The sequence below is a fragment of the Arthrobacter sp. THG-b23 genome (assembly GCF_059091265.1).
The window spans coordinates 284,587-338,790 of record NZ_JBNHGM010000003.1 but is presented as its reverse complement, the minus strand read 5'-3'; the positions used below and the strand labels follow the sequence as shown (position 1 = coordinate 338,790).

The window sequence follows — 54,204 nt, the reverse complement described above, 5'->3', positions numbered from 1 at the left end:
TCATGGCCACTGAGAACAATGCCCCGGGCACGCTCGATGCCGCTGCCCGGGTGGATAACGACGGCGGCGCTCCCGCCAAGTGGAAGATCGTTGGTCCCGGTCTCGTTGTCGCCGCCACAGGCGTCGGCGCCGCGGACATGGTGGCTACTTTGGTGGCCGGGTCCCGCTACGGCTACGGGCTGTTCTGGGCGGTGATCGTCGGCGTCATCCTGAAGATCATCCTGGTTGAAGGCGCCGGACGGTTCTCCCTGGCGACCGGCAAGACGATCTTCGAGGGCTGGCGCTCGCTGGGCCGCTGGACCACCTGGTACTTCGGTCCGTACATCATGATTTGGGGCTTCGTCTACGGTGCCACGGCAATGTCATCGGCAGCGCTGCCGTTGGCCGCAATGTTCCCGGTGCTGCCGCTGTGGGCCTGGGCGATCCTGATGGGCCTGGCCGGATTTGTCATGGTCTGGTTCGGCAAGTACGCCACCTTCGAGAAGATCACCGCCGTGTTCGTCGGGCTGATGTTCGTCACCGTCGTCGGGTTGGCCATCATCGCCGTGCCCAACATCCCGGAGATGATCGGGGGCCTGGTGCCGATGATCCCGCAGGAAGAGGGCGCGGTGTTCTACACCCTTGCGCTCGCGGGCGGCGTGGGCGGCACCATCACGCTGGCGGCCTACGGCTACTGGCTGCGTGAAAAGGGCTGGCACACGCCCAAGTGGATGCGCGTTATGCGGATCGACAACTCCGTGGCCTACGTCATGACCGGCATCTTCGTCATCGCCATGCTGATTGTCGGCGCCGAGGTGGTCCGCACCGCGGGCGTTTCCCTGAGCGCCGGCGACGAAGGACTGCTGGATCTGTACGAGGTGCTCAAGGATGAGTACGGAGACGTGGTCGGCACCGGCTTCCTGGTCGGTTTCTGGGCCGCGTCGTTCTCCTCCATCATCGGCGTCTGGAACGGCGTGTCCCTGATGTTCGCCGACTTCTGGGGCAACATGCGCAAGAAGGAGTCCGGCCACCCGGACACACGCGTGGGCGGCAAGTACTTCAAGTTCTACGTCCTCTGGCTGACGTTCCCGCCCATGCTGCTGTTCATGCTGGGCAAGCCGATCGCGCTGATCCTGCTGTACGGCGCCTTGGGCTCGTTGTTCATGCCGTTCCTGGCACTGACGCTGCTGGGCTTGCTCAATGGCAAGCGGATCCCGAAGGAATGGGCCAACCGCCTGCACACGAACATCGCGCTGGGCTTCTGCGCCCTGCTGTTCGTGGTCCTCGGTGTCTACCAGCTGTGGAACTCCATCTCGCCGCTCTTCGGCGGCTGATTTCCTGCACGCTCCGCTGCCCCGTACCGGTTCGGTGCGGGGCAGCGCTGTTTAACAAACGACGACGGCGGCGTGCGGCGGCGCTCGGCTAACCACCGGCGGCGGTGCCGGGCGGCACGCCTACTGCCAGGCAGTCCGGCGCGGCAGCCCGCCTACTGCGGGGCAGTCCTGCGCTGCAGCCCGGCTACTGCGGGCCGCTCCGGCGTTTCCCGTCCTCTGCTGAATCGTCGTCGCCGACGATCGAGGCCAGGAGTTCGTCGGCCTCGCCCAGCCCACGGACTGCTTGGACAAGGATCGCCCGGGCTTCAGCTTCGGGTGAGCGATGGTGCGTATCGGCGAGGATCCGGAGTCCTTCCATCGTCCGCGGGTCCAGATCCGGTACCGTGAGTGATTCCATGGCAGCCTTCTTCCCTTGGGCGCACTGCGCCCCGAATGCCGCCCATGATAGTCCCGCCCCGACGAGCTGTCAGCCGGTCGTCAGCGCAGCGGGTCGAACGGCCGGATCGCCTCGGGCATCCGGCCGGTGACAATCTGCTCGGCCAGCAGCTTGCCGGTCGCCGGGCCCAGCACTATGCCCCACATCCCGTGCCCGCCGGCAACGTACACGCCGGGGGAGCGGGTGGCGCCGATGAGCGGCAGCCCGTCGGGCGTGACCGGGCGCGGGCCAACCCAGATGTCCTCGAGGTTCTCCAAATCCATGTTGGTGAACAACGGCCGCACGGCGGCGAGGATGGCGTCGATCCGCCCGGTCTGCAGCGGTTCGTCCGGGCCGCGGAATTCCATGGTTCCGGCGATGCGCAGCCGTCCCTGGTACGGAGTGCAGGCGACGCGGCGGGCCGGGAAGTAGATGGGGAACTCGGCCGGATGGTCGGTGGCCACGCTGAAGGAGTATCCCCGCCCGGCCTGCACCATGGTGCGAACGCCCAGCGGCTTGGCGAGATCGGGCAGCCAGGCGCCGGTGGCCAGGACAACGACGTCGGCGTGGAACGGCTCCTGGGCGTAGGTCTCCACCGAGATCCCGGTGGGGCCGTGGCGCAGGGAGCGGACCTCGGCGCCGGAAATGATCTGCCCGCCGCGTGCCACCACGGAGGCAGCGAGGGCCTCCACGAACGGGCCGGGCTCAAGGAACCGCTGGCCTTCGAGCTCGAACACCGTGGAGACGCCCGCGGACAGCTGCGGCACCTTGGCCTGGGGGTTGTCCAGGCGATTCAGCGGGACGGACTGGCCGGCCTTCTCCACGCTGGCCAGCTCGTGGACAAAGTGGCGGCTTTCCTTCTCCTCCTCGAAACCGACGATGAAGGGTCCCTTGCGGGTCCACGATTCGACGCCGTTATCGGTCAGTTCATCGAAGCTCTCCAGCGCCATCTTGTCGATCGGCGTCAGCGCAGCCATGGTCCGGTCCCAAGCCTTCTGCGTGCCGTGCAGCGCGAAGCGGGCCAGGAACTTCCAGAGCTGCGGGTCCAAGCGGGCCGGAATGTGCAGCGGCGCCGTCGGGTCCATCAGCGCCTTGGGCCCGTAGGTCCAGACGGTCGGGTCCGACAATGGCATGGCCATACCGGGCGTGAGCCAGCCGGCATTGCCCCAAGAGGCGCCAGCGGCGACGCCCGATCGGTCCAGTACGGTGACTTCCACGCCGCGTTCCTGCAGATGCCAAGCGGTGGCCAGGCCCACCATGCCGGCACCCACGACGACGGCGGTGCTCGGGGCGTGTGCACGAGAGTACATCGTATGCTCCTCGGGTCGACTCTGCTCTCGGCACCTATCCTGAAGAATGTTTACCCGTTTCTCAAGCGATTAGGAGAAGATTCTGGAAGAGTGAGGCACGGTGACAATAAGTTCAGGAAGTGGTGGCGATCACATGGCCGAATCGAATGATCTTCGACGCCCGTTCGGGGCTCCCGCGGGGTCGGGGCTGGACCGCATAGACCGGTTGATCGTCGAGATGCTCCAAGCCGACGCCCGAACCCCCAATAACGCGATCGCGGCGGCCGCCGGCATTGCCCCCTCAACGTGCTTGAGCCGGATCCGCTCCCTGCGCGAGCGCGGGGTGATCCGCGGCTTCCATGCCGATGTGGACCCTGCGGCCGTGGGGCGCGGCCTGCAGGCGCTGATCTCCATCCGCCTGCAGGCGCACGCGCGGTCGAACCTGAGCGAGTTCAAGGACTTTCTGTCAGGCCTGCCGGCGGTAGAGGGGATCTTCTTCGTGACCGGCGACCGCGACTTCCTGATCCATGTAGCTGTGGCGGACTCCAACGCGCTGCGCGACCTGGTCGCGAACAACCTCAGCGTCCGCCCGGAGGTGGCCGGCACCAATACCACCGTCATCTTCGAACACGTCCGCCCGCCCGGCAGTTCGCTCGCCCCGTAATGGGGGACAGGGCCGCCCGGAGCCAGCCCGCCCTTTGACGGCGGAGATAAGCCGGCTCCGGCCCGCTATTCCGCCCGCTCCGCCTCGGACCGACTCGGATTCGGCCGGAATTCAGCCCACTCCGTCTGGGGGCTGGCTCAGATCCGGTCCGGACTTCCGCCCGCTCACACGTCTTGGAACCGGCGGCCCGCCTCCTTTGTTGACATGTCATTATCCGCACCGCTAGGATAGTTGAAAGCTCAAGCAATCAATCGAAGGCTGCAATGTCCTGGTTTAAGAATCTTTTCAGCAAGTCCAGCGCCCGCCGGTCTGCCGCCAACCCTGCGGCCGCCGCGGCCGAGCCCCGCACGGATGCAACCGTTGCCCAGCCGGTCGAGGCCGCTGGCAGCGACGCCGTCGCCGTTCTCCCCAAGATCGCCATCATCACCGGCAGCACGCGCCCGGGCCGGGTCAATGACTCCGTCGCCAGCTGGGTCGCCGCCGAACTGGCCGCACGGACGGACGCCACGTTTGAGGTCGTCGACATCGCCGACTTCGACCTGCCGTTGCTGGACGAGGCCTACCCGGCCGCGTACCAGAACTACCAGGCCGACCACACCAAGGCCTGGTCGGCCAAGATCAGCGAGTTTGACGGCTACATCTTCGTGGCCAACGAATACAACCACACGGTCTCTTCCGCACTGGCCAACGCGCTGTCCTACCTGAACGTTGAGTTCAACAACAAGGCTGCCGGCATCGTTTCCTACGGCTCGATGGGCGGAGTCCGTGCTGCCGAACACCTGCGAAACATGCTGGCCGAGCTGCAGGTGGCCGTGGTCCGCAACCAGGTGATGTTCTCGCTGTTCACCGACTTCGAGAACTTCTCCGAGTTCAAGCCGACCGAGCAGAATGCCGGAACGCTGGCTCCGATGATCGATCAGCTCGTGCTGTGGGCACAAGGCTTCGCCACCATCCGCACTCCGCAGGTCGCCGCCGCTTAGAACCCCAAGCCCGGTCCGCCCGTCGTCTCCGTTCGGTGGGCTGTCCTGCCGCCGGCATTTCGTGCCGGCCAGCACCGCCCCCGCCGTTTCCCCATCCGGCGGGGGCAGTGCTGTTTAAGGGAAGCGGCAAGATTCCGTAAGCTGCTCCGCCGACGTCGTCAATGGGCTACCCGCCGTCGGCCGCCAGGATGGTGGCCATGGAGATGACGAAACCGGGCGCGCACGCTACAGCCAGCACGACCAAAGCAACGCGTCCGCCCAGCATTACCCGCCGCTGCCTCAGTTCTCGCCGCGACCCTGATTCCGCATGCAGCCCAGCCGGCCGATGTGCGAAGTACTTCAATCTGAGAGCTGCCAGTGCCCATCCCACGCCGATGGCGGCAACGATCCAGGCCGCGACCACCAGGCTGGCACCGCTTAGGGGGACCGCTAGGAGCAGCAGCGGAAGGTACCACTGCAGGTCCTTGGCCGTGCGAAGCAGCGGGACGCGACGGGACAGCCAGGCGGTGGCCACCGCGAGGAGCATGCCGTGGGCAATGGCCAGCCCGGAGAAGGCCGCGATCGAGAGCCAGCCCGGGCCCACCACCTCAAAGTCCCGGCTGTCCGGCTGCAACGGTCCAAACACTGTGCCGAGTCCCAGCAACAACAGCAGCCCGAAAGCCGCTCCGCCGGTTCGGCCGGCCGGCAGCCACCGCCGCACCAAGCCGTAAAGGAGCGCAGTCCCGCAGCCGATGGCAACGCCGAACAAGACGAAGCCGGCGGTCCCTTCCAGGCTGATCTCTCCGATGGTTTGGTTGTTATCGGTAAGCCTTCCGTCGTCTTCCGGCGACGTCACCGCCAGCAGGCGCATGATCAACCGGCCGCCGGCGCCCGCCATGCACAGCCCGGCCACCCCGCCGCCGACCAGCATTACCGTCGCCCACCACAACACCCGGCGCGCAACGTGCGCCAGGAGTGCACCGCCGCCATTTGGCAGGGAACTGTCGCCGCGCAGAAGCGCTTCGTCGTCGTTCCTGGTAGTGCCGCCGTCGAGGACGAGCGCTCGGTGGCCGTTCCCGTGGGTGCCGCGGTCGAGAACGAGGGCGCCGTCGTCGTCCACGTGGGTGTCGCCTTCAAACACGGGCGCACCGTCATCGTTCCCGCGGGTACCGCCTTCGAACATCAGGGCGCCGTCGCTGTTGAGCGCACTGCCGCCGTCCAGTACGAGCACACCGCCGTCGTCGTCCACGACTGTGCCGCCGTCCAGCACGAGGGCGCCGTCGTCGTTCCCGCGGGTGCCGTCTTCCAGCTCGGCGCCGTCGCCCTTCCCGTGGGTCCCGCCGTCGTCCCGACGTAGGCCCGCGTCATGGCCAGACGGAGACCGGAAGCGCTCCCCGCCCCGGAAGGCCACCGCAGCCAGTCCGGCGGCCACCAGCAGGCCGCACAGGATCATGAGTATCACGGGGCCAGTATCCGACGGTCCCGAAAGCCAGCGAACCCCAGTCATTTCGACTGGGGTCCAGAAGCGAACCGTCCCGCCGAAAACCCGGCGGGACGGCTGTTTTAGCGTGTTTCGCGCGCCTCGTCCCGATGGCGCACCATGTAGGCGATGGCCAGGGCCAGCATCACGGCGCCAAGGACGAAGTTGAGCCAGTTGGTGGCTGTATTGGTGGACAGGAAGTTGGCCGCGGATTCGCCGGGGCCGACAATCAGGCCGTACAGCCACATCACCAGGTACAGGATGCCCGCTCCCATGAGGAAGTCCCGGGCACCACTGGCGGTGCGGCTCATGATGTAGCCCACCACGCCTACCACCAGGTAGACGATGTTGAGCAGCATGGACACTTGGAACGCGTTGATCAACATGGCGCCGGAGCCGCTGGCGAAAGCCATTTCTCCGTAGTCCATGGTGATGCCGGGAATGAAGCCCAGGACACCGATCACAAAGAGAACAATTCCCGAAGTCATCGCGGCATTACGCACGTTTCCGCGGGAGACATGTGCGTGATGGGCGTGCGGTGATGCGGTCGTCATTTCTCCTCCCATACAAGTGAGTTTCGAAACTTCGTCGAGTAGCAACTCGGCTGTTGGTAGGGGCGCATCTGACGTCAGAACCAGCGCTTTCAGTTTACGTCCGCTGGCCCGCTGCGGCGAAGAAATATCACGACGGCGGTGGGCCGGTTTAGGCCTCGAGCAGTCTCTTAAGCGTGTGCAGGTCCCGGTCCACGGCGGCGGCATCGGCTTCGAACGCCGCCTCGTCCATGCCGTCACGGTGGTACAGGGTGAACACCACCTCTGTTCCGTCGTCGTTGCCGAGCACACGCAGCGGGTTGTAGACAGATTCGCCCGACGGCAAGGTCACGTAATGGTCCAGCACGCCGAACTCATTGCGCTCGGTAAACGTGACCCGCACCGGTCCGTTGTCAGTCTCGGCGACCCAGGCCTCGTCGACCACACCGATGGAGGAGCTGAGTCCGGCGGCCCATTGCGGCAGGTTCTCGGGTTTGGCGGCGAACTCATAGACCTCCCCAACGGGGCGGTTGATGGCGATGCTGATGTGCCGCGATGCAAACGTCATGTGGCCAGTCTTCAGGTTCGCTTCGACGCGGGCAAGACCTGCGGAACGGTCGGCGCGGTCGAGAGGAACCACGGGGTATTGAGGCCGTCCGGAGGGCCCTGCAGGGAAGCCGGCGCCGTCAAGGAAGCGGCGTCGGTCGGGAGGGCCCGGGTGGGGAAGCCGGCGCCGTCGGGGGAGCGGCGTCGGTCGGGAGGGCCCCGCGGGTAAGCGGGCGTCGGGCAAGAGGCCCCGGGTGGAAGTCAGCGCTGTGGGGCGTGCCCGTGGTTGACGTCGAGGCGGCGCGCTGGTGCGGGTTCGGGCCGGAAAGCGTGTGCATGACAGACTTGGACCATGGCATCCATTACCGGCAACGGCGAAGATCTCCATGAGAAGGCAGCCCACATCGGCATGCGCCTTGAAGACCGCTGGCAGGCGGTCCGGGAACGGCGGGCGCGGCAGCGCGGCGACGTAGCCACCGTGATGCCGTTTACCGGCTACGGCACCGACGGCTGGATCCGCGTGCTTGCCCGGGTAGTGATGGCGCGGCCCGGCGCGTTCGACAACGGCCGCATGCCCTCCAAGCTGGTGGCCGACGGCATCCGCGGCTGGCGGAATTTCATCAGCCCGCCCGTGGCCAATGCGCGGGTGACGATCCACGCCGACGGCACCGAGCACCAAGTGGTGGCGGACCGCGGCGGCGTGGTGGACTCCAAGGTCTCCGTAAACCTGGCTCCCGGCTGGCACACCGTAACGCTGCGTTGCGAGGACTCGGAGCCCGTGGAAGCGGCGGTCTATGTGGTGCCGCCGGAGGCGCGCTTCGGCGTGGTGTCCGACGTCGATGACACGGTCATGGTCACGGCGCTGCCCCGTCCGATGCTCGCGGCGTGGAACACGTTCGTGCTGGACGAACATGCGCGCAACGCCACGCCGGGCATGGCGGTGATGCTGGAGCGGGTGACGCGTGAGCATCCGGGCAGCCCGGTGTTGTACCTGTCCACCGGCGCCTGGAACGTTGCGCAGACGCTGACGCGGTTCTTGTCCCGGAACATGTATCCGGACGGCGCGCTGCTGCTCACCGACTGGGGGCCGACGAAGGACCGCTGGTTCCGCAGCGGCCAGATGCACAAGGTGGACCAGTTACGGCGGCTGGCCGAAGAATTCCCGAACATCAAGTGGCTGCTGATCGGCGACGACGGCCAGCACGACGAAGCCATCTACGCCGGTTTTGCGCTGCGTTATCCCGACCATGTGGCGGCCATCGCCATCCGCCAGCTGTCGGTCAGCGAGGCTGTGCTGGCCGGTGGCCGTTCGCAGGACGGGCCGGTGGGACCCGCGCGCAGCATCCCCTGGATCTACGCTTCCGACGGGAAAGGCCTGGCGAACCAGCTTCAGCAGCTGGGAATCCTGTAAACACCGATGGCGCCCCACTCCTGGTGGAGTGGGGCGCCATCGTTGCGTCAATGGGCAGCGCCCGGACGTTATTCCTCCGGATGCCGCTTGTTAAACGGTGGCCTCAAGCGGACCGAAAACGGCCTCGATCATGGCCCGCGCCGTGTCGTTGTCAGTCTTCTCGGCCAGGGCAAGCTCCGAGGACAGGATCCGCATGGCCTGTTCAAGCTGGTGCTTTTCACCTGCCGAGGAGCCGCGTTCGATTGCCCGCAGCGAGAGGTCGCGGACCACTTCGCTGACCCGGTAAATGTCGCCGCTGTTGATCTTTTCCTGGTTGGCCTTGAACCGGCGTGACCAGTTTTCCTGATCCTCCGGCACCTTCGCCTTCAGGATCGCAAAGACTTCCTTGACGCCTTTTTTGCTGATGGCCTTGCGTACGCCGACCGTTTCCGCGTTGCCCAGCGGCAGTTCGATCAGCAGTCCGTCATGGTGTGCGCGGAACTGCACGAACTTGGTCTGGCAGTCCTTGAACGGACGGGTCCGGAGATCGGTCACGGTAACAGCGCCGTGTGGGGGATAGACGAGGGTGTCGCCAACTTTAATGTTCATTGATGCCCTTTCATGCCATTATGGCAGATACTGCCACATTGGCAGCGAATACTCAAATATGGGGTATCTTGGAAGCTGCTATGCCACAGAAAACGCCGACCAGCGGCGCTTCCAGAACCGATGTGCCCGGCCCGACCACGGCTGAGCTCCCTGTCGCTGCACCCGGATTAAGGGAGCGACGGCGGCGCCAGACCCGGACGGAAATCAGCGAGGCTGCGCTGCATTTGTTCCAGGAACACGGCGTGGATGCCACCACTGTGGACGGCATCGCCCACGCCGCCGGGATTTCCCAGCGCACGTTCTTCCGGTACTTCACCAGCAAGGAAGAAGCCGCGCTGCCGGCACACCAGGATTTCGACGCCGCGCTCGAGGCCGGGCTGCTTACGATCGATCCGGCGGGCAACCCGCGCGAAGAGCTTGAGCGCGTCTATCAAGAGGTGATGCAGGGGTATGCGGACAACGACGCTCCGGCAGCCCGTCGCATGTTGCTCGTTAACCAGCTCATCCGCAAGGAGCCCCTGCTCAAAGCGGCCATGCTCAAACACAACGCCACCCGGACAACGGGACTGGTGGACGCCCTGACGGACCGGTTCGGCCGTGACGGGGTCAATGACCTGCAGATCAGGCTCGCGTTCGAGACCTGTGCGGCGGTGGTCCGGGTTGCGTTCGAGGTCTGGGTGGCCCGGCGCGAGGCCGGCCGCAATGACAACCTGCCGGACATTTACACGGCTGCCCTGCAGTTGTCCCACTAACCATGCGGAACGCGCGAACCCGGGGCGGCGCTCAACCCGCCGTGACACCCCTTACGATGCCCTGTCCGTGCCGGAGCGGCCGGCCGTACGGCGAGTGCTGCGGGCCGTTCCACCGCGGCGATGCCGAGCCGCCGACCGCGGAAGCCCTGATGCGGTCGCGCTACACGGCGTTCGCCGTCGGCGACGCCGCCTATCTGCTGCGCACCTGGCATCCGGAAACGCGGCCCGCCCAGCTTGAGTTGGACCCCGCACTGCACTGGACCGGATTGGAGATCCTCAAGACCGTCCGCGGCGGCGAATCCGACCGCGCGGGCACCGTGGAGTTCCGCGCCACCTACAGCGAAGGCGGCCAGAACCGGGCGCAGCAGGAAAAGAGCACGTTCGTGCGTGAGGACGGCCGCTGGGTCTACCGCGACGCATTGGCCTGACTCCGGCGCAGCCCGTACGCTGGTCTCCGCCACGGCCGACCACCGCTGCTCACCTCCACGGCCGGAGCGCGCCAACCGCCGCTTTTCACCGCACCTGCTCATCGCCGCGGCTCACCACGCCGTTAGTCGCCAGTGCCGCCCAGACGTCACGCCGCTCGGCACGCGGGCGCCGTCGTCGTGGTTCAGTCCAAGGCCAGGAACAGGACGGCATAGATGCCGAGCGCGCCGAGCACCACCACGCTGCCGGCAACCCAGGCGGCAGCGGCGGCGTCGGCGTGGATCCTCTCGTCGGCCACGCCGGAGACCGCACGCCGGTACCGGAGCTTCTGCGTGATGTAGATGCCGAACGCCGTGCACAATGCCACGGCCACCAAAGTGCCGGTGAACCAGCCGTATTCCGGCATCCAGCGCAGGAACATGGCTGTTGCGACGATCATGGCCAGGGTGGTCCGGCTCCAGGCCAGGGAGGTGCGTTCGGGCTGCAGGCCGGTGTCGTGGTGTTCCGGCTCCGGCACGGCACGGGCGCGTCGCATCAGGACGGCCGAAGGACTACGAAGACCACCAGCAGCGCCGCCACCACACCGCCGCCAATAGCCAGGATCGGGGCAATCAACGGCAGCGGCAGGGGAGTCTTATGCCGCATGGCCCGCTCCACGTTGAGCCAGCGGAAGAACGAGCCGCCGCCTATCGCCATGGCCAGGACCAGGAGGATGATGGCGATGGTCTTGCGGATTTCCGGGACGAAGACGCCGCCGGTGAAAACCTCAACCGCGATGCCGCCCGCCAGGAGGGCAAGCGACGTGCGGATCCACGCCAGGAACGTGCGCTCGTTGGCCAGCGTGAACCGCGGGTCGGGCTCGGTGCCGCCGCGCAGCAGTTTATCGGCGAGTTTGCTGCGTTCCGGGCGGGGCGAGGGTGAAGAAGTAGGCACGGCTTCATGGTAACCATCTCCGCAGTCGGCGCGGCGACGGCGACGTCACATGGCAAGCGCCGCTGGCACATGCGTCGCTTTACGGCACGGCCGGATGCCCGCGCCCAGTCGGACGAAACGAACGCGATGCGGGCCAGGCGTCAGGCTGCCGGCCGGTCCTCGTCGTCGTCGTTCTCCTGATCCATGCGGGCCACGGTGAAGAACCGGTTGCCCGCCCCCTTGCGCGAACTCGGCACCAGGAGCTTGAAGTATTTTTCGCACCACTGGGCGGCGCCGCCGGAATCCGCGGCAGCCGCAGCGATGGCGTCAATGTCGTCGGACCAACCCAGAACGCGTTCACCCTCGAGGCAGAACTGGATGAGTCCCAGCTGGGTATCTACGTGCAGTTCGACGTCCACCCAAACGTCGAATCCCACAGTGTTGCTGGCTGTATCTTCTGTTTTGTATGTATTCATCATGAGACCTGTGTTGCGCATCACACCCTGTGGCGCCCTCCCACTATAGGGTCCACGATCCGGAATGCCAAACAGTTTCCCCCGCGTAAACGGCCGGTAAAGTAAATCGGGCGATGACTCAGACACCTTCCGACCAGCGCCTCACCTGCAACGTCCCGATGCGATGGGGTGACATGGATGCCTACGGGCACATCAACAATGTCGAAATCCTGCGCATCCTGGAGGAGGCGCGCATCCACGCGTTCGGGCCTCCCGCAGGTACCGGCGGCCCCGGGCTCGAGGTGGACCTGCCGGTCTTCTCCGACCTGCCCGAATCCACCCAGGCCTTGGTGTCGGAGCACCGGGTGAAGTACGTCCGGCCGCTCAGTTACCGCAACATCCCGGCACACGTGGAGGTCTGGATCAGCGCGATCAAGGGCGCCAGCCTGACCATCGCCTACCGGATTATGGACCCCGTAACCGCCGAGCAATGCGTGCTGGCGGAAACCACGCTCGCCTTCTTCCACACGGATACAGGCCGGCTGTTGCGCCTGAATGAGCGCCAGCGAACGATCCTGGAGCCCTATTTGGGCGAGTCCAACTTCCGCTGAAACGACGACGGCGACGGCGCCGCGTCTTTCCTAACCCTCCCAACCGAGGTTGCGGGCAATCCGTTCCAGCACGTCAAGCGTGGCGGCGTACTCTTCTTCGCTGATGCCGTTGGCCATGCGGGCACGCGTGCGGTCGACCACCTCGCCGAGGGAGGCCAGGCTGGCCCGCCCGGTATCGGTCAGCGCGTAGTGACCGTCCTCGGCGCTGACCCAGCCGCTTTCCACAAGTTCCTCGACCGGTTCCTGGGGCCCTTCGCCCTCGGCCTCCGGAATGAAAGGCCCCAAAGCTTCCGCGAGTTCGGCGGCCGTGGATGGCTTGTCCGCCAGCAGGTTCATCATCTGCCACTGCCGGCGGGTGATGCCGTGTTCCTCCATGGTCTCGACGAACTGCTCGTCGAGCAGCCGGTCAACGAGCTTTAGCCAATAACCGATGGGTCGTAGAGGTGCCATGCCGCCACCCTACAAGGGTCCGCGCGGCTGATCGACTGTAACGTCCGCACACGCCGCCGATCGGCCGAAATCGCCGAATACGCCGCCTAGCGACTCAAAGTTCCGAACACGCCGCCAATCCAAGACCACCAGCATCCCTGGGGCCAGCATGACCAATCCGGAGCGCGCTGTGGCGCGCTCAGCCATCACCACGTGGCCGCTTTCTGCCCTGAGCAGACCCTGCTGACGCCGGCCGCGCAGCTTCCTACGATGGAAGCAGCCAGGAGGGAGTTCCGTCGTGCTCGAACTTCAGAAGCTTCACCGTGGTCCAGGTTCAGGGCCGCCACCGTTGCTCCGCGACATCTACGGGGCGGTCCTGCGTAGGGAGCGCCGTCGCCAGCAGCGCACCCTCGACGACGTAGCCAGCCGGGCCGGCGTGTCCCTTCAATACCTGTCGGAGATCGAACGCGGGCGCAAGGAGGCCTCCTCGGAGATCCTTGCGGCGGTCTGTGCGTCGCTGGGGTCCGGGCTGGCCGCCTTCCTGGCAGCAGTGCATCGTGAACTCGCGGCGGTCGAAGGAAGGACCGTGCTGGCCAGGCCATCGGCCGTGCGGCCCGCTGCAGAGGGGCAGCAGGAACCGACCTCTGTCGGCCTGGCCGCCGGGGACCTGGCGCCGCATGCCCCGATGGACGCGGGCAGGCAACTGGACAGTGGCGCTCGAGGCGGGCCACCGCCCATTCTGATGGCGGCCTGACGTTACACCGCTGCATGCCCGGCGCGGACGGGCTGAAGGCATCCAGCCGCCGCGCACATGGGCCATGCGGCCGGATGTGTTCCGACAATGAAACCACCGCCGCTGCTCGCCGCACACCGCATTTGCGGCGGTGTGCTGCGAACGGCTGCTGCCGGGGACAGCAAAACGGGCAGGTGCAGCCTTTCGGTTGCGCCTGCCCGTTTCGGTGTCCGCCCGTTCCGGCGGTTGCCCGGCGAGCTGTGGCCGGGCCACCTGAGTGGTTAGGCCAGGGGGGCCAGCTTGGTCTTGCCGAAAACGGCGCGGTCCACCGAAATCCGGCCGGGGCCAACCAGTGCCAGCGCCAGCGATGCGGCGCCGAGCAGCAGCACCAGTTCGTAGCCGCCGCCGTCCACGAAGACGCCGGCGGGAGCGTGGACGAGCACCAGGGCGCCGAGCATGTCCAGCGTCAACAGGGCTGCCACGAGCCGGGTCAGCAGGCCGAGGATCAGGGCGATGCCGCCGCCGAGCTCCAAACCGGCCACGATCGGTGCGGCGATGTCGGCGGCCGGGACGCCCATCTGGCCGAAGGAGGCCTGCGTGCCGGCGATGGTCCATTCGTTGAACTTCTGCCAGCCGTGGGCAACGAAGAGGAAGCCCAGGACGACGCGAAGAACTGTGCGTGCAGTGGTGGTCAAAGCGGAATCAGTCATGATGTTTTCACCGTTTCGATGGTCTGTGGATCGGCCGTCTGGAACGAGCGATAAGCATCAATAACTTGACGCTTCAATCAAATATTGGCAGCAATTATGTTGAAGTGTCAACTTTCGGATCTCCGGCTGCGCGCATCAGGAGGCAGGACCACGGACTGAACCGGCCGAACCCGCGCCGGCCGTCCGGTCCGTCCCCAGCCCAGATCCCACAGGGCATGCCCGCTTGGCCGGGCGCTCAGGTACCCCGCACCGGTTGGCGCAGAATTGTCTTGAGCTTGGCCGGTTCGGTCTTGCGTGGGTCGCCGAGATAGATCTCGTGGTGGTGCCCGTTCGGTTCCAACTTGTTGGCCGGCAGGAATTCATCCTTCAGCCGGGCCAAAACCGGTCCTTCGTCGTCGTACGAACCAACATGCATGACCTGGACGCTCAGCCCTTCGTCCAGCAACCCGTGCCGGAGCGATTCCACCGCAGGAAGACCCTTTTTAGCTGCCGTTTGGCGCATTGCGTCTTCAATGTGTTCCGGCTCCAGCCAGTCAGGCTGGCGGATCATCATCGTCCAGGACCACTCGTCCTTCGCCCGTCGGGTGAACGCGGTCATATCCTCCGCCCACCAGAGGCCTTCCAGTGGACCGACAACGTAGTCGCGACCGAATTGCTTCTTGCTGGCGAACTTCAGCGTGTAGGAGGCTGCGTACAAGGCCTCGACCGCCTGGACGTACCCGTCTGTCGTGTTTGGATCGCCGTGACCGTCCGCCTGCAGGAACTGCATGGGTGGCACGGTGACCAGCTGGAAATCCTTGCCCGGGGCGTACAGCTCCTTCTGGTCCTTCTTGAAATCCAGCTTGTCCATGGGGAGCTCTCCGGTGGTCGGCGATGTGGTCTAGTTATATCGCGTAGTCACGGATGAAACGAGGAACCTTGCTGCAGCAATTCGCCGCCGAATGGTGGACGCGGATCACCGCCGGCTTCATGCGCGGTGAACCACTCGAAACCAAAGTGCTGGAGTTGGGGCTCATCCTTGGTGTGGCGCTGCTGTTGTCGGTGCCCCGGGCCAGCTGGCGCTATTTCGGGTTGTTTGTCACAGCGGTCCACGAGTTGGGGCACGCTTTCGCGGCGCTGGCCACGGGGCGGCTGGTGCGTGGCATCCATTTGCGGTTCGACCAATCAGGCGCCATGATCAGCCGCGGGGCGGGCAGGGCGTCGGCTGCCTGGACCGGCTTCTGGGGATACCCGGTGCCCGCGCTGGTCGGGGCGGCGTTAGTGTGGGCCGCGTTCGTCGGCTGGGCCGGTGCCGCCCTGTCCGTCAGCGCGCTGCTGCTGCTGGCCACGCTCTTGTTCATCCGGAACCTCGAGGGCGTCGTCATCGCTGTCGGGTTGGCGGTGGGCGCTCAACTGCTCGTGTGGTTCGCGCCGGTGGAGATGCTCGGGCACCTCACGCTCGCCATTGGCGCCGGACTTCTGGTGGGAGCTGTACGGGACTGGCTGAATCTGCTGAGCGTGCATACCCGGCGCCGGCATCAACTGGCTAATTCCGACGCGTTCATCATGGCGCGGCGGACCGGAGTGCCGGCCTCGCTCTGGCTGGCCGGGTTCGCTGTAGTCATCTTGCTTTGCTGGGCGGCTGCCGTGGCGACCGTGGCCGCTGTTGGCCCGCTGGCGGTTCTCTAACGAAGTCCCTCGACAGTCCCTGTTGAGGATCCCTGGCACAGCCTGATCGCCCTCTTGAGGGCGGCTCACTGGCAGTAACTTAGCGGGCTACTGCCAGTGGCTGGTCGACCCTCGGCTGTGGCTGGTTAATCCCCTCGCAAATGGACCCCCTCGGCCTCAGGCAGTGGCCTTGCTCACAGCGGTGTCATTCGGCCCGGGCCCGCCGAGCAACGGCGCGGGGAAACGGGAATTATCGCCGTGGGTGAGGCGTTGTTGACCGATGTTGAAATCTCTGGAAGAGCGGCTATGATGGGCGCTCGCAGATAGGTCAAAACAACGAGAGCTTCAGGAGTTTTAAACCCGCATGGCAACCGATTACGACGCACCGCGCAACAAGGACGACGACAACAATAATGAGTCGCTCGAAGCCCTTCAGGCTCAGCGCTCCGGCGGTGCGAAGACGGCGCTGATCGACGTCGAAGATTCGGACACCGCCGAGGGCATCGATCTGCCCGGTGCCGACCTCTCCGGTGAAGAACTGGTGGTCCAGGTTGTTCCTCCCCGTGAGGACGAATTCACCTGTGGCTCCTGCTTCCTCGTCCGTCACCGCAGTCAAGTAGCCCGCGAAAAGAACGGCGAGAAGTACTGCCGCGACTGCGAAGGCTAAATCCTCAACCTTCCGAACCCCGCGCTGAGACCGGCGCGGGGTTCTGTGGTTAAATCACACGCTTCGGACGGCCTCGCTGATCGGCGTGCCGCCGTTGATGAACTCGATCACCTTGCCTGCCGTGGCAGGCACCGCCAGTACTTCGGCCGCCACCATTGCAACGTCTTCGCGGCTCACTTCACCGCCAGGAGTGCCCGGTCCGGCTTGGATCTTCCCGGTCGCGGGCTGCAACGTCAACGAGCTCGGCCCCAGGATCGTCCAGTCCAGCGACGAGGACTTCAGGTAGTCGTCCGCGGCGGCCTTGGCATCTGCGTACGGGAAAAACGCGTGGTCCTCCGGCACTCCGTGGTTCTTGCCGGCGCCCAGATAAGACACCATGATGTAGCGCTGCACCCCGGCCGCCACGGCTGCGTCCATCGACCGGATGGCCGCGTCCCGGTCGACCGCATACGTCCGCGCGGGATTGCCTCCGCCTGCGCCCGCCGACCAGACGACGGCGTCGTGGCCGCGCAGCTGGTCTGTCAGATCGTCGGTGGTCGTCTTCTCGACGTCGGCGATCACGGGCACCGCTCCGGTGTCCCGGACGTCGGCGACGTGGTCCGGATTGCGGATGATGGAGCTGACTTCGTGGCCCTGCGCGGTGAGGATGCGGGACAGGTGCAGCGCGACCTTGCCGTGGCCTCCGAAAATGGCAATGCGTGACATGGAATTCCTTTCGGTGTGGTCCGTCCCAATCTATGCCCTGCTCCTGCGCCCGTCGGGCTGGTGCGCCGGCCAGACCTCCGCGGAAGGCGGTCCTGTTCCGCTGTCCTAACCGTCGCTGCCGGTGAGATGGATCCCGGCTTCCGGCGTGGCCACCCGGAAACTGAAGGACTGCTCGATGTACAGGTAGACGAACTCCTCATCGTGCCGGTCGTAGCCCACCGAGAGGTCCTGGCCGGATTCAAACAGGAAGTCCCCGCCGCGCAGGCTCATCACTATGGCCCCGCGGACTCCCGGCGCCCAAACTATCGGACCGCCCAGCAACTTGCGCAGGTGCTCGGACAACAGATAGCCGCCGCGCTCGGTCGCCTCTACTACGGCTGTGTAATGCCCGGGGCCGAGTGCCAGGCCGAACGGACCTCCAATGCCGGCCTGGAGCAGGGCCGAGACAGCCTTGGCAATGCGCTTGGGGTAGTCATTGAAGTCAGTCACTCGAGGCACCGGTGAATGCGGGGTGGCGCTCGTGACTCCCTCAATACCCACCTGTCTCCAGCCGTGGAATACGGCCGCGTTCTCCGCGATGGCAATTTGCATCGCCGCCTCGGCCAAGTCCGTCAGGTCCACATCGGCCGCACCCCGGTCATGGTCAAGCAGTTCCAACCGGGAAACCTTGAAAGGTGCCCGCAGCTCCACCAAGGGAAGCACGCCGCGCCGTCGCGTCGTCACGCCGTCGGCCAGTGCCGGCCCCGTGATGCTTTCGGTGCGGCCAAGGTTTGTGGCCGAATACTCCCAGCCGAATGGACCGGCGAAATCCACCATCTTGCGGGCGCCCAGCGCAACGGTGAGCCGCTCCTTGGCCTCCCGGTCCAACAGCGCCCAACCACCATCGGAAATTGGGGCATGCTCGCGCAGCAGGTGATCCATGGTCATGAGAAGTCCTCCTTGAGGCTGCCGATTCCCAGCGACGAATCAGAACCGGCCGGCCCCCGGCGAGGGGACATACGAGTTGCCGCACCAGACGGAGAGCGGCCAGCGGGCCCATGAGCAGAGACTGGAACCTGCCCCTCCGGGCCTGGACCGGCAGCAGTCGCTGCCTCGGCCGCTCCGCCGTTGGCCACAATGTCGCCGTCTTGGAAGAGGGTGCCCCGGGCGATCTGGCGCCATTTCGGCTTCCTCCGAAGGAGGAACTCCAAGTCCATGCTGAAATGTTTGAATTCCTCGGCCAGGGAGTCCTCCATGATGGCGACCGATTCCGGGTCCTTCTCCAGCGACATCCGTTGTTCGTACCACCCGATGGCCTCGGCTTCCTCTGTCAGGTTGGCGCACATACGCGCAAAGGTCCGCGTCTCGGCGGAGAGCTCTGCGGCGGGTTCGTGATACTGGTCAAAGCCCATCTGGATTCCTCCGTGAGGTTGTGCCTCTTTGCCAGCGTAGCCACGGCCCCGCTGGCTGACTACCCTTGACGGCTGGCTGGCCGAAGGCCCCGGTTGGTGGGGTCAGCCGACGGTGCGACGGCTGGGCCCAGGCAGCGATCGGCGGCCGCCGGCAGGCCGAGCTGTGAGCACGTGGCCGATCCCTGACAGGTCCGGGATCGGCCATTGTCCGGGCGCGGAGGGCCGTGCTGGCGCTGGTCGGCCCGAGGGTCAGGCTAAGCCCGCTGCGGGAGCCCGCGCAGGAACGCAGCCGCGGCATAGTAAAGTTGCAGGGTGATTCGTCGAAACTCCGCACTGCTCATGCTGCCACTCGTCGCTCTGCTTGCTACCGGGTGTGCGCAGGTTGAGCAGGCCGCCTCCGACGCCGTCGACCAAGCCGCCAGCTCTGCTTCCGAGGCCGTGAACCAAGCCGCGTCCAACTTGGCCAACGCAGCGGTCGGGGAAGCCGTCAAGCAGGTGTGCGCCCCGATTCAGGACGGCAGCATCGGTGCAGAGGAGCAGGAGATGCTCGCGGGTCTGGTTTCCGCCGCCGACGCAGCCGGTGTTCCTGCAGAGATCACCGGCCCGATGTCGCAGATCGCCGAATCCGGCGACCAGATTCCGGCCGACGCCCTGGCCTCCATGCAGCAGGCCTGCGACAACAACGGCGCTGGGTAGTTAGGCAACCGCCTCACTACTCCCAACCGCTCTTGCGCGGAATGGGAAAGCCTTTAGGCCGACTGCGGCGCGGGGCCTGTGACAACGCCGGCTCTCAGAACGGGGGAATTTCAGGCTGGGCCGGCCAACCGCCAAATGGACTGGAACCTCTGCCGGGCGCGGTGGCTCCCGCGGTGCTGTCCATTCCGATATCGAGTTCCGACTGCAGGGGGACCTTCAGCGGACCCGACTGGCGGACCGGCGTCCCGAGGGCCGCCGCGTCAGAGTCTAATAGGTCTCCACCAGGTGAAGGGCCGCCTGACTGACCGGAGCCTAAGCCCCCCCGCCGCCGGCTCCGGAAGGCTTTCGGGCAGCCGCGCGTCTTTCAACCACACGTGGTTGCGGAGCGGCTTTTGTGCTGGATCGACCCTGAGCGGCGGTAAGAACCAAGCCACGCCCTTGCTCACCTCGACCCGCCAATCTCCTTGATGCAGCAGATGATGGTGGTGCCCGCAGACCAAGACCCCATTGTCGACAGAGGTCGGACCACCCTTTTCAAACCACTGGACGTGATGCACTTCCGTCCAAGGAGAGGGCGCATTACAGCCGGGGAAGGCGCAACCTCCGTCCCTGGCGATGATCGCCAGCCGCATGTACTTCGGAAACAGCCGCTGGGTTTGGCCAACATCCAGAATCGCACCCGTGCCGGAGAGGATCACCGGGATGATGTCGGCATCGCAAGCTATCCGCCGAATTGTCTTAGCGCTCAGCGGCCCGGAGAAGGTGCTGGTTCCCGGACGTCCGACTTCGGAGGCCAGGTCCTTGTAGTCGATGGTGACCAGCAGCTGCGGGCGGCGACCGCCAGCGGCGGGCAGCAAATCCGTGGTGAGCGCGGTTTTGCAGGCGCCAATGAGTCCGTCGAGCTGCTTCTGCTGGCGGGTACGCCCGTCCTCTACCGTCGCATCAACAAAAGCGTTCGGTCCGGGGTCCTGAGCGTCTGTGGTGACGAAGTCGTCGGCGTTATGGATAGCGCCGTTCAACTGAGAGTCTGTGCTGGGTGCGTCAACCGCTTCAAATCCTACTGTCCCGGCTGTGGCCGTCCCTTCCCTCAAGCGGGGGTTTGTGGCGGTGTTGTAGACGGTTGCAAGAACCTCGTTCTGCTCATCGGTGGCGTTAATTTCGTAGCAGTGCAGACCATTGCGCCGACCGCGGTAGAACAGGCCCTGGCGTGCTTTGAGCTCGGCAGGCCCGAGGTCGGCGCCGGCTGGGTTGAGGCCGCCCTCCCAATGCCGGATCAGCAGCCTCAGCGAGTCGGCGTCGTAATCCGAGGCATGCTGAACCAGTGCCTCTTCCATCTCGCGGAGCTGTTTCGGGTCGGCAGTGCGACGCAGCCCGTCGACAGCCTTCCGGATCAGAGTTGCGGCTTGGCCGGAGACCATTCCTTCATCCATTGCACGCGCGAGAACCGGCAGCCTGGGCGGCGCAACAGGCTTGCCCTGAGGCGCCGGGCGGGCTTCGGTGGCTTCCGCGAGTTGGAACCGTCGTGCGGCTTCCTGCCGCGGAATGCCCAGCTTCGCCCGCAGATAGTCTGTAGGCGCCGCGCAGACGATGATTCGGTTCCTCGGGGTCGTGCGGCTTGTCCGTTTCTCCAACGGCGGCGATGTTTTGCGCCTTGATGATGCCGGCCACGATCAGCTGGGTTTGGCCAACAATGTTGGCCAGCTCTTCAACCTGTGCAGCCGTCTTGGCCACCGACTTGGTACTGCGTGTCAGCCCTTCGTTCCGAAGGCGATTATTTAGTTCACCGACCTCGGAGCGGATCCGGGCCAGCAGGGCGGAACCATCCTGCCCTGCTTCCGGAGCCTCATCCAGCGCCTCAATCGCCATGGATACAGCCTATGAAGCCCTTGAACGGGGTAGGAGGAGCAAGGGCTGGTATGTGGATGAAAAGTTCGTGGGGCATCCTGTGGAGAAGAAGTGGATGGCACTCGGGCAAGGGCCTCGAGTACCAGGCGTTCTCATTGGGTGCAGTTGGACCTCAACCGAGGGCGCGCCCAAACCTCGAGCGGCTGGTGCCGCCGGACCTCGAGCTCCAGAGGGACCTCGACCGGACTAGATGTGGCCGGACCTCCCCGCTCCTGAGCGCGCGACGGACCTCCCCATTCAGCTCCAGGTGACCCTCCGTCTTCAGCGGGCGGCCGGCGCGCCTTCCAGGGCCGCCGCATCCTCGGCGGGCTCCTCGACCGGTTTCCGGATAAAGAACGCGGCCACCACGGCCACGATCGAGATGAGGGCGCCGGACAGGAAGGCCATCCGCACTCCGCCCGCCACCGCCGTCGTGGATGCCGCACCTTCGGCGGAAAGTACAGCCGCCTGCATGGACATGACGGTGACGAACATGGCGGTGCCCGCTGCCCCGGCCACTTGCTGCACGGTGCCGATGACGGCGCTTCCGTGCGAGTACAGTTGCCGCCGCACGGAGCCGAGACCTGCGGAAAACAGCGGCGTGAACAGCAGCGCCAGGCCCACACTGAGCACGATGTGCGCCACCAGCAGTGTCAGCGGGGCGGTGTTCTCGCTGACCGTGGAGAAGAACCAGAGCACGGCGCTGACCACCGTCGTCCCCGGCACCAGCAGCACCCTCGGGCCGAATTTGTCATAGAGCCGTCCAACGGGCGGTGCCAGCAGGCCCATCAACAGCCCGCCCGGAAGCAGCATCAACCCGATCTGCAGCGGCTCGAGCCCCAGGACCTGCTGCATATATATAGGGAGCAAAATGATGGTGCCGAACAGTGCGGCCATGCTGACGGCCATCAGCCCAACGGACACGGAGAAGTTGCCGGAGCGGAACGTCCGCAGGTCCAGCAACGCCTTCTCCGAGCGCTGCAGCCGGACCTGGCGCAGCAGGAATACCAGCAGTCCCACGCCGCCGAACGCAAACGCAGCCCACATGGCGGCACCCGTGCCCGGCCCCGCCGTCGTTGTTCCGTGCCCGGCGCCGACCTGGCTGAGGCCGTAGATCAGCCCGCCGAAGCCGATGGCAGAGAGCGCTACGGAGGGCAGGTCCAGCGGCACCGGCCGGGGATCGGTCACGTTCTGGATCCGCCGGTTGCCGACAACCAGCATGCCCAGCGCGATCGGCAGCACCAACCAGAACATCCAGCGCCAGGACAGGGTGTTGAGGATGATGCCGGAGATGGTCGGGCCGATGGCCGGCGCGACCGAAATGACAATCGAGACGTTGCCCATGGTCTTGCCGCGGTCTTCGGCAGGCACCAGGTTCATCAGCGTGGTCATCAGCAGCGGCATCATGATCGCCGTGCCCGATGCCTGCACCACGCGGGCCACCAGCAGCACCTCGAACCCTGGAGCCAGCGCGGCCAGCAGGGTTCCCGCGGAGAACAACGCCATCGAAGCGGTGAAAACCTGACGCGTGGTGAAACGCTGCAGAAGGAATCCGGTCACCGGAATGACCACCGCCATTGTCAGCATGAACGCCGTGGTCAGCCACTGGGCCGCGCGGGCGCTGATGCGAAGGTCATCCATCAGCTCGGTCAGCGCCACAGACATGATGGTCTCGTTCAGGATCACCACGAACGCAGAGACCAACAGGATGCCAATCACGCGGCGATTCCGGCGCGATTCATCAGCCGTCAACCCGCTGCCGTTGGGTGATCCGGACTGCGCCGAGGCTCTTTTCGTCGACGGTTCTTTATTCACGGGAGGATCCTCGGGTGGAGTTCGTGCTGTTGCGGGCGGCCGGAAATTAGCCCTAGAACGCCGAGCGTACGGCAGAGTAGTAGCTTAACCTGCCCCCGCTGACTCCTATTCCCAGAGCGCGGCAACCGCAAATAAACAACGACGCCGATGCTCGCCGCCGGGAGAAAACCTCCGACCGGCGGGGGAGGGCGCAGCGTGGAGAGTTCTCAATCGGGTCCCCATAGAGAGGAGAAGCCCGCCGCGTGATATGGGAGGAGGCGAAGTCCTGCTGCTCGTTAAAAGAGGAGAAGCCCCGCCGGCGCAAGGCCGACGAGGCTTCCCTGTGATCCTGGACCGGCCGTTGGGGGGAAACCGTTCCAGGAGTATGAGGGGTGGTTACATCGTGTAGTAACCGGTAACGGGCATGGCGTTCACGTCGTGCACCATGGTGCCCTGGCTCGGGTTCAGGGCGCTGATCATCTTGCCGCCGCCCAGGTAGATGCCCACGTGGCCGCCGCCGTTCTGCACTACCAGGTCGCCCGGCTGCGGGTTGCTGGTCGGGGTCAGGGCGCTGCCCTGTTCCTGGCTGAGGCGGGGCAGATCGACGCCAGCCTGGGCGTAGACCCACTGGGTGAAGCCGGAGCAGTCCCAACCGGCGGTGGACGTGCCGCCCCAGACGTAGGGGGTGCCCTGGGCGGACATGGCGATGTCCACGATGCTCTGGTTGCCGCCGGTGGAGGCGGGCTTGATGTCGGCGCTGGCCAGCGAAACCGTAGCGGCGTCTGTCGACGCAGCCAGGGTCGTAGCGGCTCCGCCGTTGCCCGGGGCTGCCTGGCCGCCAGCGGACTGAGTGCCCTGCGCGGATCCGGTCAGTGCGATCTGGTCGCCCGGGTAAATGATGGAGTAAGCGCCAAGGCCGTTGATGGCCAGCACGTCCTGCACATTTTTGCCGTACTGGGCGGCAATCGTGCCGACGGTGTCGCCTGCGACCACGGTGTGCGTGGTGGCACCGGAAGCAGCACCGGCGTCGGCAGCGGAGCTGGTCACCGAAGCGCGCTCCACCTCGAAGCCGGCGTTGGCCGGAGCGGCAACGGTGCCGGTTGCGTCGGCGGCACCGTAGGTCGGGACCGTGACATCGGCGGCGGCGTTGGCCGGCAGGCCGGCCCCCAGCATCAGGCCACCGGCGGCCGTGACCACGGCGGCGCCGCGGCCGACGGTGCCGGCGCGGGATGAGACGGCGTGGGACAGACCGGCCACGGTGGTGTTGCGGACCGGGGTGGCACGGTGGCGTGCGCGATTGTTTTTGAGCAGCAAGAAGATACCTCTCCCAATGCCTGCGAGGTAAGCTGTCGGGTTCGGGTGGGAGTCACCCGGCCGTGCGGCAGCGCGGTATGCACTCCGTACGGCTTAACCCCAAGAGCCCCAAGAGGGGCCCGGAAAGTGGGTCCCCCGCCTCTGCCAGATGTCTAGCGAACGAACCCGGAAAGGCTGGCAGAGCTAGGCAATACCCTCCGAGGACATCAGCGGATGATCGCCGATGTGTTGAAAACAGTACATAACGGTTCGGTAACTGTCCAAGCCCTGAAATTTACCTGTGGATAACCTGAGAGCCACCGAATGACACCCGCTTCCTGCTCCGGATTCCGGCGCAGCCGAGGGCGGTGGGGAGTACATCGGCGGGAACAAAATGGCCTCGTTCGCAGCGCTTTCCTGTGCCCTGGCGCCCGAAAGGGTGTGGAGCATCACGGCCGTCGTCGATCCGGGCCGCTCTCCCCTGCAACGGGGCGGCCATTGTCCGGGCCCGGCGGCGGGAGTAGGCTCCGCCTTATCCGGGCCGCGGGGACGGCCGGTGCTTCGGCTGTGGCCGGCGGCGTGGCCCAGCCACTTCGGAAAGGAATGAGCGCCATGCCCATCACGCGTGAGTTGATCATCAACGGCGAGCACGTCCCGGCAGCCTCCGGCAAGACCACCCAGGACACCAACCCCTACACAGGCGAGCCCTATGCCACCGTCGCGGCCGCCGGGCCGGAAGATGTCACGCGAGCGGTCGACGCGGCGTCGGCGGCCTTCGATGCGTGGGCCGCGACGCCTCCCACCCAGCGGGCGAAGATTTTCCTGAAAGCTGCGGACCTGTTTGAAGAACGGATGCAGCAGGGCATCGAGTTGATGGCCGGCGAGGTGGGCGGCGTGGCAGTCTGGGCCGGGTTCAATGTCCAGTTGGCCGCCAACATCCTGCGCTCGGCAGCCGCAGCCACCACCGCGCCGCGCGGCGACGTGCTGGCCACCGACCTGCCCGGCAAGTTCTCGTTCTCCGTCCGGCAGCCCTACGGCGTGGTGGCCGCGCTGTCTCCCTGGAACGCCCCGTTCATCCTGGGCATGCGGGCCATGGCCATCCCGATGGCCGTGGGAAACACCGTGGTGCTCAAGCCCAGCGAGGACGCGCCGCTGTCCTGCGGCCTGTTCCTGGCGGACGCGTTGCTGGACGCGGGCCTGCCCGCGGGAGTGCTGAATGTCATTACGAATGACCGGGCGGACGCGAACGATGTGGTGAGCACCCTGATCTCCGACCCCCGCGTGCGGAACGTGAACTTCACCGGTTCCAGCAAGGTGGGACGCATCATCGGCACGCTGGCGGCGCAGAACCTGAAGCCTGCGGTGCTTGAGCTCGGCGGCAAGAACTCCCTGGTGGTGCTGAAAGACGCGGACGTTGACTACGCCGTGCAGGCTGCGGCCTTCGGCGCGTTCATGAACGCCGGGCAGATCTGCATGTCGGTGGACCGCGTGATCGTGGACCGCAGCATTTCCGAGGAGTTCTCGAGCCGGTTCGCGGAGAAGGTCGCCAAGCTGCCCACCGGCGATCCGATGAAGCAGGACACCGTGATCGGACCCCAGGTCACCCAAAGCTCGGCGGACCGCCAGTACGCACTGATCGACGACGCCGTGTCCAAGGGCGCGACGGTGTTGGCCGGCGGCGGGAAGGCGGCCCAGGCGGTGGTGCCCGCGACGGTGCTCTCCGGGATCACCGAGGAGATGCGGATCTACGACGAGGAGATTTTCGGTTCCGCGACCACCATTATGGAGGTGGATGGCCCGGAACAGGCGGTGAAGCTGGCGAACGACACCAACTACGGCCTGACCTCCGGGGTCATCACCGAGAACCTGGCCGAAGGCATCGAGGTGGCGCAGCGGCTCAAGACCGGCATTAGCCACGTCAACGACCAGCCGGTGCAGGATGAACCGATGGCCCCGTTCGGCGGCATCCACGAGTCGGGCTACGGCAAGTTCGGCGGGCAGGCCGGCATTAATTCGTTCACCGAGGAGCGCTGGATCACCATCCAGCAGAACGGGCACGCGCAGTACCCGTTCTGAGCGTTCAGTCGCGGATGCGCACGGCCGTTTCGCGCATGTAGCGGTCCACGTGCGCGTAGGCGTCGCGGGTCAGCGCTTTCCAGAGCTCGACGGCGAGGCGCGGGTTTTCGCTCTCCAGCCGGCTCATGGTTTCGGCCGGGAGGAGTCTGACCCGAACCGGACCATCGGCGCGCACGGTGGTTTCCTGCCGGTCCGCGCTGCCCAGTGCCATTTCGCCGAACGTCATGCCGGCGCTGAGGGTGGTGAGTTTGACTCTCGTGTTCTCCGGCCCGGTGGAGGTGGTGGTGACGCGGCCGGACAGGATGAAATAGACACCGGCGAAGCGCTGGCCAACGCGGCGAATCAGCTCGCCGTCGTCATAGCTGCGTTCTTCCATCAGCTCCGCGAGCGCGGCGGAGTCCTCGGAGTCGAGCGGGCTGAGCGCCGGGGAATCGGCCACGTCCACCGTCGCGGGCCTGCAGAGCTCGTCGCCATAGGCGGCGATCAACCGGTTTTCGGCGAATTCGACGGCGGTGCTGCGGGTGGCGAACGACGGCACCGGCCGCCCGGAGTCTTCGAACCGCTGCGCCAGGGCGCCCTCGCCGTCGATCATCACCAGTTCGCGCCCGGCGTCCGCGAGCGAGGCCCGAAGCTGCTCCAGCATGTCCAGGGCGACCGGGGCGGTTTCATCCACCCGGCGCATGTCCAGGATGACGAGTTCCACCGACTCGTCCAGGTCGCTGACCTCACGCACCATGGATTCCGTGCCGGCGAACAACAGGTCCCCGTTCAGCTCGATCACGCGGGCGCGGTGCCCGTTGGCGCGCAGCACCTCGGCGGCCTCGTCGTTCCGGCGGATCCCGGACGGCGCGTCGGTGATGTCGTAGCTGGCGCGGATGGCGTTCCGGCCGGTGCGCGCGGCCCGGACGAAGTGCAGCCCCATGTCGTGCGAGATCCGCCGGCTGGCCGCCACCCCGCGCACGCTGCTGCCGTGGTCGTCCAGCGGCGGCGAATAGACGGCCAGCCCCAATTGACCCGGCAGCACCGCGAGCAGGCCGCCGCCGACCCCGGACTTTGCCGGCATGCCCACGTCGGAGAGCCACGCACCGGCGTCGTCATACATGCCGCAGGTAGCCATCACGGAGAGGACCCGTTCCTCCACCTCCAGGTCCAGCACCTGCTTGCCGGTGAGCGGGTTGGTGCCGCCATTGGCCAGGGTGGCCGCCATGACCGACAGGTCGCGGCAGGTGACCAGCACCGAGCATTGCCGGAAGTAGTCCTCGGCCACCGGGTCCGGATCCTGCTCGATGATCTCGAAGGAGCGCAGCAGGTGGGCCAGCGCCCGGTTGCGGTAGCCGTGCCGCGCCTCCGATTGGAACGTGCGTTCGCTGACCGACAGTTCGCGGCCGGCGAAGGCGGAATAGTGCTCGAGAATGCGCCGGAAACCGGTCTTGCCGCCGCTGCCCTTGATCAGGGACGTAGCGGTCAGCGCCCCGGCGTTGATCATCGCGTTGGCCGGGCGGCCGGTGCCCGGAGCCAGTGAAATTTCGTTGAAGGCGTTGCCCGATGGCTCCACGTCCACCTTTTGGTCCACGGCGTCCAGGCCCAGGTCGGAGAGCGCGAGCCCGTAGGTGAAGGGCTTGGAAATGGACTGGATGGTGAATTCTTCGCTCGAGTCGCCGACCTCGTACACGTAGCCGTCCACGGTGGCCAGGCAGATGGCGAACTTGTCCGGCTCCGCGCCGGCCATCGCGGGAATCCCGCCGTACGGCTTGCCGTCCTTGAGGCCGGCGAGCTCGGCGTGCAAGGTGCGCAGATAGGTTTGGATAGGGGAGTCCATGATGCCAGCCTATGGGGTGGCTGGAACGTACAACCACCGGGGCCCAGGGGAGCAGCCCGGCGATCGGGCCGCCGAGGTGCCGATCATGCCGGAAAGCCGGGCTGATGGCGCCCGGCGGGTTAGATTGGCGGTATGACCGATCCCGGGCCGGTGCCTGCCTCCGACAATCCGCTGTTCGCGCTGCTGGCGGCCGGCGATCGCGCCGGCGTTCTTGCCTATGCGGCAGCCATGCCGGACAGCGAAAAGCGGCGCCAGAAGTCGCTGGTCCGACGGTTCAGGATGGTGGTTTCGGCAGAGCCGACCTGCATGCGCTCGCCGGAGGGGTGGTGGCGGGGCCCGTTGCAGCCCGACCACTGGGCCGCGGCGGACATCGCCCACATGGCCTGCATCGGCGCGGAACGGTCCGCCGCCCTGTCCTACACCGATTTCAAGGTCGCGCGCGACGTGCCGCCGGTGTTGTTTCCCGGCCACTTGGAGCTGTTCGTCGAGTACTGGTCGGACCGCTATCTGCGCAATCCCAAGGGCTGGGACCGGAACCGGGGCACTGAGGCGATGTTTGATTGGGTCCGCGACGGCCTGGTGCCCGCCCCGGCGCATCGCGGCGCCATGCTCCTGTTGCTGAGCCAGACGCAGGTCGGAAGCATCGACTTTCTGAAGTTCCTGCGGGAGCGGCCGGGATTGATCGACGTGACGCTGAAAGAACTGTTCCATGTACCCGGGATCAAGGGCGCCAGCGCCATGCAGTTCGACGAGAGCAATCCCCGGGAGAACCGCAAGCTGGCGGTTCTGCTGCCCCAACTGGTCAAGCTGGGCTACTGGGACGCCGAGTGGGTTAGGCGGGGGATCGAACGGGTCCTGGCGAGCGACGAATGGCCGGATTACCAGAAGCGCTTTTTCAAGCTGCTGCGCAGCAACCTCGCGGACTGATTCAGGACCCCTCGAGCATGAAGTCGTAGCGCACGACGTCGACCGGAGCGCTCGCGCTCCGGTGTTGCTGCGCTGATGCATCGTCTACGCTGAGGGAAACGGCGCAGCGGCGAAAGGCAGGACAGCAATGACTTCCAATCCGCAGGGCACGGGACGGGACGGAGCCGAGGCCGGGGGCACGAACACCGGCCGACCGGGAGCCGGGCCGTCCGGTGGCTCCGGGCAGGGCGCATCCGACGACCTCGGACCCAAGACCGGCCGGGAGCCGCAAGAAGGGCACGACGCGAGGCAACAAGGCACCCGGCTGGGGATGATCTGGACGTCGGTCGTCGTCGCGCTTCTTCTGTTGGTGCTGCTGATTGTGTTCATCGCGCAAAACCAGGACCAGGTGCTGCTGCGCTATTTCGGTTTCGAGGGGCAGGTTGCACTGGGGCTGGCGCTGTTCGTTGCTTCGGTCGCCGGCGGCATCTTCGTCGCCGCCGCCGGGGCCGCCCGCATCATCCAGCTCCGCTACCGCGGACGGGTAAGCCGCAAGAACGGTTCGATGCCGCGTTAGTTCGGGTTTGCAGATGGCACAGGACGTACACCGGCGGCTGTTCACTGTAGGCCACGGCACCAGCACGCCCGAAGAGTTGGCCGAACTGCTCAACGGCGCCGGCGTGCAGAAGGTCGTCGATGTCCGCCGCTTCCCGGGCAGCCGCAAGCATCCGGACATGGGCCGCGATGCCCTCACGGAATGGCTTCCCGCCGCCGGCCTCGGCTACCGCTGGGAAGAAGACCTGGGCGGACGACGGCGGATTCCCGCCGGTGAGCCCGAGCCCGACAGCTGGTGGCAAGTCGCTGCGTTCCGGGCCTATGCCGCCTACACGCGCACGCCGGAATTCGCCCACGGGCTGGGACGCCTGCTGACCGACGCCGAGGCCGCCGACGTGGCGATCATGTGCAGCGAGAGCGTGTGGTGGCGCTGCCACCGCCGGCTCATCTCCGACGTCCTGGTGTTGCTGCACGCCTTTGAGGTGGTGCATCTGCTGCCCGGCGGCAAAAAATCATTGCACGAGCCGTCGGCGGGTGCCCGAATGGAAGCCGGTCGGTTGTATTGGGACCTGCCGGCGGCGTGACGCCCGCGAGGTAAATCGGAGCGTCAGGTAACCGAGCCGGGACGCCGCGGCGGGGCGCCGCGCAATAGACAGCGGCGGCGGGGAACCGGGCCGCGGCGCCGGGCAATAGGCCCGGGGCGACGCGGCCGCCCCGTAGACGGTCAGCGCTTGCGGCCGAAAACCAGCGAAGCCAGCGCCGTCGTCGCCGTCACCGTATAGACCGCCGGCCAGGCGCCGATCTTCTTGGCCAGCGGATGGGACACGCCGAAGGCCGCCAGATACCCAACGGTGAGCGCTGCCGCCCGGCCGGTCCCGGCGTTGCGCTGCCACATCGCGAAGGCTCCTGCTCCCGCGGCGGCCAGCACGGCTCCGGCCAGGGGACGGTTCTTGGTCGCTTGGCCGGTCTTGAAACCGCCCAGCAGGCCGGTGCTGGTGAGCAGGGTGGGGAGGACGGAACTCATGGGCATCTCCTTGGACGTCGGGACTCCCAGACTATCCCCGCCCCGTCGCCAAGGAGATGCCCGAGCGGCCGTGCCGGAACCCAGTGGGGAATCCCAGCTGTACCGGCTTCGGCGCGGAACAGCAGCTCGCGGCTGCTGGCTCCGGCTCGGCTGCTGCTTCGGGGGCGGGCGTTTCCCGACCGGCGGACGTTTCCCCACCGGCGGATTCCTCGCCGACCGCCACCCGACCCGCAGCTCCCGGTGCGGGGACGTCGCAGCTGGCGCCGAGGTCGGTGGAGCAGACCCCTGTCTCCGGCAGGTTCAGTTCCACGTTGTCGGCGGCCGCTGCATCCCCGGCCAACGCGGCGGCGATCGAGCGGACCTGCTCGTAGCCGGTGGCCAACAGGAAGGTTGGCGCCCGGCCGTAGGATTTCATGCCGGCCAGGTAGAAGTCGCGGTCCGGGTGGGCCAGCAGCCTGGCGCCGTGCGGGGGAACGGTGCCGCAACTGTGGAACTCCGGGTCGATCAGCGGGCCAAGCGCGCGGGGCGCCTCCACGGCCGGATCGAGTTCGAGCCGGACCTCGCGCAGCATGTCCAGGTCGGGTCGGAAGCCGGTGGCCGGAACCAGCAGGTCCACGTCGAGCTGCACGTCGCCGTGGGGAGTGCTGCCGCTGACGGCGAGGCTGTCCGCGCACTTGAACCCGGTGATGGCGAACGAGGTGTGCAGGTCCACGTGGCCGTCCTCGACCAGGCGGCGCAGCCGCGTCCCCAGCTGGCCGCGCGCCGGCAGCCCGTCCAGCTCCCCGCCGCCATAGAGCCGCGTGACACTGGAACCGCGGACCGCCCAGCTGACCCGCGTGCCGGGTTCGTTCTTGGCCAGCTGGCCAAGGTTCAGCAAGGTGTTGGCGGCCGAGTGGCCGGCGCCGACCACCAGGATGTGCTTGCCGGCAAAGCGCGCGCGGGCGCTGCCGAGGACGTCGGGCAGCGGCCCGGTGATGAAGCCGGCGGCCAGGGCCTCGGCTTCACCGGGAGCGGGCAGCCCGGCCTGGCCCAACGGGTTCGGCCGGCTCCACGTACCGGAAGCATCGATCACGGCGCGCGCGAGGTGGTCGGTGACCGTCCCCGAACCGTCCTGCACCCGAACCAGGAACGGCGTCTCGGTCCGGCCCAGCGAATGGGTCTTGTCCATGCCGGCGCGGCTGACCGCCGTTATCCGTGAAGAAGTGCGCAGGATATTGCGCAGGGCAGGCACGGCGGCCAGCGGCTGGATGTAGCGCTCCACCAGTTCGGAGCCGTAGGGGAGTGCGCTCGGCCGCGGCTCTTCCCAGCCGGCAGCCTCCAGCAGCCGGCGGGACGCGGCGTCGACGTTATAGCGCCAGGGGGAGAACAGCCGGATGTGGCCCCAGTCGGCGACCGCGGCACCGGCAGCCTCTCCGGCTTCGAAGACCAGCGGGGTCAGCCCACGCTCCAGCAAGTGGGCCGCCGCGGCCAGCCCCACCGGCCCTGCACCGATGACGACGACGGGGAGTTCCGCACTGTTCCTGTCCTGGCTCATGGTCGGCTTCCTCGCAGTAGAAGGGCGGATCAGTTCGCGCCGGGCTGCGCGGGCAGCAGCTCGGCGATCAACTGCTCGATGCGGCCCTTGATCTCATCGCGGATCGGTCGGACCGACTCCACGCCCTTGCCGGCCGGGTCCTCCAGCACCCAGTCCTCGTAGCGCTTGCCGGGGAAGAACGGGCACTCGTCGCCGCAGCCCATGGTCACCACCACGTCCGAATCCTTGACGGCCTCGGTGGTGAGGACCTTGGGCATCTCGGCGGAGATGTCGATGCCCTCTTCGCGCATCGCCTCCACGGCTGCCGGGTTGACCTGATCGGCGGGCTGGGACCCGGCGGAGCGGACCTCGATGGCGCCCTTCGCCAGGTGCGTGAGGAAGGCGGCGGCCATCTGTGAGCGCCCGGCGTTGTGGACGCAGACGAACAGGACGGAGGGCTTCTTGGCGGTTTCGGTACTCATGCGCTGAATGCTCCTGTGCTGGGTGGGAAAGTCGGTGTGCGGCCGGGTCTGTTAGGTGTGCGGCTCGGGCCAGTTAGGTGTCGGGTCGGCCTGTCCGTGGGGTCGTGCCGGCGTGCCGACAGGGTCGGATCAGCGGAAGACGACGGACGGCGACGCCTCCGCGGGCTCGGTGAAGAACCGTCGCCGTGCCCACAGGGCCACGTAGACCAGGGCCACCAGCACCGGAACCTCGATCAGAGGCCCCACAACGCCGGCCAGCGCCTGCCCCGACGTCACGCCGTACGTGCCGATCGCCACGGCGATGGCTAGTTCAAAGTTGTTGCCGGCGGCGGTGAACGCCAGCGTCGTGGTGCGCTCGTAGCCCAGCTTCAGCAGCTTGCCGACCACCATGCCGGCGGCGAACACCACCACGAAGTAGATCAGCAGCGGCAGCGCAATGCGGGCCACGTCCAGCGGATTGGAGGTGATTTCGTCGCCCTGCAGCGCGAACAACAGCACGATGGTGAACAGCAGGCCGTACAGTGCCCACGGCCCCAGCTTCGGCAGGAACTTGCCCTCGTACCAGGTGCGCCCCTTGGCCTTTTCGCCGAGGGTGCGGGTGAGGAATCCGGCCAGCAGCGGGATGCCGAGGAACACCAGCACGGAGGCCGTGATCGCCCAGAAGGAGAACTCGGCGCTGGTGGTCGGCAGGCCGAGCATGGACGGCAGCAGCTGCAGGTAGAACCAGCCCAGCGCGCCGAACGCGATCACCTGGAACACGGAGTTGATGGCCACCAGCACCGCGGCCGCCTCGCGGTCGCCGCAGGCCAGGTCGTTCCAGATCATCACCATGGCGATGCAGCGGGCAAGCCCCACGATGATCAGGCCCGTCCGGTATTCGGGCAGGTCGGGCAGGAAGATCCACGCCAGCGCGAACATGAACGCCGGCGCCGCCAGCCAGTTGATCACCAGCGAGCTGACCATGAGCTTCTTATCCGCCACCACCCGGTGGGTCTCGTCGTAGCGGACCTTGGCCAGCACCGGGTACATCATCACCAAGAGCCCGACGGCGATGGGCAGCGAGACGTCGGCTACCTGCACCGAATCCAGCGCCGGCCCAATGCCCGGGACGAATCGCCCGAGCAGCAGCCCGGCGGCCATGGCAGCGATGATCCACACCGGGAGGAAACGGTCGAGGGTGGACATCCGGGCGGCTACCGGGCTGGTGTCGGGTGTTGCAACGGGCGTGCTCACGTGGCTCCTCGTGACGGGACGTTGGCGCGTGATTCACCGCCGGAAGTCGTATCGATGTTCGTCGATACCGAGTATGGGTGGATATATCGACAACTGTCAATCTCTGGGCATAATGGATGACATGACGACCGTTACCGACCTCGCGCCGACCGACCTCGACGGCGATCTCGTTTCGTGCTGCACTCCCAGCGGTGCGCCGCCGATGGGTGCCGACCGTGCCGCCGCGCTGGCCGGCCAGTTCAAGGCCCTGGCGGACCCGAACCGGCTGCGCCTGGTCTCCATGATTTCCGCGAGCGAAGGATCCGAGGCCTGCGTCTGCGATCTGACCGAGCCGCTGGGGTTGGGGCAGCCGACCGTCTCGCACCACTTGAAGGTCCTGGTCGACGCCGGGATCCTGCACCGGGAAAAGCGCGGCGTGTGGGCGTACTTTTCCTTGGTCCCCGGGGCGCTCGACAACCTGGCCGGCGTCCTGGTCCAGCCCGCCTGAGAGTATCTGGCTAGGGTGCCGCCGGCGGGGATCCTCTGTCGGTGGGAACCCGGCCGGCCCCGCGGTGCCAGACGGTCAGGTAGAGGCGGTGGGCGGTGATGACCAGCGCGAGCCACGCGACCCCGAGGGTCCACGCGACCAGGACATCCGTGAACCAGTGGTGGCCCAGGAAAACCCTGCTTAATCCCATGGCCACGGCAAACAGGGCGGCGGCGCCGACCGTGAGGATCTTGGACCGCCGCCTGGCCTGGCGCAGGATGAGCAGGTAGGCGACCACGCCGGCGATCACGACCGCGTTGAGGGAATGCCCGCTGGGAAAAGACGCCGAATATTCGAAGGGCGGCACTGCCTCCCGCAGCGCCGGGCGGGCCCGTCCAATGAACTGCTTGGCGGCAACCGTCATTAACAGCGACCCGGCAGCCGCGGTGGTGATGAGAATGGCCGGGGTCCAGGACCGCCGGCGAAAGGTCAGGATACCCATGACCAGCAACGCGAGGATCGGCATGCCGACGGGCCCGCCGATGTTCGTAAACGCGGTTACCGTTGTATCGAGCCAGGGGGACCGGACGGTTTGCGCCGCGTCCAGTACCGGCTGGTCGAATTCGGCGACGCCGTCTTCGTCGGTCACCGCCTCATAAATCTCCGCCGACGCCACGGTGAGCAACACCGCGACCAGCGCTCCGGCGGCCAGGGTGAGGATCAACGCGGCGTGTGGACCCAGGATGCTGCTGAGGCGGTGCATGCACCGCGCCAGGAATTTTCCCGGTGGCGTGCTCCACCTGGTCAGGTCCCGCCCGCCCAGGAATCGCTCTTCACTCGTCCCACCGCTCGGCCGGACCGGCGCGTCGTCGTCGTTCAATTCATCAGGCACCGCGCCCCCTCAACGTCAGCGCCGCACGGCCGCGCTACTGCGCCGCCTTCCGCCTCGCCGCGAGCAGCTTGTGCGTTCCGTCGCAGTACGGTTTGATGCCCGATCCGCCGCAGCGGCACAGGGCAACGGTCTCCCGCGTCCGGGGCACCGCCTTTCCGTCGCCATCCACGAGGTCAAAGTCACCGCGTACCAGCAGCGGCCCGTCGGGGCAGACGACGATCTCGGTCGGTTCCTGGCTCGTCATTAATTTCTCCTATCGTGACGTTAAGGTGGCTGAACCGCCGCCGCAGTGACGCCGGACGGCTGGCCGCGCTCCGCAGGCGGCAGCCGGAATACGGCATGCCGCCCGTACAGCGCCAGCCCACGGCGAGCCATGAGGTCACGGCCCGCTCCAGCACCCACAGCGGGGCCCACAGCGCGGCCCGCGCACCGAACACCCGGGCACCGCCCGCACGCCGCCGCCCCGCTTCGGCCAGGACGACGGCGGCGGCGGCCCACGCGCCATAGCCTGCGGGCCGGCGCGCCTGCTGCAGCAGGAGCGGGATCAGCAGCAGTTCCACGGCCAAGCGCGCGGGCTGGGTTTGGGAATCGTAAGCCTGCCGAATCCGCTGGCCCAGGAAATGTCGGAAGGTCGGCGGCAGCCGCCGGACGTAGATGCCGTCGGCCCGGACCTGGCGTCCGCCCGCGGCCTGGACCGTGCGGATCAGTTCCAGGTTCTCGAACAACACGTCGCCGCGGTAACCGCCGGTCTTCAGCAGCAGCGAGCGGCGGACGCCGAGCGTGCCGGGGTAGTCGGACGCGAACGCCCGGTTCAGCAGGGACCGCGCGGTGTCCCAGCGGGCATGCCACGGCAACGGGTCGAAGTAGTTCTGCGGGCGCACCAGTTCGGCATGCCCCAGCAATTCCGCCACGGCGGACAGGTTCTCCGGGGTGTAACGGACGTCGTCGTCGGCAATGATGACCCGGTCATGCCGCGCGTGCCGCAATCCTGTCAGCACCCCCTGCACCTTCCCATTGGGCGTGGGCGGTCCGTCCGGGCGGAGATGCTGCACGCGCCGCTGCCAGAGCCGGTGATGCTCGGCGAAAACAGTCTCCGCGGAGCCGTCCACCACCGTCACGTCCACCCACTCCGGCAGGGACAGCAGATAGCGGGTGAGTTCGGCGTCGCCGCCGTTGTCCTGCCACTTCAGCGGCAGGACGTACTCGATCCTCACACCGAGGCGCCGGCGGCAACCGGTGCCTGCCGGCCCGAATCCAGCGGTTGGCGGAGCGCCGAACGGCCGGAGGTCCAGGCGTCCAGCTGCCAGCCCCCTGCCAGTCCGTCCAGGTAGAGCGCGCTGCCGGCACCGAAGAACACATCGGCGGCCAAGGTCGGGTCCCCGGCGATCAGTCCGCCGGCCAGGTCCCGTCCGGCGATCTGTTCGTGGACAGCATCGGCCTCCACATGTTCCTCGAAGTACTCCGTCACCTCGCCGGCGAACCCCAGCCGGCGGAAACCGCGCGCGTATTTGCCGTTGGGGATCGAAGAGGTCATCTCGTAGATGGCCAGGTGGCCGCAGATCGCTCCGCGCAGCCGCCGCTGCAGCCCGAACAGCGACATGCTGTTGACCGACGCCAGCGTGATGGCCGGGACGGAGTCCACATAGGCGCCGAACGAGGGGTCCAGCCCCAGTCCGCGCATGGTGCGGGCGAAGAGCTCCGAGTGCATGCGGCCGGGCTTTCCTCCGCCGTATTCGTCGGCCTGGATCTCGACCATGGCCGACTTGGCCCGCCCGTCCAGCCGGGGGATGGCCCAGGTGTGCGGATCCGCTTCCTTCAGCTGGTACACCGAGCGAAGGACCAGAAATTCCTTGGCCTGTTCCAGCGAGGCCTCGCGGGCCATGAACGCGGAGAGGCTGGGCCCGTCGTCGTCAGCCGCCAGCTCGAAGAGCCGGTCCGCCACCGCCTGCTGCGAAAGCTGTTGCGGGGCCGGAACGGAGACGGACTCCCGCAGCCGGGCCTCCATCCGCTGCTCGATCAGGGCGCGGACCCGAAGGAGGGGCAGGTTCCACTCCCACCGGTCGTCCACGCCGTCCAACCCGCCGTAGTGAAGTTCGTACAAGGAAAACAGCGCAAGCTGCAGATCGTCGTCGAACAGGACGTCCTCGGTGACTGCCAGCCTGTTCTCGGCTGCGGCCTGCAGCTCCGGCAGCGCGTCGGGAATCTGGCTGCTTTGCAGGGCGGCCAACAACGTCTCGCTGACAAGGCCCCGGGGGTGGGGGAGCTTCACGGCGTCTCCTTACTGGGTCGGCGCACGTCGCGCCGGTTCGTGATCTCCAGTTGACCCCGACCCCCGGGACACGTCAAGAGTCGGTGCAGCGCAAGGCGCCTGACCGCGGGGGCCCCCGCGCGGCAGCGCCTTGGCTTCGCTTCCCAGCAGTGGCAAGGTGGAAGTTGTCCGAACATCTCCACTGGAAGGACGGAAAAGCATGCCCGAAATTGCAGGCAAAAAGGTCTTGGTAGCGGTGAGCAATCGCGGTGTTGAACAGGACGAGCTGAAAGTCCCGGTCGAAAAACTGCGCGCGGCCGGCGTCGACGTCACGATCGCGGCGCCCGAAGCCGGCGACGTGGAAACCATGGTCGGGGACTGGGACCGCGGCGAAAAGATTCCGGTGGACAAATCTCTCCCCGATGTTTCCGACGGCGACTATGACCTGCTGGTTCTGCCGGGCGGGACGCTGAACGCAGACCAGCTGCGACTGGACCCGGACGCCCAGGGCATAGTGCGGTCCTTCTCGGAATCCGGCCGGCCGATCGCCGCCATCTGCCACGGACCTTGGCTCCTGGTGGAAACCGGCCGCACCCGCGGCAAGACGCTCACCTCCTACATCTCGCTCAAGGCGGACATCATGAATTCCGGCGGCCAGTGGGACGACGAGCCCGTGGTGATCGACCGCCAACACGGCTGGACACTGGTCACTTCCCGTAACCCGGGGGATCTGGACCAGTTCGTCACCGGCATCATGGACGTCTTGGCCGAAACCACTTGAGCCCGAACGTGCAGCCCCCTTCGGCGCCGCCCGTTCTTGTCACGCGGACGACAACTGGCACAATCGCAGACATGGATGCACGCCTGCCGCTGGCTTGGCCGGAGGTCACGCCGGCGCAGGGCAGCGTGGTGCTGCGCCAATTCCGCAGCGAGGACGCCCATCTGGCCCTCGAGCTGGCCCAGGATCCGTACATCCCGCTGATTAGTTCCATTCCCTCGCCGTGCCGGGAGGACGATGCGGTGGAGTGGATCCTGCGCCAGAACGGGCGGTTCACCTCCGGCGCGGGTTACTCCTTCGCGGTGGCAGACGCCGAGTCGGACCGGGCGGTCGGCCAGATTGGGCTCTGGCTGACCTACCTGCCGGAAGGCCGGGCCACAGCCGGCTACCTGTTGTCCCCGGCACACCGGGGGCAGGGGCGGGCAGCGGATGCGCTCGCGGCGCTCGCAGCCTTCGCCTGGACCATCCCGGAATTGCACCGGCTGGAGCTTTACATCGAGCCCTGGAACAACGCCTCGATTCGGACCGCCGAGTCTGCAGGCTTCAGCCGCGAGGGCCTGCTGCGCAGCTACCAGACCATCGGCGGCGTGCGCCGGGACATGCTGCTCTATGCGGCGATCCGCCCGCGGACCTAACCCATTCCTGTTTAAACCGGGCGGCTATACCATGTTGCCGTGCCGGACGCACCGGGTGCGCATGCCAGAACCTGCACCTGCGAAAACTGAAGGGTATTAGGGGTCGGGGGCCCTTGGCCGCCGGCCTGCCGTTTCTGTCACAGGAGTGTGAGCCATGAGTGATTCGCTGAAGTGGCCGCCATTCGAGCGCCGCTCGCCCTTCGAGCTGGCGGAGCCCTTCCGCCGCTTCTTCGAAGGTGAACAGGAAAAATCCATGATCCGGGTGGAGGAGGAGATCAAGGACAACGTCCTGACCATCCGGGCCGAGCTGCCGGGCATCGACCCGGAAAACGATGCGGAGATTTCCGTCTCGGAGGGACAGTTGCATATCCGCGCCGAGCGGCACGAGCGGAAGGAGGAGAAGGAGAAGGGCACCTACCGCTCGGAGTTCCGCTACGGATCCTTCTCCCGCAGCGTGCCGCTGCCACAGGGCGTCAAGGACGAGGACATCACCGCCACCTACAGGGACGGAGTGCTCGAGATCAAGGCCCCGGTTCCGCAGTCGGGGACGGAAACGCCGCGGCAGAAAATACAGGTCACCCGCGGGTAGGCGCCCGTTGCTCAAGCCGCCCCGGACAACAACGACGACGGTGCCCGCTGTGGTGGGCACCGTCGTCGTAGTTTCGAGGCAGGGAAAATCAGAGGTGGATCTTGACGTCCGCCTTCTCGCGGAGGTCCGTGACCAGGGCCTGCGTGGCTTCTGATTCCTTCTGCGCCTGGATCTGCTGCTCCAGGTTCGGCCGCATCTCCTCCATGGAGGGAACCTCGGCCTTCTGGCCGGTCTGCTCGCCCATCTGCTCTTGCTGCTTCTTGGCCTGCTCGTAAGCGGCCTTCAGCTCGTTCTCGGTGGGCTTGGCGTCGCCGGTCTCCTCGGCAATCAGCTTGTCCACCCGGACCTGGGTCTCCATTTCGGCGTTGACCTCGTCCTCGGTCATGCCCTGTTCCTTGATGGCGGCCATGAGCTCATCCACGGTCTTGAACTGGTTGGCCTTGGCCATCTCCTCCAGTGAGGCCTGCACGTCCTTCCCGGACGCCTTGATCCCGCGGTTGTCCGCTTCCTGGATCAGCAGCTGCGTGCCCACCATGGCCTCGGCCGTCTGCTTCTTCAGCGCGTCCTGGTCCACTTCCTGCCCCGTCATCTGGGACTGCATGGCCATCTGCTGGAACTGCCCTTCGTACGCTGCGGTGAACTTGTCCTTGGGGATCTCCGTCCCATTGACCTCGGCCACCACATCGGGGATGCCTTCAAGATCCGGCTCCGGCGGCTGGGCCTGCCCTTCGGCGCCCGCGCTGGATTCCGCCGAAGCCGCCGGACTCGAACCGCTCTCCGCAGGCGCCCCGCAGGCGGTGAGGACGGCGATGGAGCCGGCAACGGCCAGGCTCAATAACCACTTCTTAGTCACACTGTTCTCCCATCTCGGTGCACAAGTCAGCGACACTACTGGTCAACCATGTGTGTTGCCGTGGCGAAAGCTGGGAGAAACCTAGGCAAAACCGGAGGGAGGGCGCCCGCGACGGCGTGGACGGCGCGCGTACGCTATGTCCATGAAACGCTTCGACCGCTGGTTTCCCGCGGCAGCTTTGGCCGCTCTGGCCGTGGCTGCCCTGGTCTTTAAGGGGCAGGACGGCGATTGGCTGCCCGGCAGCATCTACGCCGCGTTGCTGCTGGCCGGCGCGTGGGCGGTAAGTCCTTTCTTTGGCAGCCGGCGGGCCACCCCGTGGACAGAGCTGAGGGACCAGGGCGACGATCCAGGCCGGGTGGTCATCTTCTGGCGGCCCGGCTGCGTCTACTGCCTGCGGCTTAAGGCGAGCCTGGGCCGCAACGGCCGGGCCGCCCACTGGGTGAACATCTGGCAGGATCCGGAAGGCGCCGCCTACGTCCGGCAGCACAACCACGGGAACGAAACCGTCCCCACGGTGCTGCTGGGCGGCGAGGTCCTGACGAACCCGGAACCAAGCGTGGTCAGCCGGGCCTTGGCCGGCAGGTGAGCGGCGACTCTATCGCCGGTCGGGGCGGCTGAGTACCATGTTGCCTGCAGCCACACGCGCCGAGCGCGGCCGGGCATCTAACGGACTGAGGCTGCTTGAAGTGCGCTGGCGTCCAGACGGGCCTCGTTCCTGCTGCATGAAGCGAGGGCCGGGCGCTGTAGGTGCACTGTGACGGGGAAGCACACCAAGGGGGAGGTGGCACGATGCGGGTTTCGATTGCCTCTGCCAGTCCCCACGGTGCGACGTTGGAGACCGCTCAGCGGATCACTCACGCGCCGACGCAAGAGAACCCGGTAGCTGGGCACCGATGCGGCTGCCCGGATCCTGCCAACCCAGCCGTAGGCGCTTAGCCCGGGCACGGTTCCGGCACGCGCCGCGAAAGGACCGTCATGACCGCCCAACCTGCCCCGCCTCCTGCGCCCGGTCCGGCGCCTCCAGCGGCCCGCATGAAGCCCGGGCACTGGGTGCTGCTGGTCCTCGGCGTGCTGCTGACCGTCGCCGGGCTGGCCTTGACCATCAGCGCCGCCGTCATTCTTGGTGCCAGTGCCGTGCAAGGCGACGGCCGCTACCTCACCGGGCCGACGGAGCAGTACCAGAGCACGGGGTATGCCCTCGTAGGCCCTTCCGTGGACGTCGACCCCGGGGCTGCCGGAATGCCCAATATTCCGGCGCTCGGAGACCTGGCCAGTTTTCAGGTGCGCGTCACCCCCGTGGTTCCGGACCAAGAGGTGTTCGTGGGCATCGCCGAGGCCTCGGACGCCGCGGCCTACCTGGAAGGCGTTTCCTACACCTCGCTCGGTGACGCCTTACGGTCCGACCCCGGGGACCGGCCGGGGCGCTCGTCGTGGTTCGATGACGACGAGGTGACCTCGGAAGGGGACCGCGTTCCGGCCCCGCCCGGGGAGCAGGACTTCTGGACCGAATCGACCTCCGGCAGCGGCCCGCAGCAACTTGCCTGGGAGTTGCAACCCGGCCGGTGGTCACTGGTCGTGATGAACGCGGACGCTTCCCGCCCGGTGTGGGTGGATGCGCAGGCAGGGGCACGATCCGATGTGCTGGGACCGGCTGGGAACGGCCTTTTGATCGCCGGGCTGATCGGCCTGGTCATCGGTATTCCCCTCCTGTTGCTCGGTTCCGCAGGCCTGGGCCGCGACATCGATCAGGATCGTTCCCGTCCAGGCCAGGGGCAGGGTCCGGGGACCGACGGCCTGGAGCGGTACCGGCGCCCAGGCCAAGGCCCGGGAGCCGCGCCGGCCGGGAATGCGGGGTGGGGAAGGACGACGCAGGTATACCCGGTGCTCGTGACCGGCTTCCTGGACGGCCGGCTGTCCCGGTGGCTGTGGCTCGTCAAGTGGTTGTTGGCGATTCCGCACTACATCGTCCTGGCCGTGCTGTGGTTCGCCGTGCTGGTAACCACGATCGCGGCCGGGATCGTGATCCTGTTCACCGGGCGCTATCCGAGGTCCTGGTTCCGCTACAACGTCGGTGTACTGCGCTGGTCCTGGCGCGTGGGTTTCTACGGGTACTCCGCGCTGGGCACCGACCGGTATCCGCCGTTCACACTGGCCGCCGCCGACTACCCGGCCGACCTGGACGTGGCCTACCCGCAGCGCCTCTCGCACTGGCTCGTGCTGGTGAAATGGTGGCTGCTGGCCATCCCGCACCTGCTCATTGTCGGCATCTTCACCAGCGGCACCGGTGCAGCCTGGGACCGCGGTTGGGGCAGAGGCTGGGGCGAGGACGCCTATGCGTCCCCCGCCACATGGGGCCCCTCGCTGCTGGGCCTGCTCGTGCTGATCACCGCGGTGATCCTGCTGTTCAGCGGCCGATACCGGCAGGAGCTGTTCGCCCTGATCGTCGGCATCAACCGCTGGGCCTACCGGGTGGCGGCCTACGTTTTGCTGATGCGCGACGAGTACCCGCCCTTCCGCCTGGACCAAGGGCCGGTCGACCCGCCCGCCCCGGCCGCAACGCATGGGCCCGGCAACCCGGAGGCCGCGCCCCCGGGGCAAGGGCCCGTCAACCCGCCGGCGCGGCCGGCCCGGCCGGAAGAACCCGGGACACCGGGAACACCGCCGCCGGGCAACGGGGGACCCGAGCCATGGACCCGTCCGCCCGGGACGACCTAAGCCAAGGGTCTGCGCCCAGCCCTCACCCGCACATCGAGTGTCCGCTCGGCGGAACAAGCTAGGGCAGAGGTGTCCGCGCCAGCGCTATCGCCAGGCCATAGGCCGCCGCCATCACCATGAGCTCGGCGGCGGCCAGCCGGAGGAACGGCCGCAGGGGTGCGGGTTCGGCCGGCAGCCGGGCATCCGCCGCGGTCTGGAGGCCGGCGCGAGTGCGCCCGTGCACCGCCAGCCCGCGCAGCGTCGTGCGGCGGTGCAGCCAGCCACACACGATCAACAGCGCAAACGCCGCTGCTTTGCCCAACACCAGGAGCCCGTAGCCGGACACCAGCGCGGCCGGGGCCTGCACCTGGAGCAGGGCATTGACCAGGCCGCTGGCAGCCACCGCTGTGGCGCAGGCCAGCGCCAGCGTGCTGTAGCGCCGCATGGTCCGCAGGACGTCGTCGGGTGCCTGAAGCGCCAGATACGCCACGCCCGCCAACCCGCCCGCCCAGAGGCCCGCGGCCGATACATGGATGCCCAGGCTGGCAACCGCCAGGAAGTGTTCGTCGTGGCTGGAGGCATGGCCCGTCAGCGGCGGCATGGCGAGGGCCGCCACCAAGAGGATCAGCGCCAGTCCCGCGCCCGTGGCCGTGCGCGAGAACCATGCGGTCACCGCCGCCACGACCGTCAGTACAGCCTGAAAGAGCAGGACCCTGCCGGGCCTGACCTCCAGCACCACCCGCATCAGCTCCGCGGGGTCCAGCTGGGTGACGGGAACGCCGAGCAGTTCGCTCCCGGTAAAACAGAGGCGGAACAACACGGCCGGCACGGCGGCGGCTCCCAGGGCGGCCGCCACCACGACCAGCCCACGGCCCGCACCCGACAGCTCCTGACTCCCCGCGGGCAGGGCAAGCAGCGCGACGCAGGCGAAGCCGGCGCCCAGGACCAGGCCGACGGTGGCCAGCAGCGTGGCAGCCGGCAGCCCCCAAGCGGTCACCGCTCCGGCCGAGGGCAGGCCCGGCAAGGGCGGCTCCGCCGCGCCTCCCGCGGCAAGCCCGACGGCCAACAGCCCGGCCCCCAGCAGCAGGCAGGAGGCCGCAACGGCCCAGACGGGCAGCCGGCGCAGCGGCGGTTCCGGAGGTCCGGATGCCGGCTGGGTGCCCGGTTCCGATGGTCCGGATGCCGGCTGCGTGCCCGGTTCCGCGTCGGGATGGGTCATTCGTGCAGGATAGGCCGCCCACCTCCCGGCGTCGAGAGGCTGCACGTCGGCGGCCGCCCTTCAGCCGTTGCCACCTCCGGCCGGTTGTCGCCCGACGAACGGCCCCTAAGCCCCTGACGCGGGGCCCGTCGCCGGCGAACGGCCGCAGGCCCGCTGACGCGGCGGCCGCCGCCGGGTAGGCTGTCCTGCGATGAATACCAACGAGATACTGCTGCAGCGCACCGGCCGCCTGGGCCATATTGTCCTGAACCGACCCAAGGCCATCAACGCCCTCAACGACTCGATGATCACGGCGATCACGGCGGCCCTCCGCGAGTGGGCCGAGGACGACGCCGTCGAGACCGTCCTGATCTCCGGCGCCGGGGAACGGGGCCTGTGCGCCGGCGGCGACATCGTGGCCATCTACCGGCACATGAAGGACGGCGGCGACCAGGTCTTCTGGGAAGACGAGTACCGGATGAACTCGCTGATCTCCCGCTATTCCAAGCCGATCGTGGCGTTCATGGACGGCGTGGTGCTCGGCGGCGGCGTCGGAGTGTCGGCACACGCCTCCTACCGGGTAGTAACCGAACGGACCAAGATCGGCATGCCGGAGACCCGGATCGGGTTCATCCCCGACGTCGGGGGCTGCTTCCTGTACTCGAGGGCACCGGGGGAGCTGGGCACCCACCTCGCGCTGACCGCAGGCACCGGGACCGGAGCCGACGCCATCGCGATGGGCCTGGCCGACTATTTCGTGGACAGCGCGGAGCTTCCGGCCCTGGCGGCCGCGCTCGCCGAAGCCCCGGCCATCGAAGCCATGGCGGCCTTCTCCCACACGGACATCCCGGCGTCGGACCTGGAAAAGGAACGCCACTGGATCGATGAGTGCTACGCGCACGACGACGCGGAGCAGATCCTCGCCGCCCTGCGGAACTCCCCGGTCTCGGCCGCGCAGGCCGCCGCCGAGGAGATTGCCATGAAGTCGCCCACGGCCGTGAAGCTTACGCTCGAGGCCCTCCGCCGGGCGGGCAAGATGGAGACGCTGGAGGAGGTGCTCGACCAGGACTACCGCCTGGGCATCCGGCTGGTCGCCGCTCCGGACTTCGCCGAGGGCGTGCGCGCCCAGGTGATCGACAAGGACCGCAATCCGCGCTGGAACCCGGCCACGCTTGCGGAGGTGGACCGTGCCTCCGTCGAGGCCTACTTCGCGGACCTCGGCGAGGACGAACTGGGACTGGCCGCCTCCGTGGAAGCACAACCCGCCGCGGGAAGCTAGACGAACGGCGCGGGCTCCGGAAACCGGAAACCCGCGCCGTTCCTGCCGTTGCCTATTTCTTGTCGTCTCCGGTCATCCGCTGGCTCAGGTAGACCGGGATCATCGACACGATGATCAGCACGGCCGCGATCACGTTCACCACGGGTGCCTGGTTGGGCCGGGCCATGTTGTTGAAGATCCAGATGGGCAGGGTCTCCGTGCCGGGCGGTGCCGTGAACGTGGTCACCACAATCTCGTCGAAGCTCAGCGCGAAGGCCAGGAGGCCGCCGGCCACGAACGCCGAGCGGAAACCCGGGAACGTGACCTGGAAGAAGGTCTTGACCACGTTGGCGCCCATGTCCATGGCGGCCTCTTCCAGGCCCTTGTTCATCCGGCCCAGCCTGGCCTGCACATTGTTGAACACCATGACGATGCAGAACGTTGCGTGACCCACGATCACGGAGAACAGCCCGAGGCCGATGCCGAGCGGCTCCAAGACTGTCTTAAATGTGTTGTTCAGTGCCACGCCGGTGACGATGCCGGGCAGGGCGATGGGCAGCACCACCAGCAGGTTGACGGTGTTCTTGCCGAAGAAGTCGTAGCGGGAAAGCGCGAACGCGATCATCGTGCCCAGCAGCAGCGCAATCACCGTGGCCACCGCGGCCACGCGAAGCGAGGTCCAGAGGGCCTCGCGGACGCCTTCGTTGTGGAAGGCGGCCTCCCACCAGCGGGTGGTGAATTCGGTGATGGGGAAGGCGCCGGAGGTGGTGGCGTTGAACGAGTTGAGGATCACCAGCAGCAACGGCAGGTAGATCGCGGCCATCACCAGCCCGGCGAAAAGCCGCAGCGTGAACTTGGCGGAGGAGGAAAGTCTCATCGGTCTGTTCCTAAAGCTGCTTGAGGGCGCCGGACTTGCGGGCCAGGAAGAGATACAGGACAACCACCACGATGGGCACGGTGCCGAATGCGGCGGCCAGCGGCGGATTGAGGTTGATGTTGGAGGCGATCACCGTGCCGATCACCTGGGTCTTGCCGCCCACGAACTGCGCGGCGATGTAGTCGCCCAGGCTCAGCGAGAAGGTGAAGATCGAACCGGCAATGAACGCCGGCTTCAACAGCGGGACGGCCACGGTGCGCACGGTGGACCACGCCTTCGCGCCCAGGTCCGAGGACGCATCGAACAGGTTGTCCGGGATTTGGCGGAAGGCCGAGTACACCGGCACGGCCATGTACGGGAACCACAGGTAGGCGAGGGTGATGATCAGTGCCGCGGTGCCGTAGCCCGGCCCGGTCATGCCCAGCGGCGCCAGCAGCCAGTCCAGCGGCCCGCCGCTCATGAACGTGATGCGCCAGGAGAACACCTTCACCAGGTAGCCGGCCCACAGCGGCAGCGTGATGCCGATGGCCAGCACGGCCCGCATCCGCGGCGAGGCGACCTTGGCCATGTAGAGCCCCAGCGGCAGCGCCAGCACGGCGCACAGCACGGTCACGGACAGCGCGATGCCGATGGTCCGCAACGCGGTCAGCTGGTAAGCCGGCACGGTGAGGATCTCCACGAAGTTCTCCACGGTGAACGCCGGGATCACTTTGGACGTGAAGGTGTCGGTGGTCCAGAACGCGGTGATGAACAACAGGATCAGCGATCCGATGTACAGCACGCCCAGCCACGCGAGCGGCAGGGTCAGGAGTGCGGCCAAGCGCAGTTTCGGGCGGCCGTACAGCAGTCGGGAGATCCGGTCGCCCAGTCCGCCGCGCTGGCTGCCCGGCGCCGGGGCGGTGCCGGCCGCGGCCTCCGGTTCAATCGTTGGTGCTGCCATGGTGGTTTCCGGCGGGCTTGCCCGCCGTTCCTCCTTCAGATGCGGTGCTGATCAAGATGCGGTGCGCACGGCCGGCGGGGCACCGGCGTCGTGCTGGGGGAGTGCCTCCACGGCAGGGGTACGACGACGGTGCTCACCGCGCGCCGCACCCCTGCCGTGGAAGGGGTGCTGGAGGGAGGGGTTAGCCCTTGACCTCGGTCCAGGCCTTGGTCCACTCCTGGTAGTTGGTGCAGGTGGCATCGGTGCGGCCGTCAATGCACTGCTCCACCGGGGTGGTCCACATCCACACCTGCTTGTAGTAGTCCTCGTCCGTGGCGTGATAGGTGGCGCAGTGCTCCTCGTTCTCCTTGGAGCCTTCGCACGCCAGCGCGTTGGCCGGGGCCATGCCGAAGTTCTGGGCCATCTTGGCGTTCACCTCGGCGGAGGAGGCCCAGTCCATCCACTGGTAGGCGCAGTTGGGGTTCTTGGACTGCGCGGAGAGCATCCACGTGTCGGACCAGCCGGTGGCGCCTTCCTTCGGCAGCACGGACTCGACCTTTCCGCCGTCGGCCTGGGCGATGTTCACGATGACCTGCCAGCCGGTGCCCAGGGACGCGGTCCCGGAGGAGATGGAGGAGACGGCCTTCAGCGCATCGTTCCAGTACTCGCCGGCGATGTCGTTCTGGGCCTTGAGCAGTTCCACCGCTGCGGCAAGCTGCTCCTTATCCAGCGCGTAGGGGTTGGTGATCCCCAGCTCCGGCTGCGTGGCCATCAGGTAGAGGGCCGCGTCGGCAATGAAGATCGGCGAATCGTAGGCCATGATCTCGCCGGCGTATTCGCTGTTCGGGTCCCAGGTGGCTTCCCACGAGTCCGGTGCTTCGGACACCGCCTCGGTGTTGTACATCAGGACGTTGGCGCCGCGGCCGATGGGAACGCCGTAGGTCTTGCCGTTGAGCGTGTCGTAGATCTGGCCCTTCAGGCCGTCCACGATGTGGCCGAAGTTCGGGATCAGGTCGGTGTTGATCGGGGCCACGTCGCCGCCGGCAATCAGGCGCAGCGAGGCGTCGCCGGAGGCCGAGACCAGGTCGTACTCGCCGGTGCGCATCAGCTGGACCATCTCGTCGCTGGTGGCGCCGACCTTGCGGTTGACCTTGCACTGGGTCTCTTTTTCAAACTCGGTGACCCAGTCGGCGTCGGGATTGGTGGAGCCGTCCTCGACGAAGCCGGCCCAGGCAATGATGTTGACCTCGCCCTCGGACTCGCCCACCTCGGTGGCCGCCGGTAAGTCCGGAACCTGGATGCCGCCGGCGGACGAAGCGGGAGCGGAGCCGCCGCAGCCGGCCAGGACCAGCGAGAGCGAGGCGAGTGCCGCCAGCGGCAGTGCCTTGGTGATCTTCATGGGGTGCCTTTCCTTCAGGGTGCGTAGTGATGTAGTTGGTGCGGGACTAGACGGTGTAGTTGAAGCGCGAGGACCACTGCAGCCGGACCCGGTCGCCGCGCCGGGCGCCGGAGGCACGGGAATCGTTCGGCTCCTGGACAATCAGGGTCTGCCCGACGGCGGTGCGCGCCACGAAGCGGGTGGCGGGACCGGTGTAGATGACCTCCTCGATCACCGCTTCCACGGTGGAGAGGCCATCGGCTGCCGCGGGCTCGTCCGCGGGGCGGATGTGGATTCGCTCCGGCCGAATGCTCAGCAGCGCCTCGGAACCGGTGAGCTGTTGGGCCAGTGCGCCCTCCACCAAGTTGGTGTTGCCGAGGAAGGACGCAACGAACCGGCTGCCGGGGCGTTCGTACAGATCCTCCGGCGTGCCCACCTGCTCCACCACTCCTTCGTTGAACACGGCGACACGGTCCGAGAGCGTGAGCGCTTCTTCCTGGTCGTGGGTGACGAAGACGAAGGTGATTCCCACGGTGCGCTGGATCTGCTTCAGTTCCACCTGCATCTGTTCGCGCAGCTGCTTGTCCAGTGCGCCGAGGGGTTCGTCCAAAAGCAGCACCTGCGGGCGCAGGACCAGCGCCCGGGCCAGGGCAACGCGCTGGCGCTGGCCGCCGGAGAGCTGGGAGGGCAGCCGGTCGGCCACCTGGGGCAGGCGGATCATCTCCAGCGCCTCGTTCACCAGCTTGCGGCGCTCGGTCCGCGGCGTCTTGCGCAGCTTGAGCCCGTACTCCACGTTCTGCGCCACGCTGAGGTGCGGGAAGAGGGCGTAGTCCTGGAAAACGGTGTTGACGTCGCGTTCGAACGGCGCCTTGGACGTGACGTCGCGGCCGGCCAGGTCGATGCGGCCGGAGCTGGGCAGCTCGAAACCGGCGATCATCCGCAGCACGGTGGTCTTGCCGGAGCCGGACGGGCCGAGCAGCGAGAAGAACTCGCCCTGGCGGATGTCCAGGTCCAGGCCTTTGACGGCGGTGAAGTCGCCGAAGGTCTTCACGACCTGCTGCAGGGAGATGGCAGGCGTAGCGGTGGCCGCCGTGCTGTCCGGGGCAGTGGATGCGGAGGTGGCTGTGGCGTGCACGGCTGGGTCCTTTCAAGAGGCTGATGTGGCGTGGACTACATCGTCTTGCGTTAACCTATGAAACCAGAGGTTAAATGTAAAGCGGGTCACATCGTGTACATTTTTGTTACGGGCTGTTTTCGGCGGCCGGCCCTCCGCCGCGTCCTGCCGTCCTGCGGGCGGTCCGTCTGGAAGGATCGACGCATGCCCACGGATTCCCCGCCACGCCAGCGCCTGCTCGCCGCGGTCTTCGCCCCGCTGGGTGAGAGCGGCAAGGCGCAGCGCGTGGAGGACCGGCTTCTGGAAGGGATTACCGCGGGTGTGCTGGCCGACGGCGACCGGCTGCCCAGCGAGGCCGAGCTGGCTTCCTCGATGGGGGTGGCTACCGTGACGGCCCGGGAAGCGTTGGTGGGCCTGCGTTCCCGCGGGCTGGTGGCCACCCGGCGGGGCCGCGAAGGGGGTACCTTCGTCACCGTTCCCACCGGACGGCGTGCGGAACTGGTCCGTGACCGCTTGGGCCTGATGAGCCGGGTGGAGCTGCGCGACCTGGCCATCCATTACCGTGCCATTGCCGCGACCGCCGCCGAACTGGCGGCGGATTTTGCGGACCCCGACGACGTCGAAATGCTGCGCCGGATCCTGCATGGCTCCCGTCCGTCAGGCACCGGCGGGGCCGTCGTCGGTGATTTCCTGCTGGAGTTGGCAGCGTTGAGCCAGTCGGCGCGGCTGACGCGTGAGTTCGTCCGGCTCTACAAGGACTTTGGTCCGTTGATGTCGCTGCTGCACGAGGATGCAGAGTTCGACGCGAAGATGGTGCAGTTGTGCGACCACATTGCCGACGCGGTTGCCGCAGCCGATGCCGCGACCGCGCGCGAAACGGTGACCGCGCAGATCCAGGCCGGATTGGCGGCGCTGATCGATGAACATGCCCGGCTGACCGACCGGCCCGCCGGCCCGACGCCCGCTACCGCCCAAAGGAGGACGGGATGAGCTCCATGACCGAACCGGCATCGGCACGTGCCGCGGATCCGCTCGCCGAGGTCACCGGATTCTTCGAAGACATCCTGGCGGAAGTGGACGCCTGGGTACCGGCCCTGGCCGGGCTGTTTGGGGACCCGGCGAGGCCGCCGGGCGGTAAGCAGGTGACCACGACCATGCAGCCGCTGGCCGCTGAGCTGGTGGGCAGGGCGGAATGGCCCGTGGTGGGCGCGGGCTTTGTGGCCGCCGCCCACGCCGTGGCCGACGCTTCCTGGCACATGGCGTGGTGGCAGGGCGAAAGCATGGAGCGGCTGGTCTTGCCCGCCCTGGCATCGGCGTCCGACGCCTACATGCGGCGTGAGTGGTTCACCAGGCCGATGGAGACCGGCCTGCCGCATGTCACCGGACCCTACGTGGACTTCCTCTGCACCGACGAGTACACCATGACCATGACGGTCCCGGTCGCAGCGGGGGAGCGGCGCGTCGGCGTTGCGGGGGCCGACGTCTTTGTCGAATCGCTGGAACCGCTGCTGCTGCCGGCGCTGAAGAGACTGCATCCGGCCGCGGCCCTGGTCAACCGCGCCGGCCGGGTGGTGGTCTCCGCCGACGCCCAGTTGGCCGCCGGCACGCTGCTGGCGCCGGGTGCCGTGGCAGCGTGCGGTCCGGGGGAAGGGGATGGCGGCGAGCCGGGAAGCCCGGCCCGGCCCCGGACCGTGCTGCCCCGCGGCGACCGGTACGCCGGCCGGGAGCTCGCCGTGCTGGCCTGCGGCCGGCTGCCGCTGGCGGTTGTCTACCCGCAGGCTTAGCCCGAAGCCGCACCGACCGTCCCAGCTCAAACCTTCCCGGGAAGGCAGGGCCGGGGTCGTGCCTGGCTGGATGAGGCGACGAGACCGCGCCCGCCGGGATCAGGTCCCGGCGTCCCGCTGGCCGGGGGCGTTTGCCTCGTGGTTCCGCAGCCCGTGGGTGCGCCGGTCCTCTTTCATCCCGGCCTCAAACAGGTGCTTGCGGCCGCCGGCCAGCGCCTCGCGTGCCTGCCGTTCCAGTTCCTTGAAGGGGCCGTAGTAGATCTCGTCGTACTCGTCGATGATCTGGAACGTCCAATGCCCCTCGATGACGTTGCGGCCCACGATCTCCCGGTCGACCCGCTCGGCCAGTTGATGGTGTCCTGCCTTGCGCAGCAGCTCCACGGCCTCGCCCAGCGCCAGGTCGGCCGTGCCGGTGAGCCGGTGAAAGCCGTACAGCAGGCCGCGGGCGTGTTCCACCGCTTCCAGGGCCTCGGAGATTTTGCCGAGGGCCTCGAGGGTGGCGTCGTCGAGGCCTTGGGGGCGTCGGTACTTCTCCGCGGGCCCGTCGTCCGGTCGCTCCGTCATGCTGGGCACTCTAGCCCTTGCCGGCCATCGCGTCACCGGCCGCCCCGCGCCCGGCGGCCGCGTCACCGGCAGCCCCGTGCCCGGCCATCGCGTCCCCGGCCGTCCGTAGCCCGGCGGCCCGGCGAGTTATGTTGCGGGCCATCGAGGGGAAGATCAGTCCGTGGAAGGGGAGCACCAGCCACCAGTAGAGCTTGCCGGAAAGCCCGGTAGGGAAGTAGATGGCACGCTGCCGGTACACGCTGCCGCCGTCCTCGGGAACCACCGACAGCTCCAGCCAGGCCTGGCCCGGCACCTTCATCTCCGCGTGCAGCCGCAGCAGCCGGCGCTCCGGTGCGTCCTCGATCGCCTCCACCCGCCACCAGTCCACCGCGTCGCCCACGCTGAGCCGGTCGGCATGCCGCCGGCCGCGGTTGAGCCCGGCGCCGCCCACCAGTTTGTCCAGCACGCCCCGGATGGCCCAGGCCGCGGGCCACGAGTACCAGCCGCTGTCCCCGCCGATCCCCTGGATCACCCGCCACACGTCCTCGGCCGGCACGGTGGACCCGCGCTCCCGCGCGTCCACGAAGACCGTCCGGCCGGCCCACTCGGGGTCGCTGGGCAGCGGGTCCGACGGCGGGCTGTTGGAGGCGTTGGTCCAGCTGGTCTCCACCTCGCCGCTGGCCATCTTGCCCAGCGCCAGCTGCACCGCCCGGCGGTACCCGGTCAGCCCGCCCTCGGGCGGCGGGATGTAGCGGTCGATGTCGTGCTCGGCGGAGACGGCGTCGTGCTGCAGGGACTGCACCAGCGGCACGGCCATGGCGTGCGGGATCGGGGTCGTCAACGCCACCCACCAGCCGGCCAGCGCGGGAGCCGGAATCGGCAGGGCATAGATCAGCCGCCGCGCCAGTCCGGCTTCGCGCGCGTACCCGTACATCAGTCCCGCGTAGGTGATCCGTTCCCGGGAGCCGACGTCGAACGTGCGGTTCAGGCCGGCCGGCAGTTCCGGCGCCCGTTCCAGGTAGTACAGCACGTCGCTGATGGCTATCGGCTCCACGATGCGCTCCACCCAGCTGGGCGCCGGCATCACCGGCAGGTTCTCCGCCAGATGCCGGATCATCTCGAAGGAGGCGGAACCGGAGCCGATCACGACGCCGGCCTGGAAGACCGCCGCCGGCACCTCGCCTTCCAGCAGCGCCCGGCCCACGGCGGCCCGCGAGCGCATGTGGCGGGAGAGCTCGACGTTCTCCGGATGCAGCCCGCCCAGATAGACGATCCGTTGCGCCCCGGCCGCCGCGGCGGCGGCGGTTACCGTGCGGGCTATCGCCAGTTCGCGTCCTTCGAAGTCGGTTCCCGAGGCCATGGAGTGCACCAGGTAGAACACGGTCTGCACGCCGGCGCAGGCCCGCTTGGCATCGTCGGCGTCGGCGAGGTCGCCGGCAACGATGTCCACGTCGTCGTGCCACGGAACCGCCGCGAGCTTGCCCGGTGAGCGGACGATGACGCGGACGGCGTAGCCGCGGGCCAGCAGCCGCGGAACCAGCCGCCCGCCAATGTAGCCGGTGGCACCGGTGACCAGCACCAGTTGCGGCGTCGGTTCCGGTTCAGTGGTCATGTCGCCATGCTTCCACTCGCGCCGGACCCTGTCACGGGGTCAATGGCCCGGAAAGCGCCGCAACACGTCAGTCGCTGGAGCGCGCCTCTGAACCGCGCAGCCCGCGCTGCAGCAGGTACGGCAGGATCCACAGCAGGAAGAACATCGCCACCAGGACGCTGCCGCCCACCGCCAGGGCAGGGACGTCCCCGGCGATCACGTCCACGATGAACGCCACGCAGCCGGTGGCCAGCAGCCCGATGCCCAGCACCGCGACCTTCACGATCCGGTGCCCGTGCGCCACGGTCGCGTCTTTGAGGTGCAGCCCGAACAGCTTGCGGTGGATCGCCACCGGCGTCAGGATCACCCCGGTCATGAGCGCCGCGAGCACCAGCAGCGCAATGTACAGACCCACCTGGTACGGGGCCAGATCGCTGAAGCGGCTCTGGAACGGAAGCGTCATCAGGAACGCCGTGATG

The 54,204-nt window shown here is 67.4% G+C and carries 60 protein-coding genes and 1 riboswitch (1 of these 61 only partly in view); of the genes, 24 read left to right on the top strand and 36 right to left on the bottom strand.

The genetic code is table 11. The annotated features are described in order from the left end of the window. The first annotated feature begins 2 nt into the window (after positions 1-2). Positions 3-1,313, top strand: coding sequence for an Nramp family divalent metal transporter (locus AC5RVD_RS08435; RefSeq protein WP_494111585.1), 1,311 nt, complete (start codon positions 3-5; stop codon positions 1,311-1,313). 184 nt (positions 1,314-1,497) lie between these two features. Here the strand turns inward: AC5RVD_RS08435 and AC5RVD_RS08430 are convergent, their stop codons facing one another. Further along, positions 1,498-1,710, bottom strand: coding sequence for a FitA-like ribbon-helix-helix domain-containing protein (locus AC5RVD_RS08430; RefSeq protein ID WP_494111586.1), 213 nt, complete (start codon positions 1,708-1,710; stop codon positions 1,498-1,500). Positions 1,711-1,790: 80 nt separating this feature from the next. Then, entirely contained in the window at positions 1,791-3,038 is a 1,248-nt protein-coding gene (locus AC5RVD_RS08425) for an NAD(P)/FAD-dependent oxidoreductase (protein WP_494126667.1), read from the bottom strand. A gap of 133 nt (positions 3,039-3,171) precedes the next feature. Here AC5RVD_RS08425 and AC5RVD_RS08420 point away from each other — a divergent pair, with 133 nt between their 5' ends. After that, entirely contained in the window at positions 3,172-3,681 is a 510-nt protein-coding gene (locus AC5RVD_RS08420) for an Lrp/AsnC family transcriptional regulator (protein ID WP_494122402.1), read from the top strand. A gap of 263 nt (positions 3,682-3,944) precedes the next feature. Then, positions 3,945-4,661, top strand: coding sequence for an NADPH-dependent FMN reductase (locus AC5RVD_RS08415; protein ID WP_494126666.1), 717 nt, complete (start codon positions 3,945-3,947; stop codon positions 4,659-4,661). A gap of 166 nt (positions 4,662-4,827) precedes the next feature. On the opposite strand, the gene AC5RVD_RS08410 is transcribed toward AC5RVD_RS08415, so the two are convergent. The 3 genes from AC5RVD_RS08410 to AC5RVD_RS08400 all read right to left on the bottom strand — a co-directional run bounded on the left by AC5RVD_RS08410 (position 4,828) and on the right by AC5RVD_RS08400 (position 7,218). After that, the gene (locus AC5RVD_RS08410; protein WP_494126665.1) at positions 4,828-6,102 is read right to left on the bottom strand and encodes a hypothetical protein; all 1,275 of its coding nucleotides are present in this window, start codon (positions 6,100-6,102) and stop codon (positions 4,828-4,830) included. A 101-nt stretch (positions 6,103-6,203) separates the two neighbouring features. Then, positions 6,204-6,608, bottom strand: coding sequence for a DUF4383 domain-containing protein (locus tag AC5RVD_RS08405; RefSeq protein ID WP_494111591.1), 405 nt, complete (start codon positions 6,606-6,608; stop codon positions 6,204-6,206). 214 nt (positions 6,609-6,822) lie between these two features. Further along, positions 6,823-7,218 (bottom strand): SRPBCC family protein, encoded by a 396-nt coding sequence (locus AC5RVD_RS08400; RefSeq protein WP_494111592.1) that lies wholly within the window; start codon positions 7,216-7,218, stop codon positions 6,823-6,825. A gap of 330 nt (positions 7,219-7,548) precedes the next feature. Between AC5RVD_RS08400 and AC5RVD_RS08395 the strand changes: the two genes are divergently transcribed. Then, positions 7,549-8,607, top strand: a complete 1,059-nt coding sequence (locus AC5RVD_RS08395; RefSeq protein ID WP_494111593.1) for an App1 family protein phosphatidate phosphatase — start codon at positions 7,549-7,551, stop codon at positions 8,605-8,607. Between the two features lie 90 nt (positions 8,608-8,697). Here AC5RVD_RS08395 and AC5RVD_RS08390 read toward each other — a convergent pair whose 3' ends face one another. Beyond that, positions 8,698-9,195: a CarD family transcriptional regulator gene (locus AC5RVD_RS08390; RefSeq protein ID WP_494001708.1), complete on the bottom strand. Its 498-nt coding sequence runs from the start codon at positions 9,193-9,195 to the stop codon at positions 8,698-8,700. 2 nt (positions 9,196-9,197) lie between these two features. Here AC5RVD_RS08390 and AC5RVD_RS08385 point away from each other — a divergent pair, with 2 nt between their 5' ends. After that, on the top strand, positions 9,198-9,947 hold the full coding sequence (locus tag AC5RVD_RS08385; RefSeq protein ID WP_494126664.1) for a TetR family transcriptional regulator: 750 nt from the start codon (positions 9,198-9,200) through the stop codon (positions 9,945-9,947). A gap of 2 nt (positions 9,948-9,949) precedes the next feature. Then, a complete protein-coding gene (locus tag AC5RVD_RS08380) occupies positions 9,950-10,375 on the top strand; it encodes a YchJ family protein (RefSeq protein WP_494126663.1) in 426 nt (141 codons plus the stop codon). 182 nt (positions 10,376-10,557) lie between these two features. On the opposite strand, the gene AC5RVD_RS08375 is transcribed toward AC5RVD_RS08380, so the two are convergent. From AC5RVD_RS08375 to AC5RVD_RS08365, 3 genes are all read right to left on the bottom strand, one after another. After that, positions 10,558-10,908, bottom strand: a complete 351-nt coding sequence (locus AC5RVD_RS08375; protein WP_494126662.1) for a DUF202 domain-containing protein — start codon at positions 10,906-10,908, stop codon at positions 10,558-10,560. After that, complete coding sequence (locus AC5RVD_RS08370; protein ID WP_494111597.1) at positions 10,908-11,306, bottom strand: YidH family protein; 399 nt, start codon at positions 11,304-11,306, stop codon at positions 10,908-10,910. Before AC5RVD_RS08370 ends, AC5RVD_RS08375 begins: the two co-directional genes overlap by 1 nt. A 140-nt stretch (positions 11,307-11,446) precedes the next feature. Continuing rightward, positions 11,447-11,764 carry a hypothetical protein gene (locus AC5RVD_RS08365; protein WP_494126661.1) on the bottom strand — a complete coding sequence of 106 codons (318 nt, stop codon included), beginning with the start codon at positions 11,762-11,764 and terminating at the stop codon, positions 11,447-11,449. A 110-nt stretch (positions 11,765-11,874) separates the two neighbouring features. Between AC5RVD_RS08365 and AC5RVD_RS08360 the strand changes: the two genes are divergently transcribed. Beyond that, positions 11,875-12,351 carry an acyl-CoA thioesterase gene (locus AC5RVD_RS08360; protein ID WP_494111598.1) on the top strand — a complete coding sequence of 159 codons (477 nt, stop codon included), beginning with the start codon at positions 11,875-11,877 and terminating at the stop codon, positions 12,349-12,351. A 30-nt stretch (positions 12,352-12,381) separates the two neighbouring features. Here the strand turns inward: AC5RVD_RS08360 and AC5RVD_RS08355 are convergent, their stop codons facing one another. Continuing rightward, positions 12,382-12,801 (bottom strand): MarR family winged helix-turn-helix transcriptional regulator, encoded by a 420-nt coding sequence (locus AC5RVD_RS08355; RefSeq protein WP_494111599.1) that lies wholly within the window; start codon positions 12,799-12,801, stop codon positions 12,382-12,384. Between the two features lie 277 nt (positions 12,802-13,078). On the opposite strand from AC5RVD_RS08355, the gene AC5RVD_RS08350 reads away from it, so the two are divergent. Then, a complete protein-coding gene (locus tag AC5RVD_RS08350) occupies positions 13,079-13,534 on the top strand; it encodes a helix-turn-helix domain-containing protein (RefSeq protein WP_494126660.1) in 456 nt (151 codons plus the stop codon). Between the two features lie 260 nt (positions 13,535-13,794). Here AC5RVD_RS08350 and AC5RVD_RS08345 read toward each other — a convergent pair whose 3' ends face one another. Continuing rightward, positions 13,795-14,223, bottom strand: coding sequence for a DoxX family protein (locus tag AC5RVD_RS08345; RefSeq protein WP_494111601.1), 429 nt, complete (start codon positions 14,221-14,223; stop codon positions 13,795-13,797). A gap of 235 nt (positions 14,224-14,458) precedes the next feature. After that, positions 14,459-15,073 (bottom strand): GyrI-like domain-containing protein, encoded by a 615-nt coding sequence (locus AC5RVD_RS08340; RefSeq protein ID WP_494111602.1) that lies wholly within the window; start codon positions 15,071-15,073, stop codon positions 14,459-14,461. A gap of 68 nt (positions 15,074-15,141) precedes the next feature. On the opposite strand from AC5RVD_RS08340, the gene AC5RVD_RS08335 reads away from it, so the two are divergent. Then, a complete protein-coding gene (locus AC5RVD_RS08335) occupies positions 15,142-15,891 on the top strand; it encodes a M50 family metallopeptidase (RefSeq protein ID WP_494111603.1) in 750 nt (249 codons plus the stop codon). A gap of 343 nt (positions 15,892-16,234) precedes the next feature. Further along, the gene (locus AC5RVD_RS08330) at positions 16,235-16,537 is read left to right on the top strand and encodes a DUF4193 domain-containing protein (RefSeq protein ID WP_493979582.1); all 303 of its coding nucleotides are present in this window, start codon (positions 16,235-16,237) and stop codon (positions 16,535-16,537) included. Positions 16,538-16,591: 54 nt separating this feature from the next. Here AC5RVD_RS08330 and AC5RVD_RS08325 read toward each other — a convergent pair whose 3' ends face one another. From AC5RVD_RS08325 to AC5RVD_RS08315, 3 genes are all read right to left on the bottom strand, one after another. Beyond that, a complete protein-coding gene (locus AC5RVD_RS08325) occupies positions 16,592-17,242 on the bottom strand; it encodes an SDR family oxidoreductase (protein WP_494111604.1) in 651 nt (216 codons plus the stop codon). Positions 17,243-17,347: 105 nt separating this feature from the next. Then, positions 17,348-18,169: a family 1 encapsulin nanocompartment shell protein gene (locus tag AC5RVD_RS08320; RefSeq protein ID WP_494111605.1), complete on the bottom strand. Its 822-nt coding sequence runs from the start codon at positions 18,167-18,169 to the stop codon at positions 17,348-17,350. Continuing rightward, complete coding sequence (locus AC5RVD_RS08315) at positions 18,166-18,633, bottom strand: ferritin family protein (RefSeq protein WP_494126659.1); 468 nt, start codon at positions 18,631-18,633, stop codon at positions 18,166-18,168. The genes AC5RVD_RS08320 and AC5RVD_RS08315 overlap by 4 nt, the downstream gene beginning before the upstream one ends. A gap of 312 nt (positions 18,634-18,945) precedes the next feature. Here AC5RVD_RS08315 and AC5RVD_RS08310 point away from each other — a divergent pair, with 312 nt between their 5' ends. After that, positions 18,946-19,329, top strand: coding sequence for a hypothetical protein (locus AC5RVD_RS08310; RefSeq protein ID WP_494111607.1), 384 nt, complete (start codon positions 18,946-18,948; stop codon positions 19,327-19,329). Between the two features lie 260 nt (positions 19,330-19,589). Here AC5RVD_RS08310 and AC5RVD_RS08305 read toward each other — a convergent pair whose 3' ends face one another. From AC5RVD_RS08305 to AC5RVD_RS08295, 3 genes are all read right to left on the bottom strand, one after another. After that, entirely contained in the window at positions 19,590-20,960 is a 1,371-nt protein-coding gene (locus tag AC5RVD_RS08305) for an HNH endonuclease signature motif containing protein (RefSeq protein WP_494126658.1), read from the bottom strand. 535 nt (positions 20,961-21,495) lie between these two features. Then, positions 21,496-23,028, bottom strand: a complete 1,533-nt coding sequence (locus AC5RVD_RS08300) for an MDR family MFS transporter (protein WP_494126657.1) — start codon at positions 23,026-23,028, stop codon at positions 21,496-21,498. Positions 23,029-23,403: 375 nt separating this feature from the next. Next, a complete protein-coding gene (locus AC5RVD_RS08295; protein WP_494126656.1) occupies positions 23,404-24,321 on the bottom strand; it encodes a C40 family peptidase in 918 nt (305 codons plus the stop codon). A 3-nt stretch (positions 24,322-24,324) separates the two neighbouring features. Then, positions 24,325-24,489: riboswitch (cyclic di-AMP (ydaO/yuaA leader) on the bottom strand. 423 nt (positions 24,490-24,912) lie between these two features. On the opposite strand from AC5RVD_RS08295, the gene AC5RVD_RS08290 reads away from it, so the two are divergent. Then, on the top strand, positions 24,913-26,376 hold the full coding sequence (locus tag AC5RVD_RS08290) for an aldehyde dehydrogenase family protein (RefSeq protein ID WP_494126655.1): 1,464 nt from the start codon (positions 24,913-24,915) through the stop codon (positions 26,374-26,376). A 4-nt stretch (positions 26,377-26,380) separates the two neighbouring features. Here AC5RVD_RS08290 and glsA read toward each other — a convergent pair whose 3' ends face one another. Then, positions 26,381-28,195 (bottom strand): glutaminase A, encoded by a 1,815-nt coding sequence (gene glsA, locus AC5RVD_RS08285; RefSeq protein ID WP_494126654.1) that lies wholly within the window; start codon positions 28,193-28,195, stop codon positions 26,381-26,383. A gap of 132 nt (positions 28,196-28,327) precedes the next feature. Between glsA and AC5RVD_RS08280 the strand changes: the two genes are divergently transcribed. The 3 genes from AC5RVD_RS08280 (at position 28,328) to AC5RVD_RS08270 (ending at position 30,240) form a co-directional block, all read left to right on the top strand. Next, on the top strand, positions 28,328-29,122 hold the full coding sequence (locus AC5RVD_RS08280; protein WP_494126653.1) for a hypothetical protein: 795 nt from the start codon (positions 28,328-28,330) through the stop codon (positions 29,120-29,122). Positions 29,123-29,249: 127 nt separating this feature from the next. After that, on the top strand, positions 29,250-29,678 hold the full coding sequence (locus tag AC5RVD_RS08275; protein WP_494111614.1) for a LapA family protein: 429 nt from the start codon (positions 29,250-29,252) through the stop codon (positions 29,676-29,678). A 13-nt stretch (positions 29,679-29,691) separates the two neighbouring features. Continuing rightward, positions 29,692-30,240 carry a DUF488 domain-containing protein gene (locus tag AC5RVD_RS08270; RefSeq protein WP_494126652.1) on the top strand — a complete coding sequence of 183 codons (549 nt, stop codon included), beginning with the start codon at positions 29,692-29,694 and terminating at the stop codon, positions 30,238-30,240. A gap of 140 nt (positions 30,241-30,380) precedes the next feature. Here AC5RVD_RS08270 and AC5RVD_RS08265 read toward each other — a convergent pair whose 3' ends face one another. The 4 genes from AC5RVD_RS08265 to arsB form a co-directional block, all read right to left on the bottom strand. Then, positions 30,381-30,680, bottom strand: a complete 300-nt coding sequence (locus AC5RVD_RS08265; protein WP_494126651.1) for a hypothetical protein — start codon at positions 30,678-30,680, stop codon at positions 30,381-30,383. A 31-nt stretch (positions 30,681-30,711) separates the two neighbouring features. Continuing rightward, positions 30,712-32,214, bottom strand: a complete 1,503-nt coding sequence (locus AC5RVD_RS08260) for an FAD-dependent oxidoreductase (protein ID WP_494126650.1) — start codon at positions 32,212-32,214, stop codon at positions 30,712-30,714. Positions 32,215-32,243: 29 nt separating this feature from the next. Beyond that, entirely contained in the window at positions 32,244-32,675 is a 432-nt protein-coding gene (locus AC5RVD_RS08255; RefSeq protein WP_494111618.1) for an arsenate reductase ArsC, read from the bottom strand. Between the two features lie 129 nt (positions 32,676-32,804). Then, positions 32,805-33,908, bottom strand: a complete 1,104-nt coding sequence (gene arsB / locus AC5RVD_RS08250; protein ID WP_494126649.1) for an ACR3 family arsenite efflux transporter — start codon at positions 33,906-33,908, stop codon at positions 32,805-32,807. A 121-nt stretch (positions 33,909-34,029) separates the two neighbouring features. On the opposite strand from arsB, the gene AC5RVD_RS08245 reads away from it, so the two are divergent. Next, positions 34,030-34,395, top strand: a complete 366-nt coding sequence (locus tag AC5RVD_RS08245; protein WP_494126648.1) for an ArsR/SmtB family transcription factor — start codon at positions 34,030-34,032, stop codon at positions 34,393-34,395. Between the two features lie 10 nt (positions 34,396-34,405). On the opposite strand, the gene AC5RVD_RS08240 is transcribed toward AC5RVD_RS08245, so the two are convergent. Genes AC5RVD_RS08240 through AC5RVD_RS08225 form a run of 4 tightly spaced genes read right to left on the bottom strand, consistent with a single transcriptional unit; the run spans position 34,406 to position 37,535 of the window. Then, a complete protein-coding gene (locus AC5RVD_RS08240; protein WP_494126647.1) occupies positions 34,406-35,266 on the bottom strand; it encodes a phosphatase PAP2 family protein in 861 nt (286 codons plus the stop codon). Positions 35,267-35,300: 34 nt separating this feature from the next. Next, positions 35,301-35,510 carry a CDGSH iron-sulfur domain-containing protein gene (locus AC5RVD_RS08235; RefSeq protein WP_494122439.1) on the bottom strand — a complete coding sequence of 70 codons (210 nt, stop codon included), beginning with the start codon at positions 35,508-35,510 and terminating at the stop codon, positions 35,301-35,303. Beyond that, the gene (locus AC5RVD_RS08230; protein ID WP_494126646.1) at positions 35,446-36,480 is read right to left on the bottom strand and encodes a glycosyltransferase family 2 protein; all 1,035 of its coding nucleotides are present in this window, start codon (positions 36,478-36,480) and stop codon (positions 35,446-35,448) included. The genes AC5RVD_RS08235 and AC5RVD_RS08230 overlap by 65 nt, the downstream gene beginning before the upstream one ends. Further along, on the bottom strand, positions 36,477-37,535 hold the full coding sequence (locus AC5RVD_RS08225; RefSeq protein WP_494126645.1) for an iron-containing redox enzyme family protein: 1,059 nt from the start codon (positions 37,533-37,535) through the stop codon (positions 36,477-36,479). Before AC5RVD_RS08225 ends, AC5RVD_RS08230 begins: the two co-directional genes overlap by 4 nt. Positions 37,536-37,734: 199 nt before the next feature. On the opposite strand from AC5RVD_RS08225, the gene AC5RVD_RS08220 reads away from it, so the two are divergent. The 3 genes from AC5RVD_RS08220 (at position 37,735) to AC5RVD_RS08210 (ending at position 39,516) form a co-directional block, all read left to right on the top strand. Continuing rightward, positions 37,735-38,295: a type 1 glutamine amidotransferase domain-containing protein gene (locus AC5RVD_RS08220; RefSeq protein WP_494122442.1), complete on the top strand. Its 561-nt coding sequence runs from the start codon at positions 37,735-37,737 to the stop codon at positions 38,293-38,295. Between the two features lie 71 nt (positions 38,296-38,366). Continuing rightward, positions 38,367-38,927, top strand: coding sequence for a GNAT family N-acetyltransferase (locus AC5RVD_RS08215; RefSeq protein WP_494126644.1), 561 nt, complete (start codon positions 38,367-38,369; stop codon positions 38,925-38,927). Positions 38,928-39,081: 154 nt separating this feature from the next. Next, positions 39,082-39,516, top strand: a complete 435-nt coding sequence (locus AC5RVD_RS08210; protein ID WP_494126643.1) for an Hsp20/alpha crystallin family protein — start codon at positions 39,082-39,084, stop codon at positions 39,514-39,516. 88 nt (positions 39,517-39,604) lie between these two features. Here AC5RVD_RS08210 and AC5RVD_RS08205 read toward each other — a convergent pair whose 3' ends face one another. Next, positions 39,605-40,369 (bottom strand): SurA N-terminal domain-containing protein, encoded by a 765-nt coding sequence (locus AC5RVD_RS08205; protein WP_494126642.1) that lies wholly within the window; start codon positions 40,367-40,369, stop codon positions 39,605-39,607. Positions 40,370-40,511: 142 nt separating this feature from the next. On the opposite strand from AC5RVD_RS08205, the gene AC5RVD_RS08200 reads away from it, so the two are divergent. Next, complete coding sequence (locus AC5RVD_RS08200; protein ID WP_494126641.1) at positions 40,512-40,955, top strand: glutaredoxin family protein; 444 nt, start codon at positions 40,512-40,514, stop codon at positions 40,953-40,955. A gap of 389 nt (positions 40,956-41,344) precedes the next feature. Beyond that, positions 41,345-43,084, top strand: coding sequence for a DUF4389 domain-containing protein (locus AC5RVD_RS08195; RefSeq protein WP_494126640.1), 1,740 nt, complete (start codon positions 41,345-41,347; stop codon positions 43,082-43,084). Between the two features lie 58 nt (positions 43,085-43,142). On the opposite strand, the gene AC5RVD_RS08190 is transcribed toward AC5RVD_RS08195, so the two are convergent. Further along, positions 43,143-44,282: a copper resistance D family protein gene (locus tag AC5RVD_RS08190; protein ID WP_494111630.1), complete on the bottom strand. Its 1,140-nt coding sequence runs from the start codon at positions 44,280-44,282 to the stop codon at positions 43,143-43,145. Positions 44,283-44,472: 190 nt separating this feature from the next. Here AC5RVD_RS08190 and AC5RVD_RS08185 point away from each other — a divergent pair, with 190 nt between their 5' ends. Then, on the top strand, positions 44,473-45,540 hold the full coding sequence (locus AC5RVD_RS08185) for an enoyl-CoA hydratase/isomerase family protein (protein ID WP_494126639.1): 1,068 nt from the start codon (positions 44,473-44,475) through the stop codon (positions 45,538-45,540). A 52-nt stretch (positions 45,541-45,592) separates the two neighbouring features. Here AC5RVD_RS08185 and AC5RVD_RS08180 read toward each other — a convergent pair whose 3' ends face one another. The 4 genes from AC5RVD_RS08180 to AC5RVD_RS08165 all read right to left on the bottom strand — a co-directional run bounded on the left by AC5RVD_RS08180 (position 45,593) and on the right by AC5RVD_RS08165 (position 49,828). Further along, entirely contained in the window at positions 45,593-46,396 is an 804-nt protein-coding gene (locus tag AC5RVD_RS08180) for an ABC transporter permease (RefSeq protein ID WP_494111632.1), read from the bottom strand. 10 nt (positions 46,397-46,406) lie between these two features. After that, a complete protein-coding gene (locus tag AC5RVD_RS08175) occupies positions 46,407-47,336 on the bottom strand; it encodes an ABC transporter permease (RefSeq protein ID WP_494111633.1) in 930 nt (309 codons plus the stop codon). 181 nt (positions 47,337-47,517) lie between these two features. Continuing rightward, entirely contained in the window at positions 47,518-48,714 is a 1,197-nt protein-coding gene (locus AC5RVD_RS08170) for an ABC transporter substrate-binding protein (RefSeq protein WP_494126638.1), read from the bottom strand. 46 nt (positions 48,715-48,760) lie between these two features. After that, positions 48,761-49,828: an ABC transporter ATP-binding protein gene (locus AC5RVD_RS08165; RefSeq protein ID WP_494111635.1), complete on the bottom strand. Its 1,068-nt coding sequence runs from the start codon at positions 49,826-49,828 to the stop codon at positions 48,761-48,763. Between the two features lie 183 nt (positions 49,829-50,011). Between AC5RVD_RS08165 and AC5RVD_RS08160 the strand changes: the two genes are divergently transcribed. Together AC5RVD_RS08160 and AC5RVD_RS08155 are read left to right on the top strand one after the other, a co-directional pair. Beyond that, complete coding sequence (locus AC5RVD_RS08160) at positions 50,012-50,797, top strand: GntR family transcriptional regulator (protein WP_494126637.1); 786 nt, start codon at positions 50,012-50,014, stop codon at positions 50,795-50,797. After that, positions 50,794-51,591 carry a cache domain-containing protein gene (locus AC5RVD_RS08155; RefSeq protein ID WP_494126636.1) on the top strand — a complete coding sequence of 266 codons (798 nt, stop codon included), beginning with the start codon at positions 50,794-50,796 and terminating at the stop codon, positions 51,589-51,591. Before AC5RVD_RS08160 ends, AC5RVD_RS08155 begins: the two co-directional genes overlap by 4 nt. A gap of 99 nt (positions 51,592-51,690) precedes the next feature. Here AC5RVD_RS08155 and AC5RVD_RS08150 read toward each other — a convergent pair whose 3' ends face one another. The 3 genes from AC5RVD_RS08150 to AC5RVD_RS08140 form a co-directional block, all read right to left on the bottom strand. Continuing rightward, entirely contained in the window at positions 51,691-52,155 is a 465-nt protein-coding gene (locus tag AC5RVD_RS08150) for a hypothetical protein (protein WP_494126635.1), read from the bottom strand. Positions 52,156-52,165: 10 nt separating this feature from the next. Next, positions 52,166-53,746: an SDR family oxidoreductase gene (locus AC5RVD_RS08145; RefSeq protein WP_494126634.1), complete on the bottom strand. Its 1,581-nt coding sequence runs from the start codon at positions 53,744-53,746 to the stop codon at positions 52,166-52,168. Between the two features lie 67 nt (positions 53,747-53,813). Then, a protein-coding gene (locus AC5RVD_RS08140) for a DUF6328 family protein (RefSeq protein WP_494111640.1) crosses the window boundary here: on the bottom strand, positions 53,814-54,204 show its 3' portion. It continues 125 nt past the right edge of the window; 391 of the gene's 516 nt are visible here — the last part of the coding sequence; its start codon lies off the right edge, out of view — the gene reads right to left on this strand; it ends in the stop codon at positions 53,814-53,816.

Bases quoted from the DNA above. Each gene is read 5' to 3' on its own strand.
- AC5RVD_RS08435 (WP_494111585.1), top strand. From the start codon at position 3: ATGGCCACTGAGAACAATGCCCCGGGCACGCTCGATGCCGCTGCCCGG.
- AC5RVD_RS08430 (WP_494111586.1), bottom strand. From the start codon at position 1,710: ATGGAATCACTCACGGTACCGGATCTGGACCCGCGGACGATGGAAGGA.
- AC5RVD_RS08425 (WP_494126667.1), bottom strand. From the start codon at position 3,038: ATGTACTCTCGTGCACACGCCCCGAGCACCGCCGTCGTCGTGGGTGCC.
- AC5RVD_RS08420 (WP_494122402.1), top strand. From the start codon at position 3,172: ATGGCCGAATCGAATGATCTTCGACGCCCGTTCGGGGCTCCCGCGGGG.
- AC5RVD_RS08415 (WP_494126666.1), top strand. From the start codon at position 3,945: ATGTCCTGGTTTAAGAATCTTTTCAGCAAGTCCAGCGCCCGCCGGTCT.
- AC5RVD_RS08405 (WP_494111591.1), bottom strand. From the start codon at position 6,608: ATGACTTCGGGAATTGTTCTCTTTGTGATCGGTGTCCTGGGCTTCATT.
- AC5RVD_RS08400 (WP_494111592.1), bottom strand. From the start codon at position 7,218: ATGACGTTTGCATCGCGGCACATCAGCATCGCCATCAACCGCCCCGTT.
- AC5RVD_RS08395 (WP_494111593.1), top strand. From the start codon at position 7,549: ATGGCATCCATTACCGGCAACGGCGAAGATCTCCATGAGAAGGCAGCC.
- AC5RVD_RS08390 (WP_494001708.1), bottom strand. From the start codon at position 9,195: ATGAACATTAAAGTTGGCGACACCCTCGTCTATCCCCCACACGGCGCT.
- AC5RVD_RS08385 (WP_494126664.1), top strand. From the start codon at position 9,198: ATGCCCTTTCATGCCATTATGGCAGATACTGCCACATTGGCAGCGAAT.
- AC5RVD_RS08380 (WP_494126663.1), top strand. From the start codon at position 9,950: ATGCGGAACGCGCGAACCCGGGGCGGCGCTCAACCCGCCGTGACACCC.
- AC5RVD_RS08375 (WP_494126662.1), bottom strand. From the start codon at position 10,908: ATGCGACGCGCCCGTGCCGTGCCGGAGCCGGAACACCACGACACCGGC.
- AC5RVD_RS08365 (WP_494126661.1), bottom strand. From the start codon at position 11,764: ATGATGAATACATACAAAACAGAAGATACAGCCAGCAACACTGTGGGA.
- AC5RVD_RS08360 (WP_494111598.1), top strand. From the start codon at position 11,875: ATGACTCAGACACCTTCCGACCAGCGCCTCACCTGCAACGTCCCGATG.
- AC5RVD_RS08355 (WP_494111599.1), bottom strand. From the start codon at position 12,801: ATGGCACCTCTACGACCCATCGGTTATTGGCTAAAGCTCGTTGACCGG.
- AC5RVD_RS08345 (WP_494111601.1), bottom strand. From the start codon at position 14,223: ATGACTGATTCCGCTTTGACCACCACTGCACGCACAGTTCTTCGCGTC.
- AC5RVD_RS08340 (WP_494111602.1), bottom strand. From the start codon at position 15,073: ATGGACAAGCTGGATTTCAAGAAGGACCAGAAGGAGCTGTACGCCCCG.
- AC5RVD_RS08330 (WP_493979582.1), top strand. From the start codon at position 16,235: ATGGCAACCGATTACGACGCACCGCGCAACAAGGACGACGACAACAAT.
- AC5RVD_RS08325 (WP_494111604.1), bottom strand. From the start codon at position 17,242: ATGTCACGCATTGCCATTTTCGGAGGCCACGGCAAGGTCGCGCTGCAC.
- AC5RVD_RS08320 (WP_494111605.1), bottom strand. From the start codon at position 18,169: ATGACCATGGATCACCTGCTGCGCGAGCATGCCCCAATTTCCGATGGT.
- AC5RVD_RS08315 (WP_494126659.1), bottom strand. From the start codon at position 18,633: ATGGGCTTTGACCAGTATCACGAACCCGCCGCAGAGCTCTCCGCCGAG.
- AC5RVD_RS08290 (WP_494126655.1), top strand. From the start codon at position 24,913: ATGCCCATCACGCGTGAGTTGATCATCAACGGCGAGCACGTCCCGGCA.
- glsA (WP_494126654.1), bottom strand. From the start codon at position 28,195: ATGGACTCCCCTATCCAAACCTATCTGCGCACCTTGCACGCCGAGCTC.
- AC5RVD_RS08280 (WP_494126653.1), top strand. From the start codon at position 28,328: ATGACCGATCCCGGGCCGGTGCCTGCCTCCGACAATCCGCTGTTCGCG.
- AC5RVD_RS08275 (WP_494111614.1), top strand. From the start codon at position 29,250: ATGACTTCCAATCCGCAGGGCACGGGACGGGACGGAGCCGAGGCCGGG.
- AC5RVD_RS08270 (WP_494126652.1), top strand. From the start codon at position 29,692: ATGGCACAGGACGTACACCGGCGGCTGTTCACTGTAGGCCACGGCACC.
- AC5RVD_RS08265 (WP_494126651.1), bottom strand. From the start codon at position 30,680: ATGAGTTCCGTCCTCCCCACCCTGCTCACCAGCACCGGCCTGCTGGGC.
- AC5RVD_RS08260 (WP_494126650.1), bottom strand. From the start codon at position 32,214: ATGAGCCAGGACAGGAACAGTGCGGAACTCCCCGTCGTCGTCATCGGT.
- AC5RVD_RS08255 (WP_494111618.1), bottom strand. From the start codon at position 32,675: ATGAGTACCGAAACCGCCAAGAAGCCCTCCGTCCTGTTCGTCTGCGTC.
- AC5RVD_RS08245 (WP_494126648.1), top strand. From the start codon at position 34,030: ATGACGACCGTTACCGACCTCGCGCCGACCGACCTCGACGGCGATCTC.
- AC5RVD_RS08235 (WP_494122439.1), bottom strand. From the start codon at position 35,510: ATGACGAGCCAGGAACCGACCGAGATCGTCGTCTGCCCCGACGGGCCG.
- AC5RVD_RS08220 (WP_494122442.1), top strand. From the start codon at position 37,735: ATGCCCGAAATTGCAGGCAAAAAGGTCTTGGTAGCGGTGAGCAATCGC.
- AC5RVD_RS08215 (WP_494126644.1), top strand. From the start codon at position 38,367: ATGGATGCACGCCTGCCGCTGGCTTGGCCGGAGGTCACGCCGGCGCAG.
- AC5RVD_RS08210 (WP_494126643.1), top strand. From the start codon at position 39,082: ATGAGTGATTCGCTGAAGTGGCCGCCATTCGAGCGCCGCTCGCCCTTC.
- AC5RVD_RS08200 (WP_494126641.1), top strand. From the start codon at position 40,512: ATGAAACGCTTCGACCGCTGGTTTCCCGCGGCAGCTTTGGCCGCTCTG.
- AC5RVD_RS08195 (WP_494126640.1), top strand. From the start codon at position 41,345: ATGACCGCCCAACCTGCCCCGCCTCCTGCGCCCGGTCCGGCGCCTCCA.
- AC5RVD_RS08190 (WP_494111630.1), bottom strand. From the start codon at position 44,282: ATGACCCATCCCGACGCGGAACCGGGCACGCAGCCGGCATCCGGACCA.
- AC5RVD_RS08185 (WP_494126639.1), top strand. From the start codon at position 44,473: ATGAATACCAACGAGATACTGCTGCAGCGCACCGGCCGCCTGGGCCAT.
- AC5RVD_RS08180 (WP_494111632.1), bottom strand. From the start codon at position 46,396: ATGAGACTTTCCTCCTCCGCCAAGTTCACGCTGCGGCTTTTCGCCGGG.
- AC5RVD_RS08175 (WP_494111633.1), bottom strand. From the start codon at position 47,336: ATGGCAGCACCAACGATTGAACCGGAGGCCGCGGCCGGCACCGCCCCG.
- AC5RVD_RS08170 (WP_494126638.1), bottom strand. From the start codon at position 48,714: ATGAAGATCACCAAGGCACTGCCGCTGGCGGCACTCGCCTCGCTCTCG.
- AC5RVD_RS08160 (WP_494126637.1), top strand. From the start codon at position 50,012: ATGCCCACGGATTCCCCGCCACGCCAGCGCCTGCTCGCCGCGGTCTTC.
- AC5RVD_RS08155 (WP_494126636.1), top strand. From the start codon at position 50,794: ATGAGCTCCATGACCGAACCGGCATCGGCACGTGCCGCGGATCCGCTC.
- AC5RVD_RS08150 (WP_494126635.1), bottom strand. From the start codon at position 52,155: ATGACGGAGCGACCGGACGACGGGCCCGCGGAGAAGTACCGACGCCCC.
- AC5RVD_RS08145 (WP_494126634.1), bottom strand. From the start codon at position 53,746: ATGACCACTGAACCGGAACCGACGCCGCAACTGGTGCTGGTCACCGGT.